This is a genomic window from uncultured Turicibacter sp., from assembly GCF_938044715.1.
GTDB classification, from domain to species: Bacteria; Bacillota_I; Bacilli_A; order MOL361; family Turicibacteraceae; genus Turicibacter; species Turicibacter sanguinis.
The window spans coordinates 1-57,671 of sequence record NZ_CALIOS010000068.1; the positions used below are offsets into that span (position 1 = coordinate 1).

The following is a 57,671-nucleotide window of genomic DNA, read 5'->3' on the forward strand; positions in this document are numbered from 1 at the left end:
ATGAACTTTTCCAGGATAATCGATAAAAATTCCGAATGGTTGTGATTCATTGCAAATTAAAAAGTTATGTGATCCGTAAAGGGCGTGTTTATTTTCAGTATGCATATCATCATCCGTACAAAAACTTGTGTAAAACCAACCGCGTTTATTAATTCCGCGCACACTTTCCCCAAGCCCATAAACGGCAGCCCCTTTTTCTAATTTGTAGATAAAATTCCCATTTTCATGCGATAGTTTTTGTAAGGGTTCGTGATAGATTGGCAGTTTGATGACGACGGCATCAGTTTGAAATGGGTTACCGTATTGATACCTTTTCACTTTAGTTTCTAACATCTCATCATTCTCCTCATAAAAATTGTCCTTAACGACTAGACTGTCTAGCGGTTAAGGACTTTTTTGTTATGCTTTAATTAAAATTGTTTTGATTTCATATGGTTTTACTTTTAATTCAATTGGTGTTGATTTAAATTCTTCAATTGAACGTTCGCGTAAATCCGCTTCTGCCCATGCTTTAACATCAAAGTTAAGTGATACAGTGACGTTATCTTTTCCACCTGTGTATTCATGTATTCGAACCACTAAGTATTCTCCATCTTCACTACGTTTGATGGCATCTACAATAACTTGGTCACTATCTACGGTCATGAATTGACGTGTTCCTAAATCTTTTTCAATGGCTTGTAAGGGTTGATTAATCGCCCATGATGCCTTTTCTGTATCAACGTCTACCCAATCCCCGATATGTGGTAATAATGAGTATGTGAATTCATGTTCACCTTGATCTTGTTCTACGTCTGGATGAGTAGCTGCTTTTAATAAGGTTAAACGCATCACATTATCTTTAATGTCATGACCGTATTTACAATCATTCATTAAGCTAACTCCATATCCACGTTCTGATAAGTCTACCCATTTATGAGCGACTGTTTCAAAACGCGCTTGTTCCCAACTTGTATTCCAGTTCGTTGCACGACGCACGTTTCCGTATTGAATATCATACGTTGCATAAGTCGCACGAACATTGACCGGGAAGGCAACTTTTAATAATTGTTTACGTTCACGCCAATCTACCCATGTTTTAAAATCAATACGCTTGTTATTAGCATAAAGAATTAAATCTTGTACAATTGTTGTGCTCATGTATTTCCATGTTAATTTTAGATCGATTTGAAGTGCTCCTTGATTAATGACTTCAATCGATTGAAGATTTGTTACTTCGCGCATTTTTTCTTGGTAGAATAAATCGATGTCCCATGCTTCATGTGCTAATGGTTTATCTTCAAACATTTGTAAGACATTTCCACGTTCTCCCTGTGCTAACACTTCAACATCTGCTTCTTTATCGTAAATAGATGTCATTTGTCCCGCTTCATTTAATGTGATGATATAGAATGGTGTTTCAACTTTATTTTCCGTTACATTGAAAACAGATGCTTCTTCTTTACTTGTTCCTTCTTCAAAACGGATAGTTGTCCATCCCATCGCTGGTACATCTTTTACTTCTACCACCCAGCTTGATTCTTGTTTTTGTGCCTTTAACAGATTACCATCAATATCGTACCAAGTACCGTCCGCTTTGATATCGATTGTCACTAATTCTGTACGATTCCAGTTCATGTTATTCATAATCGTCCAAGTATGAGCTGATGTTTTTGAGAATGTTGTTAAAGCTTCAGCTTGTAAATCAGTCGCTAAACATTCTGCACGTTCATAATCATCATGACAATCTTCATATACTTCACGAATTGAAGATCCTGGAATGATGTCATGGAATTGATTACATAAGATGATTTTCCATCCTTCTGTTAATTGATCTTGTTTAACAGCAGCTAATTCATCTTTTTCAATACCTGCCATTGCCATTAACCATTCAGCCTGACGATATAATAATTCTAATTGACGATTTGTTTTCTTATTATAAGCTTGAGATGTATAGGTTCCACGGTGATATTCTAAATAAAGTTCTCCGTCCCATGTATGAACATATGAATCTGTATTTTTAACTTTTTCATGTAAGTTTTTAAAGTAATCTGATGCTGTTCCTGTTTTAATATTTGGAAGTCCTGGCATCTTGTCAATACGGCGACGATATTCTAACATATCACGGTTAACACCACCTCCACCATCTCCAAATCCGTAAGAAATTAACAATTCATTCGTTAACTCTTTTTCACTGTAAGCATCAAATACTCCCTTAACGATTTTTGGACTAATACGACCATTGTACGTATAGAACCAAGATCCTGGTTCACTCCATGGTTCAGGTGTTGTAATAAAGTGAGTTAGGACTTCACTTCCATCAATTCCTCTCCAATGGAACGTATCATGCGGCATACGATTATATTGATTCCAACTAATTTTAGTTGTCATAAATGTATCAATTCCTGATTTCTTTAAAATCTGAGGTAACGCCCATGAATAACCAAAGACATCTGGTAACCATAAATATTCAACATCTTTTCCAAACTCATCTTTAATGAACTTGCTTCCGACTAAGATTTGACGCGTTAATGACTCACCTGATGTTAAGTTACAGTCTGCTTCAACCCACATTCCCCCATCAACTTCCCATTGTCCATCCGCTACTTTAGCTTTGATTTTTTCATATAAATCAGGATAGTTATGTTTTACATATTCATAAAGTTGTGGTTGAGTTTGTAAGAAAATATATTCTGGATATTGTTCCATTAAACGCATTACTGTTGAGAATGAACGCGCACATTTTTCTTTCGTATGTTTTAAACGCCATAACCATGCCACGTCAATATGAGTATGACCAATACAAGTGACATGAATATCTGAATGCTTTCCAATGCGATCAATTAACTCATTTAATAAATCGCTTGCTTCGTGTAACGATTCATAGAATGATTCTGATCCTGGGTATGACCAATCAATTAATTTATAACTATCATTTAATGCCTTTTGTAATTTAGCACGGACAGGATTAAATTCATCTAAAATGTCTAACGTTTCTAAAATAACGTGCGCATTATAGTATAAATCGTCAATTTTTTCATCTAACCAGGCGATCATTGCACAATTAATACGGTGTTCTTGTGATGTTGGCACTCCTCCACCTTCAAGACCTGACCATAAACGGAATTGTAATGAAATTTCTTGTCCAATGTGTTCTTCTTTGAAGAAGACTTCTTTATGATTACTATCAACCCCTTGGAAAGGTTCCCCATTCACATAAAGTAACGATTCAAATCCGGAATTATTTCCGGCTCCTGTATTTCCATAATCAAAAATTCCTAAAACTTTTTTTCCGCTCCAGTTTGCTGGGATTGTTACGTTTTTATGTAACCATAAGTATTTATCGCGACCTGACCAACGATCTCCAATGGCAATTTCACCATCAAATTCATGAACTAAAGCTGGATTAACTTCACCTGATACATCTTCTTTTATTTCTAAAGTCCCTAAGCTGAATCCTTCTCGATAACGATAAGATGCGATTTCATCGGTACGAGCTTGTAATTTATTTTTCGTTAAAAACATATCCTTCATTATTTTTCCCCCACGGACTATTATTTTTGAATTAAGTTTTATCAACTATAGCTCTATTTTAATTCACCCTGTTAGCGCATTCAATTTTCAATATTATATATTAAGTGGACTTTTTCTATATATCTATATATTTTTTTTACTTTTTATCTTTACCCTCACGACTTAAGCTTTTTAATGGACAGTATGAGACATAATCTTTCATTAATTAGGAGATTTTTCATTGTTAAAAAAAATCTCTTTAATTATATCTATCTGGTGGCAGAATCTATCCCTGTGTCTTAATTTTACTTCAAAAGTAGGCCTGTACACGCTCTAAATCATTAAAGCGACTTAGAATAATAATAAGTGAGTTCAAGGGAGGAGATTAGCATGAAACAGACCACAATGGATGAAATCGTTGGAGCCTGGATTGATGCAACTGGAACAGTTGTTGCATCCCTCGGGATTTCCCCCTTTTTTACCGGCATTGATTTTGATGGCACCTTTTTAGGATCAAATTTTCTAACTGAGGAAGAGGCTCAAAATTTAGTGACCGACTTAGGTCAGTGGGGAAACATTCTACAAGCTTCTGGTAATGGAATTGAAGCATTAGGAAATGATTCTTTACTTGGAACAATCGGAAACGAAATTGGAGCCAGTGGAAATCTTGCAGTCCTTTATAGCCTTCAATCAGAACTTGAAAAAGATGAGGTTTATCAACTCATTATCGTCGGAAATCTCTTACAAGGCTATGGCGCATACTTAGCTGGTATTAGCGAACTCAAAGAATCTAACAATCCTGCAGAATTACTGAGTGCTTACGGCAACTTTACACAAACTTTTGGGAATAGCTTACAGGCATATGGTGGATACGAACTGTTACAAGGATTTAAAATCAGAGGAAATATCTATATTTTTATCGGTAGTTGGATTCAAACATTTGGTGCTATTGTAGCTGCCATTGGAACTACTTTAGAATCAGAGTAACAAAAAAGGTGCACCTACACGGTAGCACCTTTTTTTATTATAATTCTTCTCCATTTGTCTGAATGACGTTTTTATACCAGTTAAAGCTTTTCTTTTTCATACGTTTCATTGTTCCTGATCCATCATCATGTTTATCAACATAAATGAATCCGTAACGTTTTTTATATTCACCCGTAGTGAATGATACACAGTCAATACATCCCCAAGGTGTATACCCCATTAAATCAACACCATCTAAAGTGACAGCTTTTTTCATTTCTTCAATGTGTGCTTTTAAGTAATCAATGCGGTAATCATCGTTAATTGATCCATCTTCCTCGACTTTATCGATTGCTCCAAATCCATTTTCAACGATGAATAATGGTTTTTGATAACGTTCGTATAATAAGTTTAAGGCATAACGTAATCCAATCGGGTCAATTTGCCATCCCCAATCTGATGATTTAACGTGTGGATTTGGCACACTTCCAGGGAATCCATCTAATCCATTCCCTTCTACAACCGCACCTGCTTTGACCGCATTTGTCATGTAGTAACTTAATCCAATGTAATCGACGATTCCAGCTTTTAAGATATCTTTATCCTCTGGTTCCATGTGGATATTGAATCCTTTACGTTCCCATTCCTTAATGGCATAAGATGGGTATTCTCCTCGTACATGAACATCAGAGAATAGGTAACGATCATGCATCGATTCTACTGAATACATCATGTCTTCTGGTTTACAAGAGTATGGATATAATGGAACGCAAGCCATCATACATCCAATTTGGAAATCTGGATTAATTTCATGTCCCAATTTTACAACTTTAGCACTTGCGACTAATTGATGATGCACGACTTGGTACATGCATTGTTCTGGATTTTCATCTTCATTGAAGATAACGCCTGAACAAGTATATCCAAACAGTGGATATTTATAATTTTTTTGATTATTGATTTCATTGAAGGTCATCCAGTATTTCACTTTATCTTTGTAACGTTTCATGACCACTTCACTATATCTAACAAAGAAGTCAATCACTTTACGATTTTTCCATCCACCATATTCTTTAACTAAATGATGTGGCATTTCAAAGTGAGATAAGGTGATAACTGGTTCAATATTATATTTTAATAACTCATCAAATAAATCGTCATAGAATTTTAACCCTTCTTCATTTGGTTCTAATTCATCACCTTTTGGAAAGATTCGTGTCCAAGCGATTGATGTTCTAAAACATTTGAATCCAAGTTCTGCAAATAATGCAATATCTTCTTTATAATGACCATAAAAATCAACGGCTTCATGATTTGGATAATATTTTCCCTCTTCAATCGTTTCAGTAATAATTCGGTCTACACCATGTGCTCCCCCCGTTAGAACATCAACGATGCTGATTCCTTTACCACCTTTGTTGTAACCACCTTCTACTTGGTGGGCTGCAACAGCTCCACCCCATAGAAAGTTTTTAGGTAATTGACTCATGTTTGTTACCTCCTTATTTGTTATCCTCTTTAAATCCAACGATCATTGTTAAGACCATACCAAGTACGAATGAAACAACGATTGAAATTAAGAAACCAATGAATGGTGTCATGTGTCCTGCCTTGAAGAAAGCAGGGATTGTTGCAATACCAGGCATGTTATAGCTCCAAGATACAGCATTGAATGCTCCTGCAATAGCTCCACCAATTGCTCCCGCAATACATCCACAGATCATTGGTTTTTTCAGACGTAAGTTAACTCCATAAACAACAGGTTCTGTAATTCCGAATACGGCTGTAATAGCGGCTGGTAATGAAACGTCTTTTAATTCTTTATCTTTTGTTTTTAAGAAGACTCCAAATGCTGCTCCGGCTTGTGAGAAGACTGCAGATGCTTGAAGTGCCGTAAATGTATCATATCCAAGTGATGCATAGTTTCCAACTGTAACAGGTGTGATTCCCCAATGTACCCCGAAGATAACTAATACTTGCCAAAGTCCACCCACAATAATACCTGCCACGATTGGGCTTAAGTTATATAAGTAATTGTATGTATCTCCAATTGCTCCACCAATTGTTGCTCCGAATGGCCCGAATACTAATAACGTAAATGGAACCATGATAGCAATTGTAAACATTGGTGTAAATAAGTTACGAATAACAGTTGGTAAGATTTTTTCAAAGAATCTTGCTACATAAGAGGCTACCCATACTGCTAAAATAACTGGGATAACTGATGATGTATAACTTAACATCTGAATTTGAATTCCTAAGAAGCTTAACTGTGTTCCGTCATTTACCATTGCATTATAATCTGGTGAAATTAACGCACAGGCAATAACAACAGCAATAAACTCATTAATTTTAAATTTTTTCGCTGCTGTAATCGAAATTAAAACTGGCAAGAATGTGAACGCTGTCCAAGAAATAAAGTTTAGGACTTGGTATGTTCCACCTGCTGTATCAATCCACTCTAACGCAACTAGTACCCCTAAGATTCCTTGTAAAATCCCACAAGCAGCTAATGTGTATAAGAATGGTGCGAAGATACTTGAAATAATATCAATAATTTTACTAAATACTCCTACTTTTTCAGTTGAAGTTGATCCTTTTTCTTCACTTACATCAACTAATTTTAAAACTTGCTCATACGCATCCTTAACGTGGTTTCCGATAACAACTTGGAACTGTCCTCCAGCTTCTACTGTTGTAATAACTCCTTTAATTTTACTTGCTGTTTCTTTATCAACAACTGAATGATCTTTTAAAATAAAACGTAAACGTGTTGCACAATGTGTTACATTGTTAATATTTTCATTGCCACCTAAGGCAGCAACTAATTCTTTTGCCGTTTGGCTATAATCGATTGCCATTTGTAATACCTCCATCTAATTCTCTAACTGTGTTGCATACCTATTGTATTTAATAAAGCCCTTTCTGTCATTATTTTTGTAAGCGATAAGCATTTGTAACATCGCTTTGATATTTGTTCCCAAAACGAAACAACTTGTGACAATAAAAAATGCGTAACACAATAGCCTGTGTTTACGCATTTAACGTCAGTCTTCTTCCAATGGATTCTAAAATAAAAACGACTGGAACCTGAGTTGTAATATCATATTCTTTTTGATTTTTTTGGTTGGTCATATAATACGATAGATTATATTGGGACATTTTAGCTAACGTTGAGTTTGTACTATTGGTAATACTAACTAACGTACAACGTTGTTGTAAAAAGAATCTGGCCAAGTTTAATGTCTGTTCAGTTTCTCCTGATACCGATAGCATGATGACAACAGCATCATCGCTAATTCCTCCGATGTTTGGGTAAAATGGATCGTCGATAAAGTAACTAAATTTTCCAATGTTTGAAAAATAGCGTGCTCCGTACTTTCCAAGAATTCCTGATGTTCCAATCCCTACAAAGATAATTTGTTTGGCTTGACTCACTAATTGCGCAACTTGACTAATATTTTGCTCAAATTCCTCATTATTAACACTTTGAAAATAATGTATGATTTCTGAAATATCGTTTAATGGTTGTTTTTCTTTTATTTCTTCTAAATGCATTTTAAATTGCACTTTAAATTCAGCATATCCTTCGCAATCAAGTTTTTTGCAAAAGCGCATAATCGCAGAAGTCGAAACATGAACCGCATCTGCTAGTTCTCTAATCGTCATATAACGAATATTTTGAGAATTTTGCATGATATAGTTATAGATTAAAATCTCTACGTCAGTAAATTTTTTGATTTGTTCGTAATTAAACATCTGTCAACCTCTTCACTCAATTTACTACATTTTTCGATAAGTTCTACTATGATAGTATCATATTATATTTTATTCTTCTATAGAAAGCGATTAAAAATTAAAAACGTTTCCGCCAATAGTGTAACGTAAGTCGATTTCATCATCTCGATATTTTTATTAAAAATCAAAAAAAAACCTCAATTATTTAGTATTAAATAATTGAGGTTTGCCATTTTAAATTATCAGAAATTTTACGATTTAGGGGTCTTACCTGTCTTATTACACCATCAAACTTAAATTTAATCTGACTCTTTATCTACTTAGATTAGCTAAAAATTCAATAATATTTGGATCATAGTGTGAGAAGAATGAACTTTCACCCTTATCTAATTCACTAATCCTGTTCATCTCATCGTGACTTAATTCAAAATCAAAAATATTTATATTTTCTTCCATTCTTTCTTTACGGACTGATTTAGCTAATACAACAATATTACGTTGAACTAACCATCTTAAGATAACTTGTGCAACCGACTTCCCATATTTCGTTCCAATCTCTTTTAAAAGAGGTTGATTAAACATATCGTTTTTACCTTCAGCAAAGGGTGCCCATGCCTCCATTTGAACATTATATTTTTTCATATACTCCTGAGCATCTGTTTGCTGATGAAAGACATTAACTTCTACCTGATTAACGGCTGGAATAATTTCATTGCATAAACAAATATCTACTAAACGATCCGGATAAAAATTACTTACTCCAATCGCCTTAATTTTCCCTTCCTTATACATTTCCTCCATTGCGCGATACGTTCCATAATAATCATTAACAGGTTGATGTATGAGAACTAAATCGATGTAATCAAGTTGCATTTTTTTTAATGATTCTTCTAGTGATTGCCTTGCTTTTTCATATCCTGCATTTGAAATCCATACTTTTGTGGTAATAAACAATTCCTCTCTTGGAACCGATGATTTTTTGATAGCTCTTCCGACTGCCTCCTCATTACCATACGCTTGTGCGGTATCAATTAATCGATACCCTACTTCAATCGCATCTAATACCGCACGTTCACACTCTTTTAAATCTGTAATTTGGTAAACACCGAACCCTAAAATAGGCATTTTCAATCCATTATTTAATGTCACCTGTTTCATTTTTATTCCTTCTTTCTTAATTTTCTAATCCTCTTAACTTTTCATCTTCGAACTTTAATAGCAGTTCCTCATAAATATCAATTTTATGAGTTAACATGGCTAATGTGTCTTGCATCTCCTGAACCTTTTTAGCTAGTTGATCGCGTTGTTCTAAAAGAATTGTTTTTCTTTTGTTAATCGTGGATTCCCCTTTTTGAAATAAATCGAAATATTCGATTAAGGCTTCAATCGAAACCCCTGCATTTCGCATCACCTTAATATAATAAATCCAATTACAATCTTGTTCTGTATAAACACGATAACCTTTAGAATCACGCTTTATAGGTGGGAGAAGGCCAATCTTCTCATAATACCGTAATGTATCAATAGAAATATTATATTTTTTACTAACTTCAGCACTTGTCATATTTTAATCCCCTTTTCAAAAATTCCTATAAAGTGCTCTCTTTTCTCACCTACTATAACTATTAGAAATTTCATTACAAAGTTATTATAGGGTATGGAGTTAACTCCATAGCAAGAAAATAAAATAAAAAGATTAATCTAAGAAATAATACCTAAGATTAATCTTTTTATATTCGACTAAAAATTATCTTAAATCTTCTAGTATTTTCACCTTGTCTTTTGTTTGTTCATCTTTTTGTTTGATGACTTTGGCAGGCATTCCCGCTACTACGGTATTTGGCAAGACATCTTCCGTTACAACAGCTCCTGCCGCTACAACTGCTCCCTTTCCAACTCGAACCCCTTCTAAAATAACCACATTGGCTCCAATCATCACATCATCCTCAATGATCACAGGTGTTTTACTAGGTGGTTCAAGAACACCTGCAATGACTGATCCCGCTCCGATATGAACATTTTTTCCAATTGTTCCTCGAGCTCCCACGACAGCATTCATATCAATCATTGTATTTTCACCGATTTCGGCTCCAATATTAATGACAGCCCCCATCATAATAACGGCATTTTCACCAATCGTCACATGATCTCGAATAATAGCACCTGGTTCAATTCGTGCTTTAATCTGTTTCAAATCTAATATTGGAATGGCTGAATTACGACGGTCATTTTCCATTTCATAGTACTCAATCTTAGCTTGATGTTTTTCTAAAATAGATTCAATCTCGCTATATTCACCAAATACGATTTTAAAATGACCTTCGCCAAATACTTTACAGTTCGGAAACTCCACACCTTCTAAGTCACCCTTGATATAAAGTTTAACCGGTGTACTTTTTTTTGCTTCTTTAATAAAGTGTGCAATTTCATATGGATCAGTTAATAACTGTTTTTCCTTCATCACTAAAAAATCCCCCCTAGTATTGATTCATTAAATCTCCCATGTTATATAACTGTGGTTTATTATGGGCAATAAACTCAGCTGCTTTAATAGCTTGCTTTGCAAATATTTTTTTTGATAATGCAGTATGTTTGATTTCAATAACTTCATCTAAGCCAGCAAAAATAACGATATGTTCCCCGGGAATGGTTCCACCACGAACTGAATGAATTCCAATTTCATTTTCTAAACGCTTTGAGTCATTTCCTTGACGGCCATAATTATATTTCATCGAATGATGGAGCTCCTCATTAATCGTACTCGCAATCATATATGCTGTTCCACTCGGTGCATCAACTTTTTTATTATGATGTTTTTCAATGATCTCAATATCAAAATTATCACTTAAAATACTTGTTGCCTTCTTCACTAAATCAAGTAACACATTGATTCCAAGCGATGTATTGGCCGATCTAAAAATCGGAATGATGCGTGCTGCCTCTTTAATCTTTTCTTCTTGCTTCTCACTTAACCCTGTTGTAGCAATAACAGCCGCCACCTGATTCGAGATACAATAATCAATTAAATCATCGACATTGCCCGCATTTGAAAAATCAATGATGACATCACATGAGAGGTTAACTTCCTTTGGTAAAGAGAAAACTGGATACAAAACGTCAATCTCTCCCGCTCGCTTATCAATTCCAAACACTAGCTCTACCCCATCTTGTTGTTCAATCAACTCACTGATAATTTGTCCCATCGTCCCTAAACATCCACTAAGTCCAATTCTAATCATGTTACTTCACCTCGTGCCACTTTCCATAAGCTGTAAGTTCTTCTTTAAGTATTTTTGCATGTTCTTCTGTCATCTCACATAAAGGTAATCTCAAAGTTCCGGCCTTCATTCCCAGCAAATTCATAGCTGTTTTGATCGGGATTGGATTTACTTCGATAAATAAAGCATCAATCAATGACTTCATCGCAAGTTGTAACCTTAAAGCTTTATTCGTATCACCTTGTAAATAACTCATGACTAGTTCATGCGTTTCTTTAGGTAAAATATTACTCACGACGGAAATTACACCGACTCCGCCAAGCGATAAAATGGGAACAATCATATCATCATTTCCACTGTACATCGCAAAATCAGAACCACATAATCTCATGATTTCAGCAACTTGTGAAAAATCACCGCTCGCTTCCTTAATTCCAATAATATTTTTAATCCCGCTCAGTTGTTTCACTACATGTGGTTTCAAATTAACTCCTGTTCTTGAGGGAACATTATATAAAATAATTGGAATCTTAACCGATGACGCGATAGCTTCATAATGTTTGATCAGTCCTAAATCTGTTGCCTTATTATAATAAGGTGTCACGACAAGCAAACCATCTACGCCAACTGATTCACAATACCGACTCAATTCAATCGCGTAGGGCGTATTATTGCTCCCACTTCCAGCAATGACCGGAATACGAGATTTTACAACTTCTACCGTAAACTTAATCACCGTTTTTCGCTCTGTATCACTCATCGTGGCAGATTCACCAGTTGTTCCGCAAACAATAATGGCATCTGTGGAATTTTGAATATGCCATTCAATCAAAGCGCGAAGAGCTTCGTAATCTACTTCCTCATTTTTAAACGGCGTAATTAATGCGACTCCTGCTCCAATAAATTTAGTCATCCTAGTTCAACTCTTTCTGCGTAAAAAGCTACATTTATAAGTATTTTAATAATTGCTGTGCAATTTGAACGGTATTTGTCGCCGCTCCTTTTCTTATGTTATCGGCAACTACCCATAAATTTAATCCATTTTCAACACTAAAATCACGACGAATTCGTCCGACAAACACTTCATCTTTTCCCTCAGCACAAAGAGCAAGTGGATATTCATTGTTTGCAACATCATCTACTACTACAATTCCCTCAGCCGCTCTTAATTTTTCAACTACCTCTTCTAATTCAAAAGGGTGTTCAAGCTCGACATTAATGGCAATACTATGTCCAAATCTAACAGGTACTCGAACTGTGGTGGCTGTAATTTTTAGGTTATTATCTCCAAGAATTTTTCTCGTTTCATTAACCATTTTCATTTCTTCTTTTGTATATCCGTTATCTAAAAAATCATCGATATGAGGTAGACAATTATAGGCAATCGGATGCGGATAAAATGACACTCTTTCTCCTTGAATATCACTTTCTAAATCCCTTAATCCTTTCACACCTGAACCTGATACAGCCTGATACGTTGAATAGACAATTCGTTTAATTTGATAAGCTTTATGCAATACTTGTAACGGCACGACGCATTGAATGGTTGAGCAGTTTGGATTTGCAATAATATAATCATCCTCCGTTAATACATTCGCATTAACCTCTGGCACGACTAAAGGAATCTTGTCATTCATTCGCCAAGCACTCGAGTTATCAACAACACGTATACCATGAGCCGCAGCAATCGGTGCATACTTTTTGCTGACGCTTCCACCTGCTGAAAATAACGCGATATCAATGTCTTTATTAAAGGAATCTGGTGTTAACTCTTCTACCGTGTAAACTTTTCCAGCAAACTCGATTTTTTTTCCAACCGAGCGACTTGATGCTAGTAGAAATAAATGATTAATCGGAAACTGACGCTCCTCGAGTACCTTTAAAAAAGTTTGCCCAACTAATCCAGTCGCCCCTACAATTGCAACATTTACTTTTTTCAAATTAATCACTCCCCTAAGTTATAAGCCTAATTCTCCGGCTAAAACAGCAACTGTTGTTGCCTTATCCTTTTTATTGATGGTATAGGAAATGCTGATTTCAGATGTCGTTACCTGTCTAAATGAGATATGATGATTAGCTAGAATTCTAAATATTTTTTCCGTTACTCCACTTTGATTCAACATTCCAACCCCAATCACTGAGACTTTTGTAATATCATCTTCAAGTTCAATGTCAATTTCTTGATACTGTTTTTTTAGTTGTTGCATGACTTCCTTGATGACATCATAATCGTCTGTTGATGCAGTAAAAGAAAGATTAACGATCCCATTAATCGGTCCCGTTTGACTAATCATATCCACATTAATATTCGCTTCTGCTAATTTTTCAAAAACTATTGCAATATTTTCAACCTTAAATTCAAGATTGCTGATAGTCACCATTAACACATCGTCACTGATACTTAATCCTGTAATGACGTTCTCCTCCATATTATGATCAACTCCCCTAATTGTTGTCCCCGTGATATCATGCTGACTAGATGCTACATAAATTGGAATTTGATATTTACAACCAATTTCAACAGCTCTTGGTTCCATGATTCCAGCTCCAAGACTCGCCATTTCCATCATTTCTTCATAGCTAATATCATCTAATTTCTTTGCCTCTTTATATAGACGCGGATCAACAGAGTAGATTCCATCGACATCCGTATAAATATGACATCCTCCTCGTAGTTTGGCTGCTAAAGCGACAGCTGTTGTATCGGAACCCCCACGACCAAGTGTTGTAATGTCACCTTTTTCATTCATACCTTGAAATCCTGCGACGACGACAACTTTTCCTTCTTTTAAATACGATTTTACTTTTTCAATGTCGATATCAATGATTTTATTTTTTGTATGAGGACCTTGGGTTTTGATACCAGCCTGAAATCCGGTTAAACAAATTGCATCCACACCGTATTCTTTAAGCGCCATCGATAATAAGGAAATGGATACTTGTTCCCCCGTTGATAAGAGCATATCAAGATCTCGTTTATCAGGATTAGTTGATATTTTTTTTGATAATTCAATCAAATCATCTGTGGTTTTTCCCATGGCTGAAACAACAACGACCAGATCATGTCCCTTTTCTTTTTCAGCGACTATTTTTTTAGCAATATTTTTGATTTTATCCGTACTTGCAACTGATGTGCCGCCATATTTATGCACTAAAATCCCCATTTAATTCCCCTCCTGTTTACCTCTTTAAACTTCTAGTGATAGAAGTTCTTCATATGTTTGACGACGACAAATTAATTGAGCCTCACCATCTTTCACAGCAACAACTGCTGCTTTTGGAATTTTATTATAATTTGAGGACATGGAATAACCATAAGCACCTGTTGAGGTGATAATCAAAATGTCCCCACTTTCAATCTTATTTACGTCAACGTCAGTTATTAAGATATCCCCACTTTCGCAACATTTTCCGGCAATCGTAACATGACGCTCGTTTCCTGATTCCATCCAATTTGCAATGGCACATTCATAAACCGCTTGATATAAAGAAGGCCTAATATTATCTGTCATTCCTCCATCGACACTAACATAAGTTCTAACATCTTTAATATCTTTCATTGACCCAACCGTATATAAAGTACTTCCTGCATTGGCAACAATTGAGCGCCCTGGTTCAATAATCAATCTTGGAATATCTATTTGTAAAGTTTCGCAAACCGTCTGGGCTTTTGTTAAAATTGCCTCACAAAACTGTGCAATCGATTTAGGTGCATCCTTCTCTGTGTAATAAACGCCGACTCCTCCACCTAAATCAACATCAGTAATCTCAAATCCAAATTGCTCTTTAATATCTTTTACGAGTGTCATCATAATCTCAACTTCATCTAAAAAGGGATTCACATCAAAAATTTGTGATCCAATGTGCGCATGCAAACCAATTAAATTTAAATGCTCATACTTATGAAACACTTCAAGACATCTTTGTAAGTCCCCATTCGATAAGGTGAATCCAAATTTCGAATCGATTTGTCCTGTTTTAATGTAGTCGTGTGTATGTGCTTCGATACCAGGTGTAATTCTTAAATAAACATTTTGTTGTTTACCACGTTTATGACACATTGTATTTAGCGTCTCTAGTTCATAGTAATTATCAACTACAAAAACACCGACACCATACTCTAAGCCCATGTTGATTTCATCAAATGTCTTATTATTACCATGAAACAAAACATGATCCATTGGAAAATCAGCTTTATAAGCAGTATACAGTTCACCACCAGATACAACATCAAGATAAAGCCCCTCTTCTTTAATCAGGTGACACATGTAAAGTGGCAAGAAAGCTTTTCCGGCATAAGCCACACGATTCCCTCGCTCCTCAACTTTAAAATGCTTCCTATAATCTTTGCAATTTTGTCTAAGTAGTGCTTCGTCAAAGACATAAAGTGGTGTTTGATAAGTGTTAACCAATGTTTGACAACTTACCCCTCCAATAAATAATTGTTGATTTTCAATGTTCATTGTTCCATGTAGTTTCATCCTAGACTCCTTTTTTCATTTTGATAAGGCACTAAAAAAGCCCCTCGAATACATTCAAGGGGCCTTTAATATACCGAAAAATCGGTTGGGATATCCTCAAATGTAGCACACCACAAAGTGATTTTTGTGACAGTGATGCATATCTTTTATGCACCCCCAGAGAATTAACCTTAAAGCGTCAGTTAATCTCTTCGGCGAATCTTCCTTTCCCAATAAGTCATCGCGCTTACCTCGTTATTAGTACTCTTAAGCCTTCGCAACCTCTACGTTTTAATGATGGTTTGAATAAGCACGTTTCATCATGCTTAATACTATTTAATTGTGAATTCTCTTTATTTTATGTCAATCATCCCCCCTTTATTCCGTTTGGATGTCATATTTTAGTATTAGAAAAAAAGTTATCCTCAATTAGGAGGATAACTTTTTCATCTTAAGCGACTTCAATTTCATTTGTATCGTACTGTTTTTCATTATCTAACTGGTGTTTAAAGACAAATCGGAAAATATATCTAACAAAGGGTTGAACAAAGAAAATTTGAGTAAAGAAAGCAAAGGGTAAGTTAATCACAATATTTTGGAACCAAGTAGCAATTAGTTCGCTTGTGAAACCGTGGAATAAAATAGTTGAAACTAATGACATTAAGGGACACATGAAGACAATAGTCGAGCAAATAAATACGGTTGTAATAATCACTTGGCTATCTTTTTTGAAATCAATCATACTAAAAGCAAGTTTTTCTGAAAGAGGACCTGCAATAAATATTTCAATAAGTAAGGCGAAGATTAATTCAATCGGAACGATTTTTAAAGAAGTAACAAAGACTTGATTTGACATTCCTCCCATTTCAATGGCTACGTTATAAAAGACGAATAAATGAACTGTAATAAAAACAGTTAGTACAGCAAAGAATAATTTTTGAATTTTTGTTTTTGGCATAGTATCTTTCCTTTCTTTTCGTAAAAGAACGCAAAAAAAGACACACGAAGTCACCTTGTACCGTAATCAGATTTACGTGCAAAGCACTACATGTGTCGTTTGTTCTAGTTCATTATTTAATTTTTTATAATTAGATTTTAACTCATTTAGAGACAAAAAGTCAATTATTTTATCGAATTCAATCATTTAAAGATACATTTTGAAAACGACTTTTGTAGTATGTTATACTTAATTAAAATCAGTTTTTTTGACAGCGAGGTTTTAGCATGACAATCGTTCACTCTTCAGAGGAGTTTCGAGAAGCGGTCCTTTATGAGTTAAATTTCAAGGCATTCCAAGAGAAGTATTGTAAAATTTTCAAAGATATTGAACATCCTGAAAATGGCTATTTCTTATTATACGAACGCCCTGGTTATTATGAGTTCGGGATTGCTGATTATACGATTCCCCATCATTTTACATTAAATTTTGATAACCCACAGCGACTTGTTCGATTTGGAACGGTTCACAAAGGGACAACAGAATTTCAAATTGATAATCAACCCATTTCTTCTTTTAAACCTTCTTCTTTTTTCGTTGTAGAAAAAGATTTAAAAGGGAAGCAGAATTGGACAAAAGGACAACATTTTCATGGTGCAGAAATCACGATTTATGAAAATTATTTCAATGATGTGATTCGCCCTTTATTAAAAAATGATTTTGATTTTGAGCGATTTGCAACAAACTATACGTATAATTATCTTCCACTTGAAGTCATGTCTATTTTACAAACAATGCAAACTTTATCCAACAAAAATATGCTCGATTCCTTAATGCTTGAAAGTTGTATTTTACAATGTATTTCGTTGATTATTCAGACAGTCGAGGAATCTGATGATAATACGTTTACGAAGCAACTTCATCATGGAAAGGTTCAAATTGGGAAAGATCGTTATCTTAATTTAAGTGCTAGGGATATTAAAAGTATTCAAAAGGCTCATGATATTTTAACTCAAAATATTTCTAACCCTCCAACGATTGAAACACTGAGTGAAATAGTTTTATTAAATCCACAAAAGTTAAAAGCCGGATTTTCTCATCAATATCATATGTCGATTGGAGAATTCACAACCTCTCTACGCATGACATTAGCGGCGAATCTGTTGTGTACAACGGATAAAAGTATTGCTGATATTGCAACTGAAACAGGATATCTTTATAGTAGTAATTTTATTAAAATGTTTAAACAAACGTATGAATGCACCCCACTTCAATATCGAAATAATAGTAGAAATTAAAAAACAGTTAGATGAACTCTAACTGTTTTTTATTTCTTCTTTAATTTGTAAAACATTTGAGCGTACGAGCATTGTGACTCCAAATACAAAGATGGCTGCCACGTAAATCAACCAGTAAATGTTCTGTGTCAACATCTCAATCATGCCTCCAAATAGAATCTGTCCTAGTGGAATGCATAATATTGCAAAAGCTGATCCAAAGGCTAAAATTTTTCCAAGCATAGCCCCATCAGTTGCTTGATATAAGTATGCAGCACTTAATACATTGGCTACACCTAGAATTCCCATGATGATCATCCCAAATACGGTAAATAAGATAACACTGATAAGAGCTGTGCTTAGTCCGTTTTGAAATAAGTAAACTGAGATTCCCATCATCACCATTGATATTGAGGTAAAGTACAGTAAATGGTGTACACGTTTGATGTGGAATTTTGTTGGTTTCGCGGTAATAATCAATCCTCCAATAATCATCCCAAGAGCAATGATTCCTTCTGCAATTCCATAAACTTGTGACGATAATCCGAATGTGACTTTAATTAAGTAAGGTGCCGCAACACTAAAGACTGGTACTAAAAAGAGATTATAAAATCCCGAGAATAAAAGCATGCGAAAAACGATTGGATTTTTATATCTTAAATAACGATAGCTTTCCTTCATATCCGTCACAAACACAGTTTTAAACGATTGTTTTTCCTCAGATTTTTGATGTGGAATATCTAAAAATAACTCAAGGATAGCTGAGAATAAAAAGCTCACCATATTTAGCGTAATCACACCTGTAATTCCGAAAAATCCATATAACATTCCGGCTAAAATTGGGCCAAGGAAGTTACTTAGTGAAGAGACTTGTTGAATAATCGCATTGGCGCGAACTAATTGATCATCTTTTACAACAATTGGAATACACGTATTCACAACAGGTTGATAAATGGTTGAAATAGCTGATAATATTACCATTACCATAGCAATCATCCAAGCACTGTCTTGCCCATTTAAGACAATAACTGAATAGAAAATTAATAAAATAGCACTTAATATATCAAGGCTAACCATTAACTTTTTCTTATCTCCACGGTCGGCTAAAATTCCCGCAATTGGTGACATTAAAACGACTGGAATCATTGAAATCGCAAGAATGGTTGCAAAGATACTCGCCGATCCTGTTAAATCTAATAAATATAATGACAAAGCAAATCGTTGAATCGAACTTCCAAATAACGAAATGATTTGCCCTAAAACTAAGATGTTAAAATTCTTGTGGTATAGTTTATTTGACATATTCTCTCCTTAAGCTTATTTGATACTAAAGTCGACGCAGATTGGATACTGCCCCGTTTCATCTAATTGTAACTTTGCATCAATCCCGTATAAGGTATATAAATTCTCATTAGTAATCACGTCGAGTGGTTTCCCACGGAAAACAACCTCGCCTTCCTTCACCCCAATTAAATAATCTGCGAACTTCGTCGCATTATTTAACTCATGTAAAACCATCACAATCGTGCGATTTTCCTCTTTGTTTAGTTTTTGAAGTAGCATTAAAATTTCTAGTTGATGCGCCATATCAAGATACGTCGTTGGTTCATCTAAAACGAGAATCTCGGTTTCTTGAGCTAGAGCCATGGCAATCCATGCTCGTTGACGTTGCCCGCCTGATAAGCTATCAACTGAACGCTCTGAAAACTCAGCAATTCCTGTTACTTTCATTGCCCAGTTTACCATTTCAATATCTTTTTCTTTTAATCCCCCCATCGCACTTTGATAAGGGAAACGTCCATAAGAGACTAATTCTTTGACTAAAAGGCCTGAAGGAACAATCGGACTTTGTGGCAGGACAGCCATTTTTTTTGCGATTTCTTTTGGTGCTTGCGCCTTAAGACTCACACCATCTAATTTGATTTCTCCCTTTTTAGGTGTGATAATACGAGCAATTGTTTTTAATAATGTCGATTTTCCACATCCATTTGAGCCAATAATCATCGTAATTTTTCCCTTAGGAATTTCGAGATTCATATTTTTAATAATATATTTTTGTTCGTATGCTACATCTAAGTCTTTAACTTCAATCGCGTCCATCTTATCCCTCCGGCACAATTTATTCTTTCATCATTAAGTAAATGAAATAAGGAACTCCTACAATTGAGATGGTAATCCCTACTGGAATTTCAATTGGGGAGAATACATTTCGTGAAATAGAATCTGCAAATAAAATAATGATACAACTAATCAAAGCTGAAACAGGAATTTGTCTTCTGTGTACTGGACCTACTAAGCGTTTAGCAATATGAGGTCCGAGTAATCCTAAAAAGGCAATATTTCCAGCAACAGAGGTTGCTAGTCCTGCTAAGGCAATGGCATAGAAAAATAAAATTTTACGTTCTTTTTCTACTTTAACACCAAGACCTGTTGCAATTTCATCTCCTAAATTTAAAACCTCTAACACTTTAACTTTCCAAATCGTTAAAGCTAAAAATAGAATCGCTAATGGAGTCACCAAATAGAAAAATTTCCAACTGCTTCCCCATAAGCTTCCACTCGTCCATGTTAAGACTTGATTATAATCTCCTTGCGCCATGTTTAATTGGTACAATGAGATAAAGGCATTAATTCCAACGTTCACACCAATTCCAGTTAAAATTAAGCGAGTTGGTGAGACGCCTTTTTTATAACTTAACCTATAAATTAAGGCTCCACTAATCACACTTCCGATAATGGCTACAACTGGCATGACAAATAATGCCGCGTCTCCAATCGCATCATAATAATTCGTACGTCCTGACGAAATTAACAACACCACTCCAAGTGCTGCTCCGGCATTAATTCCAATCATTCCGGGCTCAGCAAGTTCATTTCGTGTGACACTTTGTAAAATACATCCTGCTGTTGATAAACAAACAGCGACCACCATCGCTACAACAATTCGTGGTAGACGAATATCAAAAATCGTTGCATTTTGAAGTCTAGTTCCGTTTCCGAATAAGGTCGCTACAACATCTTGAAGTGGAATATTATAACTTCCCCAACTAATGGCGAGCAAAAAGATTCCGATTAGAAGAAGACTAATCATGATACTGACAATTATTAAACGTTTTTTCAAAATTAGCTCTCCTTTCTAACCATCCAAATAAATAATGGAACTCCTACTAAAGACGTAAATAATCCAATTGGCGTCTCGTACGGTTGATTAACAAGTCGCGCTAAAACATCTGCCCAAATGACGAGCATTGCCCCACCTAAAAAAGAAACCGGCATAATCACTCGATAATCAGTTCCTAAAAGTTTTCTAATAATATGTGGCACAATTAACCCAACGAATGCGATGTTTCCCGCTACTGCCACACATACTGCACACATCGGAATAATTAAAAGTAATGTGATCATACGAATTTTAACAGGATTTTCACCTAGTCCAATACAGACATCTTCCCCTAAATTAACGATGTTAATTTTCGGTGCTAAAAACAGGGCGATTATCGTAGTCATTCCTCCAACAATAAGCAGTAGCATGACACTGTTCCATGTCACAGCTCGAAAGCCCCCAGTTATCCAAAATGCTAAACTTTGTGATTTATTTGTAAGCAGAGCAATAACAGTTGCCATTGAAATGAAAAAAGTACTAAGAGCAGTTCCCGCTAATAACAAGCGTGACATATTCATGTTTCGAGCACTTTTCATACTAAAAGCTAAGACGAGTAATCCACTGATAATCGCTCCAACAAAAGCAGCCAGTGTGTTTCCAAGTAATCCGTATAAAGAGGAACTCATGCCAAGAAGCGCGATTGCAAATGTCGCGCCTTGAGTAATTCCCATTAGAGATGGTTCGGCAACAGGATTTCTTGTGACCCCTTGCATCATAGCACCCGTAATACCAAGAAGACCGCCTACAAAGGCGGTACTAATGGCTCTCGGTATTCGAACATCTCTAACTAATTGCATATCTAACACGTCTTCATAGTGGAAGATACTATCCCATACAGTTTGCAAAGGAATACTCTTTGCTCCTGCACAGATTGCAACAATTAGCCCGATTATTGCAACTATGCTACATCCTAAAACGAGAATAAATGTTTTTTTATTCATGCATACTCGCTAATAAAGATTGTACTTCTTCAACAAATACTAAGCGTCCAATTGGGCTATAACCTTGGTTAAAGTATGGACTCGCTGGTAATGTTACAACATTTCCATTTTTCACTGCTTCTGTGTTATTCCAGATGCTACTTGCTGTTAATGTCGCTAAATCTTCATCTGTTCCAACAGCAAAGATATAATCTGAGTTAATTTCTGCTAATCCTTCTAATGTGACAACTGGTAAGCTAATATTTTCTTGTTTAGGCATTCCTTCAGGTTTTGCTAATCCCATATCATTATATAAAATTGATCCTAAACCAGCTTGATCAAAGATAAATAAGCTTCCACCGCTTGCTAAGAATGATAAGTATGAGCTATCTTCACCATATGTTGCTTTAATTTGTGCTCCAACTTCTGCTGCTTTTGCTAAATAGTCATTAATCCATTCTGTTGCAACTTCTTCTTTTCCAAATACTTTCGCAACATGCATGAAATCTTCTTTCCAATCTACTTGTTTCATCTCAACCATAACAACTGGTGCAATTTTAGATAATTGATCATACATTTTCTCTTGTACTGTTGAAATGACAATTAAATCTGGATTTAAAGCAATAATAGCCTCAACATCCATTTCAGCTAACATACTATAACCTAAAATCTGTGCATTTCCTAATACATCTTCTAAGTAAGTTGGGAATTTTGTATAGTCATATCCATCACTATTTGCTGTTCCGATTACATCATATCCAATTAAAGCTAAGATATCACTTGCACCACTTAAATCAACGATACGCTGTGGATTTGCTGGAATTTCAACTTCTCCTTTAACATCTGTTACAACTGTTGTTTCAACTGTTTGATTTGTATTTTCTTCAACTGTTTTATCAGAACTTGAACATCCTACTAAACCAAACATTAAAGCGAATGTACTCATTATTAATAAAAGACTTTTCTTCATTTTATGATTCTCCTTTGTTATTTCTTCATAATGTCATTTAGTTAGCACTAGCTAACTGATAATTGGATTATACGAAACAAGTTTAGTTGAGACAAGTATTTCATCTTTTTTAATTATTTTATCATCTCATTTAATCATTAAATTGAATATATATTATATTATGGACTACTACAAACCAATTATTTACCTAAAAAGAAAAAGAGTGAAGTCACTCTTTTCATGACGTCACTCTTTTTCACTATGCTTCCCATTTATGATTTTTTATCCGTTCGTATTCTTCAAGCGTAATGGGTAAAATGGTTCCATGTTTGAATCCGTAAGGGAAGCTAAAACTTGCATCTGAACGTTCAAACTTCCCTTCTGAAATATCATCAGAAACAAATGGCACATATCCTTGGCCTGCCCCACGGACACCATAATAATCTAAGAACAAGCACCATTTTCCATCCTCTAAACAAACTGCTGTTGGCGCTTCATAGACATGTGTTGCGAGATCTGCCATACATTCATCAAACTTTTCAATGCGTGTGTAAGGTCCTGTCACTTGATTGGCTTTGAGCAGCATATTTTTAGCAGGATTCTCTTCACTTTTAACGAACATGTAGTATATCCCATTTTCTTCGTAAATCGCTGAATCAATGACACCACTATCCGATTTACGATAAAGAACTTCTGGTTTGGTAAAGTGTTCAAAATCTTTTGTACGACTTTAGTAAATACCTTTTTCTCCATTTGGATAATCATGGTGAGGTGATGACCAATGAAGAACGTAGTCTTCATTTTCTTTATCAAAAATAAGATCTGGTGCCCACATACATCCAAACTTATCATCCCCGATTTTAACAAGGCGTTGTTCTGACCAGTTTACTAAATCATCTGATTCCCAAACTGAGAAATATTTGCTTCCATTAACCGAAATTTCATACCATGAGTTATGATATTGATTACGCATTCCATAAGCTAGACTTAAGTCAGTAGCAAAAATATAAAATTTTTGGCGATCGTGACAACGGACAATCGTGAAATCACGAACTCCTTTATCTCCATAATAGGCCCATGCAATTGGACGCCCTTGATTGACTGCTTCCCAGTGAAATCCGTCTTTACTTAAACCAAAATGGACTTGTTCACCATCTGGTGTCGATTTTTCTCTAAAATGAACAAATAAATAAGCCTGCATCAAAAATCCCCGCTCTTTTAATACATGATTCATATATTTTTTAACATATCCCCTGTCCCATTTCGCACAATTCAAATACAACTTCATCTTACCATCCTTTCATTTTTTTTAAAACCCCTTTCTTATAAAATAAATTAATGAAAATTTCCATCCTAATATTATTCATTTTTTATCATACGGAGAGTTTTTATAATGAAAGAAATTATTACCGTCCCCATCCAGCTAGAGAGTTATGATGCGATTTTCAACGAAATTGATTGTCGACCTTTAAACATCCGAACAGTCAATGAAAATATTGACGCATTGTTAAAAGAGGCTCTTTTTAACAGAGATTTAAAACAGATTCCCGAGTTAAATCTGCATATCTTTTTACCTCATTCTATCAAGGATTGTGCAAAAGAAAATTTATCTGTAGAAGGAATTCAAAACTACTATCAATCTTTTTCAAATTATGAAAATCAAATTCGTCGACTATCAATTTTACGATTAATTTATTATGTATTGACTGCTTTAATTTTCTTTATTGTAAATTACTATCTTCAGATTTATTATCCCGAAACCTTTCTTAATACTCTCATTGACACATCTGCTAGTGTGATTTTATGGCAAGCAAGTACCATGATTTTTATTGATAGTAAAGATTTCAAACTTAATAAGAAATTAAATGAGCTCTTAAGTCATGTCTCTGTAACATATACTTATAAAGATTAATAATCGTTCACATCCTTTAAATAGTATGATTATTTCAGCCATCTTCTCATCTATATAGAAACAGAAATGTATGTCATTATTATAAATGAGTCTCAGTACCGGAGTCTTTTTGATACTTAGGTTTAACTATAGCCCAGACAAGTTTTCCAAGTGTGAAAAACTTGTCTGGACTTATATATCTTTACACCATCACTGCATCAAAATAGCTACACTTATCCCTTGGCACTTTTAAGTCGTCAATATAAAAAAGTATGATCTCACTTTACGATAAGACCATACTTTTTTTATTACTCTTTTACTTCTTCAATTAATTTACGAATTGTTTCTTCTCCAACTCGCCCTGGAATATAACCAAGGACCGTTCCATCAGGTTTAATAACAAAATTTGTCGGAATAGCCTGAATTCCATAGTATGACGCAATCATTCCTCCATCATCCATTAAAACTGGGAGTGTATATCCATTTTGTTCAATAAATGATTTAATATATTCTTCATCACCTTCTCGTCCAACATTAGGAGAGGCAATCGTTAAAATAGCAACGTCATCTTCATTAAATCCATATTCTTCGTATAATTGATTTAGAATCGGAAGTTCTGCCACACAATTTTTACACCATGTTGTCCAGAAAGTTAAATACACAATTTTTCCCTTGTAATCACTCAACTGATGTATTTTTCCAAACTGATCTTTTAGCTCAAAATCAATGGCTTTGATTCCTTCTTCAGCTGAGGTTTCTTCTGAAGTGTTGGTTTGATTTTCAATCGATTCAGCGTTTAAAACATTCATGCTTCCCCAAATCATGACTGCTCCTGAAATAATCAACACCGCTCCTCCTACGAGCTTAATCTTGTCCATGTTACATTTAATCCAAGTTAAGAAATGTAACAATCGATTATAAAATAGTGCGACAATCATAAACGGAATGATAAATCCCATTGTATAAACCACAATGAGAACGAAACTTTGGGTAATTGACATCATTAAAACCGACGCAAGCATTGGTCCGATGCAAGGTGTCCAGCCAAAACTAAACGTAAATCCGAGCAGATAGGCGCTCAATATGTTCATACGTTTTGTTTGAATGTGCATTCTTTTTTCTTGATTTAAAAATGGAATTTTTAGCACTCCCATATAAAAGAGTCCCATGATAACGATGATAATTCCCCCCACGAGAGTTATCGTGTTTTGATATTTTGCTAAAAGTGAACTTAGCGATTGAAAAGAAAGTCCTAGTAAGATGAATGTTGTCGAAATGCCTAGTACAAAGGCGATTGTATTTTTAAACAATCCACTTTTATGAAATAATTTTTCTTCACTATCACTTGTTGATAATATTCCTAAGTAAATCGGTAAGAGAGGAATGATGCAAGGTGAAAAGAATGATAAAATTCCCTCAATTAAGACGATAATAATTCCCAAAACTTCCATTCAGTTTTTCCTCCTAATTTGGCTTATATATAGAAATACTCTACCAAATATTGTTTATTAAAACAATAAAGAATCATAACAAAAAAAACTTCTCAAAAAGTGAGAAGTTTTTTAATACTTATTTCTACCTATTAAACATGAGTCTCGATTGCCAAATTTTTTTGGTACGAATATATCCTATCTTCAGGAGGCATATCATCGCCATCCTCACTTACTAGAGAAAATAAAAGTTTTCCAAATGTAAAAAACTTATCTGGACTTATATAATTTATGAGAAAAAGAGAATAATTAAAGATCCCCAAATCGTTAATAAAATATTACCAACAGCATACGGGATTGTATATCCAAGAACAGGAGCGTTGCTCTTCGCTTTCTCACAAACAGCCCCAAGAGCTGCTGTTACTGTTAAAGCCCCAGCTGTAGCTCCTAATGTAACCGGAGCTGAAAATTTGAATACATACTTTCCTAGAAGAATACCTGAGAATGTTGGAATGAGTGTCACGATAACTCCTGCTAATAGAAAACTCATTCCTGATTCACGTAATCCCGATATAAATCCAGGACCCGCACTAATTCCTACAATAGCAACAAATACCGCTAAACCAACATTACTTAAAAACCATGCTGTTCCTTTAGGGATGTTACCAACAGTCGGTCGACGTGAATGTAAAAATCCAAAAATTAATCCCATGATTAAAGCGCCACCGCTTGTTGATAAGCTAATGCCAATCTTTCCAAGCATTAAAGTTGGAATTCCAATTAAAGAACCTAACAAAATACCTAGTGCAACGAAAATCATATCTGTTTCATCTGTTTTACGAGCAACTTTTCCAATAACAGAACTCATCGCTTCTACTTCATTTTTAGGTCCCGTTAAAGTTATCACATCATGCTTTTGTATGATGGTATGATCATCATATGCTATTTCTTCCCCAGCACGTTGAATTTTTGAAATAAAAACATGGCGCGTTAAGACATCGTTATCAATATGCTTAACGGTTTTCCCATTTAATTCTACATTCTTCAAATAAATAGCCACAGATTCTGTTTCCAATCTAGTTAACTGATAATCCATAACTTCTGTTCCAATTTCAGCAAAATAAACATTCGGTAAATCTTTTTCTTTAAATACAATCGCAATTCTATCCTCTTTTTGAATGATCTCATCAGCCGTTGGGATTAATATCTGATTTGAACGTTTAATTCGTGCAATAAAAAGACGAATCGGTTCAGTTGACAGTTGTTTTTCAACCTGCTCTACACGTTGTCCAATAAATTTTTCATCTATCTTATAAACTCGATAAATAACTTCACCTGCACATGATTTCAGTAACTCATCCTCAATTGCTACACGCGAAGCATGGTCTAGTTTATTACTTTCTTCTTCTAAGTTAACGCCAAGTATTTTAGGGCCAAAAGTTGATAATACAAAAGCAGCTCCAATCGTCCCAAATATATAAGTTACAGCGTAACCAACTGGAACAAAGTTTATCATTTGAGTTTTGATTGTATCTTCAACAGGTAAATTTAAAATAGCATCTTGTGATACGCCAATAATAGCCGACTGAGTTAATGCCCCTGCCGCGAGCCCTGAAGCTTGTCCTGCATGATATGAAAATAATTTTGCGACAACAATCGTAGAAATCAATCCAATCACACAAACAAGAAACGTAAAAATAACTTGTGATAGTCCTTCTTTCTTAAGCCCTTTAAAAAATTGTGGTCCTGCATTATAACCAAGCGTAAATAAAAAGAAAAGAAAGAATACCGATTTAATCGTTGGATCAATCACAATATTCAACTGACCTACCACAACACCTGTTATTAGAACTCCCGTAACTGCTCCAACTTTAAATGTGCCAATTTGAATTTTTCCAACTGCATACCCAATAGCTAATGTTAAGAACAAAGCTAGTTCAGGACGAGATTTTAAAATATCAATTAACCACAACATGCTAACCACCTCTAACTACCATTTTATAAAAAATTGGACAGTGCCAAATTAAACCTATTATCTATCATCCCTTTACTTAATTAATACAATATTTAATAGATATATCCTTCTTAATAAAGAAAAACGTATCTTCAAGTAAATATATTTATACAGTATCTCGACAAATAATAACATTTTCCGCACTTGCCAACATTGATTATAACATTATGGTATTTAAAGTCAAACAATGAAAATTCTTGAACTTAATTTTAAATTTTTATATTTTATCATATAAAAAGCACTTATCCAAATCTATAAATTTTCTAGATCCTGACAAGTGCATTCTTTTTTAATCATTTAAGAAAATATCTAATGCTGGATTAGCATTCCCGCTTTCATCAAATAAAGCTTGATTTGCCCACGAGTTTCCTAGCTCACCTTCATCATTAGCATATTTAGCCCCCGCCTCTTTAGCCCAGGCAACATGAGGAATTGGCAACCATGATGGTTCCCAGTAAATAAGACCAACCCCACGATTATCTCTGACACTTTTAATGATATTAAGTAAGGCTTCTAAGTATTCCTTTTGTCCTTCTTTGGTTGGTTCATAAGGAACATTTTTGGCAAGCTCTTCATCAACAATCATCCCATTACATCCAAGTGAGTCCGTTGTATAACAAAAAGCTGTTTCTGCAATGACAATATCTTTATCAAATCTTTGGCTAATATCGTTCATATTAGCTAACAATACTTCAAGACTGCCATTCCAATAAGGATAATACGACATGCCAATTAAATCGAAGTCGAGTTCATACTTTTTAACACTGCTAAACCATTCTCGATATAGTCTATTATCCGTTCCATAATCTAAATGAAGCATAATTTTGATTGTTGAATCGAATTCTCTAACGGCCGAAATCCCTGCTTGAAGTAGGGATGTCATTCCTTCTAAATTAGAAATATGCCCGTCTCCCCATAAAAATCCGTACGTAATTTCATTTCCAACTTGCACACATGTCGGTTGAATACCATTTTGTTTTAATGTTTTAAGTGTCTCTAGCGTATAATCATGCACGGCGTTTTCTAAATCTCGGCCAGTCAAATCAGTCCACGCTTTAGGTTTCACTTGTTTTTTAGGATCTGCCCAAAAATCACTATAGTGAAAATCTAAAATAAAATCTAATCCACTTTCAGTTAAACGTTTAGCTAGATTGATTGTTGTTTCTAAGTCATTCGTTCCCCCACCATAAGGTGCCCCTGTTTCATCATAAGGATAATTCCAAAGTCTCAATCGAATAGAGTTAATTCCTTTTTGCTTAAATAAGTCAAAGATATCCATTTCTTGTCCGTCTAAATAGTATTTTGCTCCCTCTGATTCAAGTTCTTGAAGCATTGAAACATCCATTCCTTTTATAAAATTCATTATTATTCCCCCTTTTTGTTTCCATCTTAGTAGATTAAAATCACTATAACACCGCTTACAATTTATGTCAATACTAAAAAAAAACACCTATCTCTTACGAGATAAGTGTTTTTAAGAGTAAAAATTACTCAGCAGCAGCTTCAACAGCTACTTCTTCAGTTACTACTTCTTCAGCAGCACCTTGGTTAGCTTCGATGATTCCGTCAACCATTTTACCAACGATTAAACGTACAGCGCGGATTGCATCATCGTTTGCAGGAATTACGTAATCAACATCATCTGGATCACAGTTAGTATCTACGATACCGAATACAGGGATGTTTAATTTACGTGCTTCAGCGATTGCGATGCGCTCGCTACGTGGGTCAACTACGAACATTGCAGCTGGTAATTCTTTCATTTCGCGGATTCCGCCTAAGAATTTATTTAAACGTTCCATTTCTTTACGTAAGTTGATTACCTCTTTTTTAGGTAATACTTCGAAAGTACCGTCTTGTTCCATAGCTTCTAATTGCTCTAAACGTGCAATACGAGATTGGATAGTTTTGAAGTTAGTTAAAGTTCCACCTAACCAACGTTGGTTAACCCAGTATTGTCCACCACGGATAGCTTCTTCTTTGATAGCTTCTTGAGCTTGTTTTTTAGTCCCAACGAATACTACTTTTCCACCATCTTTAGTTACTTCTTGCATTGCTGCATAAGCTTCATCGATTTTTTTAGATGATTTTTGTAAGTCGATGATGTAGATTCCGTTACGGCTTGTGAAGATGTATTGTTTCATTTTTGGGTTCCAACGACGAGTTTGGTGTCCGAAGTGTACCCCAGCTTCTAATAATTGTTTCATTGAAATAATTGCCATAATTATTTCCTCCTAATTATAATTTTGTTTTACTACCACATACTTCATTGTAAATGACCACTATCTACATAGCACTTGACCACTTACTCCATATGTGTGATGAATATTTTCAACTTAAATATTCTACCATGATATTTAAAAAATTTCATGTAAAATTTTTAAATTTAATTAAATTTTGTACCATACTTGGATATTTTATACGAAATTAGGATAAAAAACAAAAAACTGTAAGTCATTTGAACAAGTATTCAAACAACTTACAGCTAGATTGACTTAAGGTTACGCTATTTAACCCCATTAATGATATCGGCCATTAATCGATTATAGTTTTCTCTTTGAGTATGTTTATTACCAGGTAGTATTCTGTCTTCTATTACAAGATCGTCTAATGTTTTTGCATCTAGTTCGTGCATTTCATAATAACTATCCTCATCATAAAGATTCATTAATGTTTTTCCGATTTCAAAAAGAGGTTCATAATGTGGTCCGTTAGAAAATCCACGGAATCGTGATTTGGGAACATAGCTATCTGTAAAAAACACTGATTTTGCTAACCAGCCTTTTTTACCATATCCTCGTCTTGTCGACATCGTCAAAGCATGGTTTAAATAATCTGTAAACTCAGTAAACGGTCCAGTTTCAAGTTTAATTCCGACAATCGGATACCAAAGTCCTTTAATCTTACCATTATTCGTTCCTGATGAGCGATAAAAAGCCAACGTTACTCGCTCTATTCCATAACTGTATTTCACATCAACATCAATTAAACCAATTACCCTAAATGGCTCTAGATTATAAATATTCGCTCTAAAACTTTTAAGATGAATTTTTTGTATCTCAACCTCACTAATCACATTAATCCCCTCCTCTTCCTTTTTTTTTCGTTGATGAATCTGTTTTACTTTATTTAAATCCTGTCTAATCTCATCGATACTATGATACTTTGCCCTATCTTTTGAAATACCTAATAGTTTTTTAAGAAACTTTTCTTCTTCATCATATAAATCAAGCTCGTCATACCATGGTCTTTCCAATGTTTCAAGTCCATTATATGTCGTGTAGTAAAGATGAAGAAGGAAATCAGCTAGATACCAGTAATCAACGGCTTTAACATAGCGCTGATCATCTACATATCTTGCAAGCCCAAAATCAATAAGCGCTAACTCTTTATTGTCTTTGACAATAACATTAGGTAACCTAATATCGCGATGCACAATATTTTGTTCATGAAGTGGTTGCAAAATATCAAGTAATTGATCCGCAATATGATAGATTTCATCTTTGGTAAAAACTTCTTCATTTCGTCTTATGAGTTGATCAAATGTTTTTCCTTCAATATATTCAAGAATATATCCTTCAGTTGACCCCTCTTTAAATTTTCCAATAAATTTCGGAATAGCTGGATGATCTAAACTTTTTAATATCTTTTCTTCATAAAACAGTTTTTTTCTCGTTTCCTTAAGCATATCTTTTTTTAATTGTTTAATTACAACTTTTTGAGATTGCTCATTTGTTGCCAAATAAGCAATCCCATATCGACCTTCACCTAGTCTTTTTGTCACTTTATATCCGTTAATAGACTGATTTTTTTTAAAATGTTTATCCATAATCTCACGGCGTCAGATTTAACAATTAAAATCTAGACCAACTTTGTGACTGACTACGTGAGCTATTTGAACGGCTTCTTGAATTTTGAGAACGGTTTGATTGTGAGCTTTGTGAGCGACTAAATCTAGACCAACTTTGTGAACCACTGCTCATTGAACTTAGAGAGTGGCCTGATTGAAAACTTTGAGAACGACTGCTCATTGAGCTTTGAGAGCGGCTTGATTGTGAACTTTGAGAACGACTAAATCTTGAACTTTGTGAACGGCTTGATTGTGAGCTTTGTGAACGGCTTGATCTTGAGCTTTGTGAACGGCTTGATCCTGATGTAGTACTAGTACGTCGCCCACTTCTATAATATCCGTTTCCTCTGTGTGCATTTGCTTGATAATAATTCATAAAGACACTCCTTTTTTGTACTAAGATGCCGACGCGATAACTTCAATTATCTTGCCGACAATACATCTTATGAATTAAAAATCTTTTAGTATAGGTAGGTGACCTCTTTAGAAGAAAATGGACTTTAAATAGAAAAATCATTGAAAAGAATTCTAACACCACTAAAGTATAATTTTTTTGACGATGAAAAACTTCTATGGACTTATGCATATACTAAGAGTTAGAATTTAAACTTGGAGGTTATATAATGAAAGAATTTGTATGTGAAGTCTGTGGGTATATCCACAAAGGAATCAAAGCCCCTGATAAATGTCCTGATTGTGATTCGGGTACTAATTTATTTACGATGATTGATAAAAATCCTGAAGCTACTAAACGAAAAAAGCAAAGAGAGAAAGAGTTGGCTCAATTAAAAGCTCAGTCTAAAAATAAGGCTAAATCTAAGGGCACATCTAAATTTAAATCAAAATCTAATGTTACATCTAATTTTAAAGCTAAAAAGCGATGAGTTTCTTCTCTCATCGCTTTTTTAATTGTTCATATTCTTTTAACCCTGCTTCTGTTAAGTAAGGTTTTAATAAGATGAGATGCTGATTGATATAGGCATCTTCTATTTCTTCTGTTAATTCTTTAATATCTAAAATCCACCCAATGTGACTTAATAAAATGAATTGAATGACAACTTCTATACTTTCATCATCCACGTTAAGTAGACCATTTTCTCGAAGTTTTTTCATTCCATCTATCACGTTTTGTTTTACATCAATAGAACGACGTCCCTGTTCTTCAATAAATTCAGGAAGTTCATCTCCAATTGTTCGATCATTAAAGTAATATTTCTCATTAAACAGAGTACGAATCATATGACGAAGTAAGTTCATTAAATCGGATAATGTTTCGACTGCATGTTCCTCATTTAATGTTTCATAAACTTCCTGGTGGATGGCCTGAATAATATCTTGCTTCTTTTTATAGTGATACGTTAGATTTCCAACGCTAATTCCTAGTTCATTTGAGATGTCACGCATTTTAACTTGATGATATCCTTTCTCGTTAAATAATGCTCTTGCTGTGATAAGTATCTGACGCTTTTTATCCATATCCCATCTCTCCTTTTGTTAATGCTAATGTTAACAAAATTTGATTTTGTTTTCAATGGAAATGACGTGAAATACAATGAGCTATTTTAGATAATTTATTGCACAAAATTACATGACTTTTAAAACATTAAAGTTTATCAAGCAGTCTAAGTAATCATAGGCATTAAAAAACTAGTGACTGAAGCCACTAGCTATCTATATCATTTTTTAAGGGGGTAAATCATGACATACTTTTAAATTAATCTAATAATGCAACCGGTGTGCTTTCCACTGCTAATACATTGAATGTAATGTTGTATTGAGATGCTTGGTGAGCAGCTCCAGTGTAAGCATAGTTGAATAATCCATTATTGAAGTTTTCTTCTGTGTATTCTAATACTTCAACTGCTACTGTTTCTAAATGTAAGATGTAATATAAACCATTGTGAACGATAATTGATCCACGTTTTCCAATTTCAGCTAAGTTACGAGCATTTTGTCCATCAGTTAATTGGACCACAACTTGATCAACTCCATCTTCATGTTGTTGATATTGCCAAGCTGCGATTGTTGAGAATCCAACTGTTCCCGTAGGATTAACTGATAAAATTTGAACATGAGCTGCTGATTCAGGAGCTATATACCCCTCCTCTTGGGTCGTTGCTAATGATGCTAAGTCTGATGATACAGCCACTAAGCCAGTCGTTGCTTCTGTTAAAGCATCTCCAGTTAATGTTGTTTTTGTTGTTGATGCTGATGTATATCCATCAACGATTTCTTTATTTCCTTCAGAAGCTGCTGTTTCTGCTTCAACTTCAGGAGTCTCAGTTGTTTCAGATACTTCAGGTGTAGATGTTTCTTCAGGTTGAGCTGTTTCATTAGAACACGCACCTAATGATAACGTTAACCCGAATACAGCTAATAAACTAGCTAACTTTTTCATACTTCTTCTCCTCCAAAAACTCTCCTAAATATTGAAATGAATTCCAATATTTGAATCAAAAATATATTTTTCACAAATCATCTTTGCCATAATAGATTAACACTCAAAATTTAACAAGTCAACAAAAAATAGTACATTTGTACTAATTTTTGTTTTATAATTTTATATAAAATAAATATTAGCCACTGAATACATATAAAAAGTGCACTTTCCTGAAGTGCACTTTTTATATGTATTCATTTTATTTATATCAACTTTTAATTTAATATTAATTCCAAACAGTTTAGTTTTATAATGTGTTATACTAAATTATCTAATTAACCTTATAATTCTACTGCAGGGCTGATTTATTCTATAATAGTTTTTTCAATTCAGTTAGGTACTTTCCATTTTCAGATGATGTACTATGTATATATAATTTTTCAGAAGCTCTTGTCATCCCTACGTATAAAATCTTTCTTTTAATCTGATCACTTGCATCATTACTTACATATATTTTATCAATTTCTGTTAAAAAAACGACTTTAGCCTCTAAGCCTTTTGATGAATGATAGGTTGTTAAAATAATATTCTTTGTCTCATCTGTTAAATCTTTTATGTATTCCATTTCATACTTGATTGAACTCGAACTTTTTTGTTTTACACTGTCACAACAGTTTTTACTTGGACAAAGAATTAAAAAATCTTCGTTTTTATATCCTTGTTTTTTTAATTCAATTATTTTATCTCCAATCATTGCAAAATTACCTGTTAAAAATTCAACACTTCCATTATTAACGGCGTCTAACTCCTGATTATTTAATTCATCTACATAAAATTTATCAACATCTTTTTTTAAAATTTTATCATTTCGCAAAAAGTTAAGTGCTAGATTCAAATGTTGTTTGGCACTTCGATAAGATGTCTTTAAAAATTTAGAGCGGCCTTGCATATTAATACCGATGCTTTTCCAACTAATTTCATTGCGATTATAAATACTCTGTAAACGATCACCCGCTAAAAATATATTTTTAAATATCTTATCAGATGTATCATTCGTATATTCTTTACATAATTTTAAACAAAGAGAAATCCAATTCATATAAAAATCTTGATATTCATCAATCAAAATTGCATCATAAATCGGATACGCTTTTTCACTCGCTAACTTTACCGATTCATCATTAAACCAAACATCATTATCCATATTTTCAGGTTTTCTCATTCTCCCTAATAATCGGCTAACTTCTGAGTGAAAATTTCTTATTTCTATATTTTCAAGATTTATATCATTTATCGCATCTTGTTTTAAATTTTCGGCTATTCTCTCCAACTGACTATTTAGTTTATGACTAAGAGATTTATTATACGTTAAAATCAAAATACGCCAATCTGGGTTCTCCTTAATCAAATAAACTGCTCTTGATAATAGAATTACAGTTTTTCCACTTCCGGGAATTCCTGTTACCATATAATGCCCGAGGGGAATTCTTTTAGCAAACTCTTCTTGGTCAAAATCTAATGCCTTTATCTCTCGACTAATAATGGATTGATCCAAGGTAATTATTTCGATTTCTGGATATAATGAAACCCTTATTGAATTTAAATCTGTTAGCAAGAGAGGAGTTTCTAATGCCTCTTTGTCAAACAATTGAGAGACTCTTAAGTTGGCTAAGTTATTCTTAAATATATAGCCTACCTGAGAAGTAAATAATAAGGTTAAGTTTTCATTATATTGGGAGGTTTGATTCAAGTTAGTGTATATAATTCTAAGACTTATATCTTCTTCATCTATAGGATCTACATCTCTTGTAAATAAAGCACTACTAAGAAGATTTTTATACCCTTTAATTTGTTTAATAGGATTTTCACATTCTCGATCAACAAGTTTGACTTTAACTTTATTCACATCAACTATATAATCTTCTGACCAGTCTTTCACTTCGATGATTGACACACCTCTTTTTTCATCCATAATAATAAAATCTGGTCGTTTATTTCCAATCATGGCTTGAACATATATGAATACATTATAAGTAACGTCCTTATATATTTTTCTTAAAGTCTCTAAAACAATACTTTCTCCTTTTGTCAATTCGATACCTTTATTACATAATATATTTACCCCACTATAATCCCTCCCTATAAATCCATACACTTTATTTATATGTTTGAATTTTAGAGGCTATTCTTGTTCTTCTGTTATCAATTTAACATTCTCATAGCAATAAATTATGTTATAATTACTAAAAAACTAAAGGTGATTTAAGATGAAAAAGACAGTACGTGTAGTAGGCGCAATTATTTTAAGTGAAGCAGATGAAGTATTATGCGCGCTTCGTTCTCCTGAGATGAGTCTTCCAAACTATTGGGAGTTTCCAGGTGGAAAAATTGAAGTAGGAGAAAGCATTCAAGAAGCAGTTATTCGAGAAATTAAAGAAGAATTAAATTGTGAGATTGAAGCTTTCGATATCTTTAATGATTATACACATGAATATGAACATATTTTTGTAAATCTCATAACTGTTATGTGTAAATTGGTTAATGGAATTCCAACTGCGAGTGAGCATGCAGAGTTAAAATGGATTCCAAAGCAGGATTTAAAATCTCTCCACTGGGCTCCTGCTGATATCCCAGCAGTTGAGCTTCTGAGTAAATAAGTAAAAGAGTCTAAACACGATTGTGATTAGACTCTTTTGTTTTATGCTTTATGATTAAATTCTAAATATAAAAACTGAGGTACTTTATGTTCTAATTCCATATGAATCGTAATCGGCTTATTACCTTCAGCTGAAATTGTATTTCCTTTTCCAATATAAATGTATGGCTGTACAACTCCATCAATTGATTTAAATTTACGAATGAATAAATGAAGATTCACACCATAATCCTTATTTTTCGTAATTTTCTGACCACGTTCTGAATCTTGAGATGTGGCATTTGGAGTTTGCCATTGGAAGATTTCACGTGAAATAAATTTATCTTGATAGTTAATACTTTCTTTAATATCTTCTTCCTTATGCAAATCAACAAATAAGAAAAATTCATTTTCAAAGGTTAATAATCCTTGTCCTCTAAAAGCACTATGCTTTTTATCATATGTTGCCAACTTAGCTACTTCTTTCATCGTATAGGACTCATACAACTTAAAGTACGGAATACCGTAATCTGTATCGCTAAACTCTTCTTCATAACGAATTAACCCATAATTTAAGACATCTGCTAAATATGGCTTAAAGTGTGGAGCTTGCCGTAACTGGTTAAAAATAGGAGTAATGATAAAAGTATCTCCAATGTATTCTCCTAATTTCAAATATTGATTCACTTCAGTTGAATCATAGTATGTTTGACTCAAACACTCTAGAGCATGTTTCACATTGGCTTCATTCACTGATTCAACATATTTTAAAATTTCATGTTCGGCTACTTCTAAGTCAATATGTGTTTCTTGAAGATGAGTTAAAAAATATTTTAATATAATAAATTCAAATGGTCGTTTTAATGGAAGCTGCCCTGACCATTCTTTTAAAACTTTTATAAATTCTTCGGACTGGATTAGTGAACCTATGAATGGATCCTTGTCCACCTTCGCAATAAAGTTTAGATACGTTTTTTCTTTTTTTATAAAGGTAATTGGATCTGGTGCTCCTTCATATTTCAAGTAATCAACTAACATATACGGGGTTTGTCCACGATTCATTCGTTTAAATTCTTGATACATTTCTTTGAGGTAAGTCATTGAATTGAAGTTTTCTGTATCAAGCTGTCTTAAAATTTGTTCTTTTGAAATCGTATCTAAGATAATAAAACTTTCCCCAGGAATATCACTAAATCCGGTTGAAACAGCTACTTTTAAACTGTCTTTATCATAGAATCGATCACCATTTAAAGCAATAGCAGTTAAGAAAGACTTACTATGATTTCCGATGAAATCAAGCACAGTTAAAAACTCTTTATTTTCTTGTTTTCTTAATCCTCGTCCTAACTGTTGAATAAAAATAATTGGAGATTGCGTTGGACGTAACATTAAAACTAAGTTAATTGCAGGAATATCAACTCCTTCATTAAAGATATCCACAGTGAATATCATCTCCAATGGATCTTCATCACTTTCTAGTTGCTTAATAACAGACTGACGTTCTTCAGGTGTATTTTTCCCAGTTAAACAAGCACTCACAATTCCCGCTTCATTAAATTTCTCAGTCATATACTCGGCATGTTCAACACTCACACAAAACCCAAGTGCCTTTCTAAATTCTCCATCCTGACCAAATAAATTCATCTGTTCAATAATAAAATCGACACGTTCATTTACCTTTAATCGCTTAGTAATTTCTTGAATTTGATCTAACTTGACATCACTTAAATCAATTCCCTCAATATCACGAATCCCAAAATAGTGAAATGGAATGATGAGATTTTCTTCTAACGCCTCTCTCAATCGAACCTCAAGTGCAACATGACCATCAAAACATTCAAAAATATTAAACTCATCACAACGTTCAGGGGTTGCAGTCATTCCAAGTAAAAATTTAGGTTCAAAATAATCGAGTAATCTTTGATATGTATCACCACCCACATGATGAGCTTCATCAATGATCATATAATCAAAATCATCCTTTTTATAATCCTTATAGTAGCGGGACATTGTTTGAATTGTTGAAAATAAGTAATCTGCATCTTTATCTTTTTGATTGCCTGTATACAATCCTGCCTTAATCCCTGGGATGACTTTTTCAAATGTCTCTTTTGCGCTCTGTAAGATTTCTTCCCGATGAACAATAAATAATAATCGTTTAGGTTCAAATTGTTTAGCATCAAATGCCGACATATAGGTTTTCCCAGTTCCTGTTGCCGCAATCACCAAGGCTTTCTTTTCACCACGATTTCGCAAAGACGCTAATTTCTTCATAGCAGCCTGTTGCATTTGATTAGGAATAAATTCTTCGACATCTTTCATCACATCATCTAATGACCTTGAATTCTCTTTTTCAAATAATTTATAACGTTTATAACTTTCTTTATAGGCTTGTAACGCCTCATCCGTTAATGGACCAGCTAAATTCCACAATTGTTCGTAATCTTTTAAAACCTCTTTCACAAACGGTTCTTGAATGGATTTAGTTAATTTGACATTCCATTCAATATTGTCTTTTAAAGCACTCGTCGTTAAATTTGAAGATCCGATATAAACCTCAACCACCTCTCCTTGAATAAATAGATACCCCTTCGCATGCAATCCCCCATCTAATTGCTTATCGAATAATCGGACCTCAATATTCTGAAACTCTTGAAGCTTTTCAATGGCTTTCGGTTCCGAAAAGTTTTGATAAGTTGACGTTAAAATTTTCCCTTCTACCCCTCGTTCTTCTAATTCTTTAAACTTTTGTAATAAAAGTTGAATCCCACCATATGTCATAAATGCAACTGTAAAATAAAACCCGCTACAACGATCTAAAGATTTTAATAAATCATCTAAGACATTTATACTACCTGTATTGCGAATAAAAACTGGCTCACTTTGTTTCATCCTAGTACTCCTTCTATCACCCTAATTACTAATTTCATTTTCTTAATTCTAACTCAAATACAACAAGAGATCAATGACATACAAAAAAGACGTGTCCATGCACGTCTTTTAATTGAAGCTAATGCTTTCATTACTTATTCTAATGTTCTAATACCCTCTCGTTTTCATAGATTCTCTTAACACATTATTGGAGTGTTTAAAGGCGTTTAATTCGTTTGGTGTAAGTGGGAGTTCAAGGACTGACTCGACTCCATTTTTTCCGATGATCGTTGGTACTCCTGTGTATATATTAAATTCATCATATTCTCCTTCTAGCAGCGCCGACGTTGGAATGATTATTTGTTCATCATTAAAAATAGCTTTAATGATTCTCACAACGGCAGCCGCAATACCGTAGTAGGTGGTCCCTTTTCGTTTGTAAATTTCCCATCCGACTTGCATCGTTTGATAAGCAATCGCATTTAAATCCAGTGGTTCTTTTATATATTCTGTTAAAGGAATTCCCGCTACTTTTGCATTTGACCATGGTACCATTTGTGAATCTCCATGTTCTCCTAAAACATAGGCGTGTATATCACGTGGATCGATGTCATTTAAGTAAGAAGATAGAATCGTTTTTAAACGGATGGTATCAATGGAGGTTCCAGTTCCAATTACTTGATTCTTAGGAAGACCTGATAGTTTCATAATATGATAACTAATAATATCTACGGGATTTGATGCAACCACAAAGAAACCGTTAAATCCTGATGCCATGACTTCTTTAATGACTGAATCACAGATAGCGGCACTGACTCCTAGTGTATCTAGTCGTGTTTGATTTCCTTTTGGTGCGGCTCCTGCAGTGAACACAATGATATCTACATCATGAAGTTCTTTATAACTTGCAACTTTTACTTTTGTACGAGATGACATAAATGAAACACTATTAAGTAAATCTATCATTTCACCCGTTGCTCTTTCTTGATTGATATCAATTAATAGTATCTCGTCACATACTCCTTGATTAATTAAAGCATATCCACAACTTGATCCGACTAATCCTGTTCCTATAATTGCAACTTTTCTCATTTTTATTGCCATGTTTCCCCCTCCAAAATAGTAAGCTTAATATATCATATGGATTCTTCTCCTTTATTGCTCTATGAAAAAAGACCATCTCTAACAAGAGACAGTCTAGTTCGATTTTTCAAGATGATTCCTTTTATCTCTAACATAATTTACTAATGAAATCTGTTAAAAAGTTTCACAGTATGAAAAACTTATCGCTATTTTTAAATTTGACGAAATAATGCTAATAGGAAAATTTTAACCTCATGACTCTTTTACCATTCATGAACACTAAAATCATCAGTGTCAAAATTTCGGCTATCGGTAAGGATAAAAAGACACCTGATACGCCAATAAGTGGTGGTAATGCTAGTGTTAAAATAAATTGAAAAATAAGCCCTCGACTAACCGACAAAATATTGGCCTGAATATTTTTACCGATGGCTTGATAATAACCACTCATCGTAAAAATAATTCCAATAATGGGGCTACCCAAACAATACATTAAAATACTTTGATAACCATACTCTAAATTTTCAGATGAAATTCCAAAAATGGATACGAGTTCTCGACCGTAACTATAAATTCCAATGAAAACAAGAATACCTGCTACCACGCTTATCACAATACTTAAATATAAAAATTGCTTCATACGAGTCCATTTATTCGCTCCAAAATGATATCCAATTAAGGGTTGAAGACCTTGTGAAATTCCTGTACAGACATTTACGAAGAAACAATTCACATACGATGCAACAGTGTAAATAGCTACATCGATGTTACTTCCATAAGCATACATGACATTGTTTTGAACAAAAATAATGGTTCCATACGAGAGCTGAATCATGAAACTAACAAATCCAATTTTCACAATTTCTTTTAAAATTTTTCCATCAAGTTTTAAATAGAGCTTCCTAATCTTAATGGTTGAGTTGCCTTTTAAAAAATAATAAAGTGAAATCAAAGTACTTAGAACAATACTCGCACTTGTAGCAATTGCTGCCCCTTTAATTCCAAAATCAAAAACTATTACGAGTAAATAGTCTAAAATAATATTTGCAATTGCTCCAATCCCAACCATCATCATCGCAAGTTTTGGGTTTCCATCTGTTCGTACAATAGGGTTAAGCGCTGTAGAAAAAATATAAGGAATGGTAATACAGTAAAAAATGGAGAAATAATCTTGTGCATATGGCATCACCATTTCATCTGCCCCAAGCATTCTTAAGATCGGATTTCTAAATAATAAACCGACGATTGTAATCAAAGCACCGATTGCTATTGAAGCCACCATCGTTGTTCCCAGATACTTTTCAGCTTCTTCGATATCTTTTTTACCGAGTGAAATAGCGATTAAACTACTAGCCCCAATTCCAAGCATTAATCCTGTTCCGATAATTAATGTAATGGCAGGCCAAACAATGTTGACTGCCGCAAGTCCTATTTCTCCAACCCCTTGACCAACAAACATTCCATCAATAATCGTATAAATCGTGTTTAATACGACACCAATGACTGATGCCATAACAAATTTTGACCAAACTTTAAATAAATTTGCATTTAAAATATGATCCATATTCATGCTCTCATACTCCTTTTTACCTCATATAAAAAGCTACGGAATAAATTCCATAGCTTTTCAGTGTTTCATTATATCACGTTTTTAACACTCCGTCATTTTAACGGTGTTGATTCCTGAGTACTGTGAAATATTCCCCATTAACTCTGTTGAATCTAATCGACGACGTGATTTATTGGTCGCTAGTTTAAACGTAATTTTATTGTTATGTTCTTCGATTACTTTTAATTGTAGCTCTAGAATTTGAGCTTGATGCTTTTCGGCAATTTCATTAAGATGTACTAATGTTTGCGAGATATCTTCACAACGAATACTAATGGTTAATCGCGTATATTTTCCATCCGGAACGTAGTTTGAAGCCCGTTCGAATACCGTTAACGTCAAGATAATCGCAACAAATCCAACAATTGCAATAAAGTAGGCTCCACATCCAACAGCAAGACCTAAACATGCTACCGCCCAAAGACTAGCAGCCGTTGTTAATCCTTTGACTGAAGCTCCCTCTTTCATAATCGTACCGGCACCTAGAAATCCAATCCCAGAAATAACTTGTGCGCCAAGGCGAGTTGGATCTAAGTTTCCATACTGTGTTGCCGTAAATATTCCAAGTTGCATAATCACACAGGCTCCAACAGCAACTAACATATGGGTGCGCAGTCCAGCTGGCCGATGCGTACTTTCACGCTCCCACCCAATCAAACCACCAATGATCATTGATAAAATAGTGCGAATAACAATCTCAATCATCATCTGAGTATTCATATAATCCCCTCCCCAGTTGTTGAAATACGTCGAAACTCTATATCTTTATTATACATCTTATACCCTTACTTTTAAAGCGCTTACTGTTTTGTGGAAATAACTTCTTTTCAGAGTCATAGATGATTCAAAAATGGGATAACATCTACGATTTCAATGCCTATTTTTTCAAGTTCGGCTATCGCTTTCAAGTAACCATTCTGTTGCTCTAACACCTGTGGTTGATGCGCATCGTACCCTATAATACATCGACATCCAAGCTCACTTACAATTTTCCAGAAATCAAGACATGGATATAAATAATGTTTTGAATCAGGTTCACAGATGTAATTTGAAATATTAAATTCTAAAATTAAGTCATATTCTTTCGCTTTCTCACAAATCTGACGTGAAATCCGTTCGCAAACGTCATCAAATTTTCCATAGCCTCTGATGAAGATATCAGGATGTGCAAAGTAAGCAAAGAGTTTCAATTCAATAGCTTTAATCGCGGTGTCTAAATACAGCTCTAATGCTGTTTCATCAGTTTTCATTTTTCCATATCCGACATTCTTCTGTTCGTTCGATGAAAAATGATTACCAAAAATCACATAATCGACTTTATATTCCTCAATTATATGCCTAAGCCATGGAATATATTCCTCAAAATATTCACACTCTAACCCAATTTTGATACTAATTTGATTGACATATTTTTGTTTTAAGATTTGCAGATGATTCACATAATCATCAAGTTGTTCTATATCCATTCGCATACTTGATGTGTAGCTTGAATCAAATGGCCATGGTGTGTGATCTGCGAATCCTAATTCTTGAAAACCAGATTTAATGGCACTTTCTATATATTCCTCGTCACTTCCCCCCGCATGCTTGCACCTTTTCGTATGCGTGTGATAATTCACTTTCTTCACTCTATTTTTCCCCTCCCACTGCTAAGCATCTAATATTGAGATATTATAGCACATTAAATAAAAAATCTTTTGGAGATTAAAGTAAAGCTCAGAAGATTAACTCTATTATCTTTTTAATTTTTTCGCCTATAATCCTTATGAATAAAAAAAATCATCTCATATGAACTAGAATATGAGATGATTTTTTTTATTTATCTGATTTAGTTTTGGAATAAAATATCTTGTTTACCTTGATATTCAAAACTGATGATTTCTTTTCCATCTAGGTCGGCTTTTGATAAGCAAACGGCACTAATACGACGGTTTTTATAATCTGTGTAGTAGTATGTTCCTGATTCTTGGCACATACAAGATTTATAGACGGTGTAATTCATATCTCCATTTTGATCAATTTCGCTTCCTTTTATGACGGTAACACCTGTTAGCACTTGGAAGAATGCTGAAACACCACTGACTTCATCATCTGCTTCGACAACTGTATCACGGAAATAGACTGTTCGAACAAATCGTGCAGCTGGAGAAGCATCTCCTGGGATTCCACACATATTAAGCCCATGACCAAATGGTTTAGCAACATATTCTCCAAATTGTTTTGGTGCTGGAGTTTTTGTATCTAATGTTACATATTGGCATAGATTTGTTAAATGCCAAGGGAAAGTTGGATCATTTGTTAAGGCTCCTACTGGATTGTCGTATACGTGCATTCCATCTTCCATGTACTCAATGACAATACTTTTTCCACTTAAATCTGTAAACATCCAGTGAAGTCCTGCAACAGGAAGCCCTTCTTTAACTGGAATATTCGTAATAATTAACTGTTTTAAGGCTTCTTTTAATTCATCTAAATTTGAGAAATTACTTAATGCCCAGTATAAGAAAGTTGAACCTGAAATATTCGTTTTTCCATCAACAGCTTTTTCGTTAAACTTAGCAAAATGCGTAAAATTTAACCCGGCACCTGCTAATCCTTTTTCATTAACTGCATCAAAAAGAAGGGGAAGACGATCCACAACAATTCCCATCCCAATACAAGCATACTTTGACGTATATGTTTCATCACTCACAATATTGAACCAATCATAATTTCTTGGAACAATATGAACAGCTTGTCCATATGTAGCGGGTACATCTAAATTTCGTCCAAATAAATGCTTATTATCTTTTGTAACTAAGCTAAGTCCTGTACACATATTTTTCAATCCCATCTTTCTATTAAAATAAAACATTAATTTTGAACTCATCAAAACACCTATTTTTAAGCTGATGGTTCCTAATTATAGTGTGTATCTATTTGAAAATATTATGTTAAGATACTTTCAAAAAATATGAATCCTGAATATCAGCTCATTGAACAATTTCTTATCGCTTCATAAATAAAAAAACACCTAAATGACAGAGGATAAATATTAAAACTCTATTTATCATTTCATTTAGGTATTTTCATTAAGCTCTATTTTAAATTGGACTTTATATTATTCGACTTGAATTGGTTAATTCACTCTAAAAAAACAAATCCATAGATATTAACTATCCTTCAAAATATAGATTTAATTTAATAGGGTTTCAATGTATTCCATATCAACATTCTCTTTTAAAAGCTCGCATAGTTGATCGTACTGTGACATTTTATAATCTTTATAATTCATTTGATTTTTTATTTCTAGATTTAATTTTTGTTTAAGTTGATTGATTAACTTAAGAGCAAAGTCACCTTCATCGAATAATCCATGAATGTAGGTTCCAAAGACATTTCCTTCTTTATTTTTCATCCCAAGGACGACATCATTCTCATCTTTAATCCAGATGTTTTCAGAATTCGTTGTGAAACTCATGCCATTATGGATTTCATATCCATTGATTTGATTTCCATCTAAATCAAATCCACACACTTGTTTCGTTGTTTTTATCGGATTAAATTCAGTGATCATTTCAAGTAAGCCAAGTCCCGCTTCCTCACGCGGATTTCCTTCGACACCTTTTGGGTCTTTAACGATTTGGCCAAGCATTTGATAACCACCACAAATTCCAAAAACTAAGGTTCCTTGTGTTCGTTGAAACTCAATTCCATTGGCAAAACCACTTTGTTTTAAATAGATTAAATCATCAATCGTATTTTTACTTCCTGGAATGATAATTAAATGAGCCCCTTCTAATTCTCTTGGGTTAAAGACATAGCGGACACTGACATCTGGCAATCGATTAAGAGCATTAAAATCTGTAAAATTCGACATGTGTGGAAGTCGAATCACCGCAATATCAACACCGCTCCCTCTTTTGGTCTGAACTCTGTCCGTTGCGCCGTCTTCTTCTTCAATGTCTAATTCAAAATAAGGTAAGACGCCAAGTACTGGGATGTTAATCAGGTCTTCAATTTGCTTCATCGCATCCTTAAAGTACTCGACTTTACCGCGAAACTTATTGATGATAATTCCTTTAACACGTGCTCGCTCGTCTTCCTCAAGCAACATAATCGTTCCAACAATTGAGGCAAAAACGCCGCCTTTATCAATATCAGCAACTAAAATAACGGGCGCATCTGCCATCTTTGCCGTATGAAAATTTGCAATATCTGTTGCTTTTAAGTTAATTTCAGCGCAACTTCCTGATCCCTCTAAAACGATTAGGTCATGATTTTGTGCTAACTGTTTGTAGGCTAGTGCCGCCTGTTCCTTTAAATATTTATTTAAGTCATGATACTGATAGGCATCCATCGTACAGTGAACTTTACCTCGAACAATGACTTGTGTTTTATAACCCACACTCGGTTTCATTAGAATTGGATTCATGTCTGCAACCGGTTCGATTTCGCAACTTTCGGCTTGTACCACTTGAGCACGTCCAATTTCATCGCCATCTTTTGTCACATAAGAATTAAGTGAAATATTCAGAGCTTTATACGGTGCAACGCTATATCCTTGCTTTTTAAAATAGCGACAAAACGCTGCCGCTAGAGTACTTTTTCCAACTGATGAGGCTGTTCCAAGTAACATGATTCGTTTTGTCTTCATGTTGTTTACCTACTTAATATCTAAATAACCGTGTGTCTCGGTTAAAATATTTTCGCCAACTTCAAATGAAACAGGATAAGAGAATAATGGCCCATCATAGACAAAACTATGATACTCACCATTTTCACCACATGCATCAGACCCCGTTGCTTTAATTTTCTCAACTAATTCTTTCGTTAAGACCTTGCCTAAAAATTCTTCACCTAAACATTCTAACTTCACATTTTTTAAAACCGTTGTAAACCCTAAATCAATAAATTCATGCGTTAACGCTTCACGATCTTCTAACCATAAAGGAAAGACTGCCTCAAGTCCAACTGCTTCACAACGATCCGTACACCAAGTACGATGGGCTTCTAAATCAATATCTCCAAAAACACAAGCCTCGGCGCCCTGTTCTTTGGCTTTACCTAGTGCTTCTTCAAACGTTTCTTTATAATTATCCCCAATACTTTCAACCAATAAAAGCGGAATATTTAATGACTTTGATACTTCTTCAAGTAGATGCTTAGGAACACCGTGAAACCAACTACGACATACCTTTTTATCCACTGTAATTAATAAAGCTAACGGTTCATGTCCTGCTTTAATCATACGATATAATGATAGCGTACTGTCTTTTCCACAGCTATATGACATAACAAATTTCATAACCTTATCTCCATTTCTCTAACGCTTCTAACATAAAGTTTTTGATATTAATTCCGTAAACATCAAGTAATCTTTCTTCATCTAAAACATCTTTTGAAAGACCAGATGCCACGACTTGTCCGTCCTTAATCATGATGACCTCTTCACTAAACATTTGAACTAAATTCAAGTCATGCAAAACGGCAATCACAGTTTTTCCCTGCTCCTTTGTCCATTGATTAATATGGTCCAAAATTTCAATCTGATATTTTAAATCTAAATGATTCGTCGGTTCATCAAGTAAAATGATGTCAGGTTCTTGAGCAAATGCGCGTGCTAAATAAACGCGCTGCAATTGACCACCTGATAATTCATTGATGAGTTTATCCTTTTCCGCTTCTAATCCGACTCGTTTAATACAATCGAGCACAATCTCTTTATCACGTTTTGATAGTGTGGAAAACAGTCCGGTTGAATGAGCATATCTTCCTAGTGAGACGGTTTCATACACGGTATAAGGAAAATAAAGGTCTGATGATTGCGTCATGAAGGCAATCTTTTTAGCAAGATGCTTTCGTTTGATGTGTTTAATATTCTGACCTTCTAATAGAATTTCTCCTTCATAATCTAGAAGGTTGGCAATTGCTTTTAAAATCGTTGTTTTTCCACAACCATTAGGCCCCACAATACATTGAGTTTGACCTTTTTTTATGTGTAGGTTAACGTCTTTAACAACTATTTTTCCATCATATCCACAATTGAGTTGATTAATTTTTAACATTTGACTCACCTACTTCTCTTACTGAAATATAGATAAGCAAAGAATGGGGCTCCAATTAAAGCGGTAATAGCTCCAACAGGAAGTTCGGATGGGGAGATAATCGTTCTAGCAACTAAATCTGTTAACACCATGAAAGATCCACCAAAAACGATACACATTGGAATGACCCATTTATGATTTGAACCGACCAGTTTCCTTACGACATGCGGTGTGATTAAATCGATAAAACCAATCGTCCCACTTAAAGCAATCGCACTTCCAGTTAAAATTGCAACTGCTACAATGAGGTTTGTTTTAACTTTTTTGGTTTCAACTCCGACGCTTTTTGCTTGATCTTCTCCGAAACTTAAAACGTCCATTTCTTTACAATATTTTAAAACGATAAAAAGACCGACGATAAAAAATGGGATAATAGCTCTCACATAGGGCCATCCCCGCATCGCAAATGAGCCCATTTGCCACATCGTTATTTGAGTAATATTCTCACTATTTAAAGCAGTTATGGTTGTGAGCATGGCATTTGTAAATAATGAAAATACCATTCCAGCAAGTATCATTGTATTATTTGAGAGCCCACGATCTACTTTGTTCGCGAATAAAATAACTGAAAAAACAGTGGCTAACCCACAAATAAACCCGATAACAGGTAAGGCCATATTCCCAACCAATGGAATTGAAAACCCTAGGATAATGTAAAGTCCAACACCAAGCGATGCTCCAGATGAGACGCCGAGTGTGTAAGGTGAGGCAAGTGGATTTTTTAGAATGGATTGAATGACAGCTCCACTAACAGCGAGAGAGGCTCCGACTAAAAAAGCGAGTAAGACGCGTGGTAATCGAATGACCCAAATGATTGAGACATCTTTATTTTGGATATTTTCGAGTAGCGGGAGATTAAATAGTTTATGCCCTATAATCGATAAGATATCAAGAAAGTCAATGTTCGAACTTCCGATGATGGTTCCGATACATATAATTAATACTACTAACGGAATCGCTAGTAGTATTAAAAGTTTGCGTTTATTAGTTTGCATAGTATTCAGGATAAACAGCCTGTGCAATTTCTTTTAAAGCTTTAATCACGTTTTGGCTACCACGTGATGAGGCATTTTTATCGATTAAATAAATGGCATCATTTTCAACCGCTGTGATTGTTTCAAATCCCGCACGTTCTTTAATTAATTGAGTCGCATTATCTAAGTAAGTTTCATTTGTCAAGATAACATCTGGATTAGCTGTAATAACCGCTTCCTCACTTGGTGAAATCCATCCTTCTTCATCAGCTAAAATATTTGTTGCGCCTACTGTTTCAATTAATTCATTAATAAATGTTGAATGACCAAAGCTATATAATTTTGATGATGAACCAATTTCAAAGTACACTGTTTTTTTATCTGTGATGGTATCACCAACGGCTTTAATAGCAGCTACTTCTTGTTTCATTTCATCAATTAATTCTTGTCCTTCTGTTTCTTTATTTGTTACATCCGCAATAAAAGCAATATCCTCATAAATTCCTTCAATGCTATCACTACTTGGGATATATACTACTGTAATTCCCGCTTCTTTTAATAAAGCGTAAGGATCTTCATCTCCTACTTTGTTATGTCCTGATGCAATAATAATATCAGGTTGCATTTCAATAATTGCTTCTGAATCTGGGTTTCTAAAATCGATGACTTCAGCATCTGCTGGAATTCCTTCGATATCTGTTGAATATTTATCCACACCAACTAGGTTATCAGCTAATTCTAGTGCAATTAATACTTCCGTATTAGATGGTGCAGTTGATAAAATGCGCTCAATCGAAACTGGCGCTTCAAATTCATTTCCTTCACGGTCTACCATTTTTGAAGATGTTGCATCTGAGTTTTGTGCTTGCTCAACTGGCGTTTGTGTTTGTTCAGTTGTTTCTTTGTTTTCGGGTGCTTCTGTTTGACACCCTGCTAATGACATCATTGTAACAAATGCCACTAAAGATGATGACACGATTTGTTTAAACTTTTTCATACTTCTCCTCCAAGTTTTAAAATTTTGAGGTTCATATGATACGTATGAAATTAACATAAAAAAACATACCACATTAAGGTATGACTACATTAAATTCTTTTACCTAATGACTTAAGTAAAATCACGTACGTATCCCATTATCCCATCCTCAGGGGATAATAGCACTCGCATATCAGGCAAGTCTCCCGACTTTGCATCATCCGCCGTCTTCCCTTCCCACATCAATTGATGCAGTGGCTCACTAAGACATTGTCCGCTTCACGGTTACTGAGATAGTTGAAGAATTTCACTTCATTCCTTATTAAGATCATATCACCTGCTATGAGTCCATGACTAATCAAGTATAGTCGTTACACTTCTATTTGTCAAATTTGTCTAATGATAGCCAATTACCTAACACTTTATGAATCATACCCAATCTTTATTCTCAATTGATTTGTAATTGGTTTTCCTTCGTTATTTTTAACGTTTCTGCCGTATTGAAATCATAAACTAAGCGGCTAATCTCAGCATAACTCACCACATGGTCATCTTTTAGAGCTATAACTAAATGAATAGTATCTGAATACTCAATCGCTGTCTCATGCTTAAAACGAGTTCCAATTGTTTCCTCAACTTTTTCAAGTGGTGTATATGGATGAAAGATCCATACTATATCCCAATCAGTAGGAAAAAACATTGAAAAATCTACCGTATCACCGTCGACACACTCTAAAAACTTCTCATCATCCAACTTAATAGCTTGTGATGTGCATCCTGTTAATAGCATACTTATTAAAATCATCATCCACCATTTACTCATCCTATCCCTCATTTCAATTCTCATCATAACATCTAAATTAATTTCAAAAAAGAGTTTATTTTAGTTCTAAATCTAATACTATTCCCATACATTGTAGAGAAGATTAAGTTACTGGGGTACGGCTTAATCTTACAAACTCCTTTAGTTTTATTACTTTATTTTCCTTTGGGTGTGTGTGTTGCTTCTTATGTTTACGTTTTGAATTTTTACAAACCGAAATGAATTCCTTTTTGAATTCTTTCACTGCCATGTTTTAATCAAAAAAAGACTGCTTTTCCTTGCCACGAAAAGCAGTCTTTTTTATTTTTCTAAAACTATTTCCCACATCGGCACCTTCCCTACCTCATGTTTCCCAGTTTTAGAATCGGTACGATGATCACATGTTATATAAATCATTGTATCACTGAGTTGATTGACTAACGGTAAAATGAATTGGGTATTTATTTTTTCTAAGAAGGCTAACTTACCCGCAAAATCTTTTTGATGAGCTAATTCATCAAGTCCATTAATATGCACAATTAAAACATCCACTTCTTGAATTAAAGAAAGGGCTACTTCAAGCTTTTGAACTAAATCTGTATTTTCATAACCTGTTGCTAGGCTTGGTTTAATTGATTTCATACCAAGCGCTAATCCCATTCCCGCTACTAAATCAATCCCACTTACCACTGCTCCAACTTTTTGATATCGATCATAAAAAGATGGAAGATGAACCACCGTAGATAATCCCCAAGGCCATAGCATGCAACCGTTTAATCCGTGTTGATTAAAAACAGCTTTAGAGTCCTTCATCAGTTTTTGAAGTCGCCAATCCTTTGGTATTAAAGTATCAAGGTCTTCACCTACATGAAAATGTGGCGGGTATAACTTAATATCTGAGGAAAAATTTTTTAGAAGCAATAAATTTTTATACGTGTCACCCGCATACAACGTTCCATCCGGTACGTGAATTTCTTGAAGGATACTTTCAATGTTTGACGGCAATCTTCCACCAGTAAAGTCTACTAATTTTCCATCCTCAACTCGTACAATATTACATCTTAATACAACTTCATTTTCCTGAAGAGAAATCCCATTTGCAAGAGCTTCGTAATAGGCACGTTCACCAATCTCAAACTGATTAGACGAATAACCAAGCAGATTAAAAATACAATTTAAACTATCCAGATCACGATTCAAAACCGAAAAATCACACCAGGATGTCGGATTAAAGTCAAGCTGCTCTTCCATCAAACCATCTAAAATAATTAGCACTTCTTTCATATCAAAATGCCCTCTAACGCGTTAATTAGCGCTAAATTTTCTGCTCGTGTGCGCACTGCAACCCGATAAAACCCTGCTGATAACCCTACATAATTATCACAGCTACGAATTAAAATCCCATCCTTTAATAATTCCTGTTTCAAATCCAATGACACTTTACATTTGAAAAATAAGAAGTTTACCGCCCCACGATACACTGTCAATGAGTCAAATTTTTCAAGAGCTGTGTATAGGAATTCATTTTCTTCTTTAACATAGGTCAGAGTTTTAGAGATATACTCTGTTTGAGTTAACGCCACCTGAGCTCCGAAATTAGCGACCGTATTAATCGCCCACGGTACCGCGATTTTATTGATTTGTTCAATCAGATGTTGATCACTTAAAACACCATATCCCACCCGAATACCTGGAAAGGCGAAAAACTTCGTCAGTGATTTAACTACGATCAACTGTTTAAATTGATTCACATCACTTATCATACAGTAGTCTTCTTTGTTCTCAACAAAATCTAAAAATGATTCATCCACTACGACTTTTGTCTTAGTTTGGACTGCTTTCTTTAAAACTTTTAAGATGAATTCTTTCGGTGTTAAAACACCGGTTGGATTATTTGGATTACAAATAAATAAAACATCAATCCCTTCCTTTATCGCGTCTATAAAACCATCTTCTAACTTAAAATCTTCTTTTAAAATATAATGCTCTATCTGACACTCCATCGATTTTAGGGCATCTTCATACTCTGAAAATGTCGGTGCAAACAACAATGCTTTTTTAGGTTGAAGTGCACGAACAACATTAAAAATCACTTCTGCTGCTCCATTTCCAAGTATGATTTGTTCTTCCTTTATATTTTCATAATTCGCAATAGCCCGTTTTAAATCATAGTACGTGATATCAGGATAATGAACAATGTTATCTAATGATTGAATCATGGCCTCTAACACATTCGGACATAGTCCAAGAGGATTAATATTTGCCGAGAAATCAATGATGCTATCTTCAAAAATTCCGTGTAATCTCGCAATCTGTGCAATGTTTCCACCATGGCCTAAGTTCATCTCACCACTCCTCCAATTAATAAGGCAACAATTAATCCTAAAAAACTCACCGTTGTTAAAATCATATTCGTTTGATATAAATCTTTCATTTCAATCGCTTTTGTTTCGTCGCCAATCGTCGGTTTTTCAACCAGTTTACTGAAATAATAATTCGCTCCTCCTAGCTTAATTCCTAAGGCTCCTGCTACTGCAGCTTCTGGATGTGCGCTATTTGGACTGGTATGATTATAACGATCACGCTGATAAATCTGATAACTTTGTTTATAATCTAATCCTAAAATAAATGATGCAATGATAATCAAATAGCCCGTTAATCTAGCTGGAATATAATTAAATAAATCATCCATTTTAGCTGAAACAAAACCAAATTCAAGGTATTTCTCATTTTTATAACCAAACATCGAATCACACGTATTGACTGCTTTATACGCCATCGCAAGCGGCGCACCACCAAGTCCTGCAAATAAAATCGGAGCAATAATGCCATCTGACATATTTTCTGCCACTGTTTCAATCACTGCACGAACAATTGAAGTTTCATCAAGTGATGCCGTGTCACGTCCGACAATATATGATAATTGATGACGCGCTTTTTCAATATCACCGGACTCTAACGTTTTAATCACTTTAAGTCCTTCAACTTTCAGCCCTTTAGCTGAAAGACAGAAATAAATTAAAATACCTTCTACTAAAATCCCGACCATCGGGTGGATAAAGAACGCTATTTTAACGATGATTAACGTGATTAAAAAGGTCGGAACAATAATACAAAGCCACGCAAGTGCTCCTGCTAATTTAAGGTTATTTGAATCTATTTTTCGAAATACACTTTCCAAATTCATCGCCCAACTTCCAATGATTCGAACCGGGTGATATGGATTATGTGGGTCGCCGATGATGACATCAAGGACGAATCCAATCATTAAAGACCACATGCTAAAACTCCTCTAATATCTCTATTTTAATACTTGTCTCTTTTGTAAGACGTAATTTATAACCGCCACCACAACGGGGTTGATACTCATAAAAATGTTTACGTTGATCATAAAACAAATGAAGTAATGTTCCAATCACACCGCCATGACAGACTAACAAAGCCTCTGATTCATGACTTTCTAACAACTCATCCACAAGTAATTCAAGTCCTTTTGAAATTCGTTTATAAAAATCTTGTTTTGACTCTCCTTGTGGACACGAAACTGCTCCCTCTTCATCCATGATCCATTCGATATAGCGCGCATCATCTTTCAACATGTCATACGACTTTCCTTCAAACTCACCGAAATCATATTCCCAAAATAATGGACGCACCTCATAAAAGGTTTGGGGATAAAGGAGTTCAAAGGTTTGATTCGCACGAATTGCACCACTTGTAAAGTTTTTAGCACAAACAGGATAGTTGTAACATTTTTGTTTCTCTTTGATTTCCTTGATGCCGGCTTCGCTTAAAACATCGTTTGTTTTTCCACAGTAAAGTCGTTGTTCATTACTTTTTGTTTTTCCATGTCTGATGACATATAAAATCATATTATTCATCTTTAAGGACCACCTCGATACCACAAAAAATCCGAATAATGCTATTACTTTCACGACTTAAAAATTGCAGGATGCGCCCTACTTCCTCTCTATAAAATCGTTCTTCTTTTTTTAATGGAACGATGCCTGATGAGATTTCATCGCAAACGATGACTTTAGTTTTTAAGTCGTCGAGATGCTCTTCAAAAAATGGTAATGATGAGATGCCATTTAAGGCGTTGTGATAAATAAAGTGGTGAATTCCGTATAGAACTGATTTTGACAAATCAAGGGTGTCTTGAATATAACAAATATCTTCATCCACTACTCTTAATGTTTCTTTTACGTAATTTAATTTTCCGTTATAGGCGCCACCAATTATGAGTTTCATCTTATCACTCCTAAGGTTAGTAATCCGATAAATTCACAAAGAACTAATATATAGCCCGCGACATCTCCGTTAAATCCACCGAGTTGTTTTTGGGTGTTACGTACAAGTAGCAAAGCAGCGATTCCCATGAAAAGGGGAACGGCAATCCCTAATATTCCAACGAGTAGATAGCTCCCCAAAAAGGTGATGAAGTAGATTAGGCTTAAGATAAGAAGGTCAAGGCGCCCAGTTCCTTGTTTAAATAATTTTCCTAGATAGCTTTCACTAATCGTCTCCTTTGTAATTAAAAAGTATCCAACAAGACTTCTTGAAATAATCGGAATGAGAATGAAAAACAGAAAGGATTGTTGATGTGTTAGAAGTGTCTGAAGTGCTGAAAACTGACAAATTAATAATAAGACTAAAGAAATAACAGCAAAGGCACCGACCCGAGAGTCTTTTAATATTCGAATTTTTTCTTCTTGGGAACGTCTTGATAATAAGGCATCACATACATCCATGAACCCATCTAGATGTAAAAATCCTGTCAGTAAAAATGGAATGGCAAGTAAGATAGAGGCGGTTAAAGTTTCCGTGACTTGAAGAGCGGTTAACAACAAAGCCGCCACGTACCAAAGTCCTCCGATGATGAGTCCGATGAAAGGATAAAGTTTCATCATATGACGTGCCGATGATTCATCCCATTCATATTTCGGTAGTGGAATAATCGTGAACATACTGATGGCCATATTAAGTGCGTAATATAAGCTTTTCATGAAGCGCCTCCTTTCCCTTGTGGACAATCGTATTTCCGTAAACACACTCGATGACAACGTCAGCCAATTTTGCGATTTCACAGTTTACATAGCCTAGTTCGCGCCGAAATGTCTCGGTGTACGCATCATAATGAATAGCATCACTAAACAAATAATCTGACACAATGACAAGGTGTTTTGTGTTTATCTTTTTTACGACTTCTAGCATTTGTACACTCACATTTGGATAAAACTCAGCCATTACAAACATTTCATTTGTCATCCACGAGGTTAAGCTATCGAGTAAGATAGTATCCTGTGGATTAATCGTATCGATTATTTTATGAAGCTGTCGCTTTGCTTCTAGTGTTTGAAAAGCGCGACCTTCACGCTTTTGTTGATGAATTTTGATTCGTTGTTGATCTTCCTCATCATGAGGATTCATCGTTGCAATATAATATAGATTTCCGCCTTCATGTAGCATTTGTGCTATTTTTTCAGCATAATCAGATTTTCCACTTTTAGCTCCACCTACTACAAGGATGATCATATTTCAATTCCTACTCGTGCGGGAATCCCTTCTGTAAACGGATGCTTCACAGCCTTTATTTCAGATACATAATGAGCAAGTTCAACTAATTCAACTTTAGGATTACGCCCTGTCATGACAACTTCTAATGATGTTGGCTTATTCTTTAAAAAATCAACGACCAAATGCACAGGAACAAAGTCTAAATTAACCGTCGCAATCAATTCATCTAAAATGAGAACATCATAGTCTTCTTCGACTGCCTTTTTGGTGACTGCTTTAAAACGATTAGTATGTTCTATTTTTACGATTGCTTTTTCTTCTTCTGTCATATTCCAAACAAATTTTTTAGCTGGCTCACCTTTTACAACATGAAAAAATTCTGATAATTTCTCAATCGATTTTAATTCTCCTGTTTTATTACTTTTTAAAAATT

53 protein-coding genes, 1 pseudogene and 2 riboswitches (1 of these 56 running past the window's edge) are annotated in these 57,671 nt (G+C 34.5%); of the genes and pseudogenes, 5 read left to right on the forward strand and 49 right to left on the reverse strand.

Annotated elements, in window-relative coordinates; translation table 11 throughout:
• Together QWC74_RS07325 and QWC74_RS07330 are read right to left on the reverse strand one after the other, a co-directional pair.
• A pseudogene (locus QWC74_RS07325) lies at positions 1-333 on the reverse strand (alpha-glucosidase); the annotation flags it as partial.
• 66 nt (positions 334-399) lie between these two features.
• Positions 400-3,513, reverse strand: coding sequence for an alpha-mannosidase (locus QWC74_RS07330; protein WP_006784770.1), 3,114 nt, complete (start codon positions 3,511-3,513; stop codon positions 400-402).
• A 369-nt stretch (positions 3,514-3,882) separates the two neighbouring features.
• Between QWC74_RS07330 and QWC74_RS07335 the strand changes: the two genes are divergently transcribed.
• Complete coding sequence (locus tag QWC74_RS07335; protein WP_006784771.1) at positions 3,883-4,479, forward strand: hypothetical protein; 597 nt, start codon at positions 3,883-3,885, stop codon at positions 4,477-4,479.
• Positions 4,480-4,516: 37 nt separating this feature from the next.
• Here QWC74_RS07335 and QWC74_RS07340 read toward each other — a convergent pair whose 3' ends face one another.
• From QWC74_RS07340 to QWC74_RS07395, 12 genes are all read right to left on the reverse strand, one after another.
• Positions 4,517-5,947 (reverse strand): 6-phospho-beta-glucosidase, encoded by a 1,431-nt coding sequence (locus tag QWC74_RS07340; RefSeq protein WP_006784772.1) that lies wholly within the window; start codon positions 5,945-5,947, stop codon positions 4,517-4,519.
• Positions 5,948-5,960: 13 nt separating this feature from the next.
• Positions 5,961-7,319: a PTS transporter subunit EIIC gene (locus QWC74_RS07345; RefSeq protein ID WP_006784773.1), complete on the reverse strand. Its 1,359-nt coding sequence runs from the start codon at positions 7,317-7,319 to the stop codon at positions 5,961-5,963.
• A 172-nt stretch (positions 7,320-7,491) separates the two neighbouring features.
• Positions 7,492-8,217, reverse strand: coding sequence for a MurR/RpiR family transcriptional regulator (locus QWC74_RS07350; RefSeq protein WP_006784774.1), 726 nt, complete (start codon positions 8,215-8,217; stop codon positions 7,492-7,494).
• A 291-nt stretch (positions 8,218-8,508) separates the two neighbouring features.
• A complete protein-coding gene (locus QWC74_RS07355) occupies positions 8,509-9,354 on the reverse strand; it encodes an aldo/keto reductase (protein ID WP_006784775.1) in 846 nt (281 codons plus the stop codon).
• A 16-nt stretch (positions 9,355-9,370) separates the two neighbouring features.
• The gene (locus QWC74_RS07360; protein ID WP_006784776.1) at positions 9,371-9,760 is read right to left on the reverse strand and encodes a MerR family transcriptional regulator; all 390 of its coding nucleotides are present in this window, start codon (positions 9,758-9,760) and stop codon (positions 9,371-9,373) included.
• A gap of 183 nt (positions 9,761-9,943) precedes the next feature.
• Positions 9,944-10,657, reverse strand: a complete 714-nt coding sequence (dapD, locus tag QWC74_RS07365) for a 2,3,4,5-tetrahydropyridine-2,6-dicarboxylate N-acetyltransferase (RefSeq protein WP_040763978.1) — start codon at positions 10,655-10,657, stop codon at positions 9,944-9,946.
• Between the two features lie 16 nt (positions 10,658-10,673).
• Positions 10,674-11,435 (reverse strand): 4-hydroxy-tetrahydrodipicolinate reductase, encoded by a 762-nt coding sequence (gene dapB, locus QWC74_RS07370; RefSeq protein ID WP_006784778.1) that lies wholly within the window; start codon positions 11,433-11,435, stop codon positions 10,674-10,676.
• Position 11,436: 1 nt separating this feature from the next.
• Positions 11,437-12,327 carry a 4-hydroxy-tetrahydrodipicolinate synthase gene (gene dapA, locus QWC74_RS07375; RefSeq protein ID WP_006784779.1) on the reverse strand — a complete coding sequence of 297 codons (891 nt, stop codon included), beginning with the start codon at positions 12,325-12,327 and terminating at the stop codon, positions 11,437-11,439.
• 34 nt (positions 12,328-12,361) lie between these two features.
• Positions 12,362-13,354, reverse strand: coding sequence for an aspartate-semialdehyde dehydrogenase (locus tag QWC74_RS07380; RefSeq protein WP_006784780.1), 993 nt, complete (start codon positions 13,352-13,354; stop codon positions 12,362-12,364).
• Between the two features lie 18 nt (positions 13,355-13,372).
• The gene (locus QWC74_RS07385; RefSeq protein ID WP_006784781.1) at positions 13,373-14,578 is read right to left on the reverse strand and encodes an aspartate kinase; all 1,206 of its coding nucleotides are present in this window, start codon (positions 14,576-14,578) and stop codon (positions 13,373-13,375) included.
• Positions 14,579-14,602: 24 nt separating this feature from the next.
• A complete protein-coding gene (gene lysA, locus QWC74_RS07390) occupies positions 14,603-15,895 on the reverse strand; it encodes a diaminopimelate decarboxylase (protein ID WP_006784782.1) in 1,293 nt (430 codons plus the stop codon).
• A gap of 95 nt (positions 15,896-15,990) precedes the next feature.
• Positions 15,991-16,169, reverse strand: a riboswitch (Lysine riboswitch).
• Positions 16,170-16,325: 156 nt separating this feature from the next.
• A complete protein-coding gene (locus tag QWC74_RS07395) occupies positions 16,326-16,832 on the reverse strand; it encodes a DUF2798 domain-containing protein (RefSeq protein ID WP_006784783.1) in 507 nt (168 codons plus the stop codon).
• A gap of 266 nt (positions 16,833-17,098) precedes the next feature.
• On the opposite strand from QWC74_RS07395, the gene QWC74_RS07400 reads away from it, so the two are divergent.
• Entirely contained in the window at positions 17,099-18,109 is a 1,011-nt protein-coding gene (locus QWC74_RS07400) for a helix-turn-helix transcriptional regulator (RefSeq protein WP_006784784.1), read from the forward strand.
• A gap of 18 nt (positions 18,110-18,127) precedes the next feature.
• Here the strand turns inward: QWC74_RS07400 and QWC74_RS07405 are convergent, their stop codons facing one another.
• From QWC74_RS07405 to QWC74_RS07435, 7 genes are all read right to left on the reverse strand, one after another.
• Entirely contained in the window at positions 18,128-19,390 is a 1,263-nt protein-coding gene (locus QWC74_RS07405; protein ID WP_006784785.1) for an MFS transporter, read from the reverse strand.
• A 15-nt stretch (positions 19,391-19,405) separates the two neighbouring features.
• A complete protein-coding gene (locus tag QWC74_RS07410; RefSeq protein ID WP_006784786.1) occupies positions 19,406-20,188 on the reverse strand; it encodes an ABC transporter ATP-binding protein in 783 nt (260 codons plus the stop codon).
• A 19-nt stretch (positions 20,189-20,207) separates the two neighbouring features.
• Positions 20,208-21,209: an iron ABC transporter permease gene (locus QWC74_RS07415; RefSeq protein WP_288993969.1), complete on the reverse strand. Its 1,002-nt coding sequence runs from the start codon at positions 21,207-21,209 to the stop codon at positions 20,208-20,210.
• A 2-nt stretch (positions 21,210-21,211) separates the two neighbouring features.
• A complete protein-coding gene (locus QWC74_RS07420) occupies positions 21,212-22,192 on the reverse strand; it encodes an iron ABC transporter permease (RefSeq protein ID WP_006784788.1) in 981 nt (326 codons plus the stop codon).
• A complete protein-coding gene (locus QWC74_RS07425) occupies positions 22,185-23,141 on the reverse strand; it encodes an ABC transporter substrate-binding protein (RefSeq protein ID WP_006784789.1) in 957 nt (318 codons plus the stop codon). The genes QWC74_RS07420 and QWC74_RS07425 overlap by 8 nt, the downstream gene beginning before the upstream one ends.
• A gap of 238 nt (positions 23,142-23,379) precedes the next feature.
• Positions 23,380-23,742 (reverse strand): hypothetical protein, encoded by a 363-nt coding sequence (locus tag QWC74_RS07430; RefSeq protein WP_006784790.1) that lies wholly within the window; start codon positions 23,740-23,742, stop codon positions 23,380-23,382.
• 108 nt (positions 23,743-23,850) lie between these two features.
• Positions 23,851-24,408 carry a hypothetical protein gene (locus QWC74_RS07435; RefSeq protein ID WP_006784791.1) on the reverse strand — a complete coding sequence of 186 codons (558 nt, stop codon included), beginning with the start codon at positions 24,406-24,408 and terminating at the stop codon, positions 23,851-23,853.
• Between the two features lie 105 nt (positions 24,409-24,513).
• Between QWC74_RS07435 and QWC74_RS07440 the strand changes: the two genes are divergently transcribed.
• Complete coding sequence (locus QWC74_RS07440; protein ID WP_006784792.1) at positions 24,514-25,032, forward strand: hypothetical protein; 519 nt, start codon at positions 24,514-24,516, stop codon at positions 25,030-25,032.
• 287 nt (positions 25,033-25,319) lie between these two features.
• On the opposite strand, the gene QWC74_RS07445 is transcribed toward QWC74_RS07440, so the two are convergent.
• From QWC74_RS07445 to QWC74_RS07465, 5 genes are all read right to left on the reverse strand, one after another.
• Positions 25,320-26,462, reverse strand: coding sequence for a cytochrome c biogenesis protein CcdA (locus tag QWC74_RS07445; RefSeq protein WP_006784793.1), 1,143 nt, complete (start codon positions 26,460-26,462; stop codon positions 25,320-25,322).
• Between the two features lie 268 nt (positions 26,463-26,730).
• A complete protein-coding gene (aspT, locus tag QWC74_RS07450; protein ID WP_006784794.1) occupies positions 26,731-28,416 on the reverse strand; it encodes an aspartate-alanine antiporter in 1,686 nt (561 codons plus the stop codon).
• A gap of 328 nt (positions 28,417-28,744) precedes the next feature.
• Complete coding sequence (locus QWC74_RS07455; protein ID WP_006784795.1) at positions 28,745-29,818, reverse strand: glycosyl hydrolase 53 family protein; 1,074 nt, start codon at positions 29,816-29,818, stop codon at positions 28,745-28,747.
• A 124-nt stretch (positions 29,819-29,942) separates the two neighbouring features.
• Entirely contained in the window at positions 29,943-30,677 is a 735-nt protein-coding gene (gene rpsB / locus QWC74_RS07460; RefSeq protein ID WP_006784796.1) for a 30S ribosomal protein S2, read from the reverse strand.
• A 284-nt stretch (positions 30,678-30,961) separates the two neighbouring features.
• Positions 30,962-32,284 carry a protein kinase family protein gene (locus QWC74_RS07465; RefSeq protein ID WP_006784797.1) on the reverse strand — a complete coding sequence of 441 codons (1,323 nt, stop codon included), beginning with the start codon at positions 32,282-32,284 and terminating at the stop codon, positions 30,962-30,964.
• Positions 32,285-32,928: 644 nt separating this feature from the next.
• On the opposite strand from QWC74_RS07465, the gene QWC74_RS07470 reads away from it, so the two are divergent.
• Positions 32,929-33,189 carry a rubredoxin-like domain-containing protein gene (locus QWC74_RS07470; protein ID WP_006784799.1) on the forward strand — a complete coding sequence of 87 codons (261 nt, stop codon included), beginning with the start codon at positions 32,929-32,931 and terminating at the stop codon, positions 33,187-33,189.
• A 10-nt stretch (positions 33,190-33,199) separates the two neighbouring features.
• Here the strand turns inward: QWC74_RS07470 and QWC74_RS07475 are convergent, their stop codons facing one another.
• The 3 genes from QWC74_RS07475 to QWC74_RS07485 form a co-directional block, all read right to left on the reverse strand.
• Complete coding sequence (locus QWC74_RS07475; RefSeq protein WP_006784800.1) at positions 33,200-33,781, reverse strand: TetR/AcrR family transcriptional regulator; 582 nt, start codon at positions 33,779-33,781, stop codon at positions 33,200-33,202.
• A gap of 238 nt (positions 33,782-34,019) precedes the next feature.
• A complete protein-coding gene (locus QWC74_RS07480; RefSeq protein WP_006784801.1) occupies positions 34,020-34,703 on the reverse strand; it encodes a hypothetical protein in 684 nt (227 codons plus the stop codon).
• A gap of 352 nt (positions 34,704-35,055) precedes the next feature.
• Positions 35,056-36,777 carry a UvrD-helicase domain-containing protein gene (locus tag QWC74_RS07485; RefSeq protein WP_155222807.1) on the reverse strand — a complete coding sequence of 574 codons (1,722 nt, stop codon included), beginning with the start codon at positions 36,775-36,777 and terminating at the stop codon, positions 35,056-35,058.
• Positions 36,778-36,952: 175 nt separating this feature from the next.
• Between QWC74_RS07485 and QWC74_RS07490 the strand changes: the two genes are divergently transcribed.
• Positions 36,953-37,342 carry a (deoxy)nucleoside triphosphate pyrophosphohydrolase gene (locus QWC74_RS07490; RefSeq protein WP_006784164.1) on the forward strand — a complete coding sequence of 130 codons (390 nt, stop codon included), beginning with the start codon at positions 36,953-36,955 and terminating at the stop codon, positions 37,340-37,342.
• Positions 37,343-37,383: 41 nt separating this feature from the next.
• Here the strand turns inward: QWC74_RS07490 and QWC74_RS07495 are convergent, their stop codons facing one another.
• From QWC74_RS07495 to QWC74_RS07590, 20 genes are all read right to left on the reverse strand, one after another.
• A complete protein-coding gene (locus QWC74_RS07495; protein ID WP_006784165.1) occupies positions 37,384-40,212 on the reverse strand; it encodes a DEAD/DEAH box helicase in 2,829 nt (942 codons plus the stop codon).
• Positions 40,213-40,359: 147 nt separating this feature from the next.
• Positions 40,360-41,295, reverse strand: coding sequence for an L-lactate dehydrogenase (locus QWC74_RS07500; protein WP_006784166.1), 936 nt, complete (start codon positions 41,293-41,295; stop codon positions 40,360-40,362).
• A 211-nt stretch (positions 41,296-41,506) separates the two neighbouring features.
• Complete coding sequence (locus QWC74_RS07505) at positions 41,507-42,844, reverse strand: MATE family efflux transporter (protein WP_006784167.1); 1,338 nt, start codon at positions 42,842-42,844, stop codon at positions 41,507-41,509.
• Positions 42,845-42,925: 81 nt separating this feature from the next.
• Positions 42,926-43,603, reverse strand: a complete 678-nt coding sequence (locus QWC74_RS07510; RefSeq protein ID WP_006784168.1) for an MgtC/SapB family protein — start codon at positions 43,601-43,603, stop codon at positions 42,926-42,928.
• Positions 43,604-43,716: 113 nt separating this feature from the next.
• Complete coding sequence (locus tag QWC74_RS07515) at positions 43,717-44,511, reverse strand: histidinol-phosphatase (protein WP_006784169.1); 795 nt, start codon at positions 44,509-44,511, stop codon at positions 43,717-43,719.
• Between the two features lie 200 nt (positions 44,512-44,711).
• Positions 44,712-45,752: a choloylglycine hydrolase gene (gene bsh, locus QWC74_RS07520; RefSeq protein ID WP_006784170.1), complete on the reverse strand. Its 1,041-nt coding sequence runs from the start codon at positions 45,750-45,752 to the stop codon at positions 44,712-44,714.
• 306 nt (positions 45,753-46,058) lie between these two features.
• A complete protein-coding gene (locus QWC74_RS07525) occupies positions 46,059-47,519 on the reverse strand; it encodes a cobyric acid synthase (protein WP_006784171.1) in 1,461 nt (486 codons plus the stop codon).
• Between the two features lie 9 nt (positions 47,520-47,528).
• The gene (locus tag QWC74_RS07530) at positions 47,529-48,170 is read right to left on the reverse strand and encodes a diphthine--ammonia ligase (protein ID WP_006784172.1); all 642 of its coding nucleotides are present in this window, start codon (positions 48,168-48,170) and stop codon (positions 47,529-47,531) included.
• 4 nt (positions 48,171-48,174) lie between these two features.
• Positions 48,175-48,930: an ABC transporter ATP-binding protein gene (locus QWC74_RS07535; protein ID WP_006784173.1), complete on the reverse strand. Its 756-nt coding sequence runs from the start codon at positions 48,928-48,930 to the stop codon at positions 48,175-48,177.
• A 5-nt stretch (positions 48,931-48,935) separates the two neighbouring features.
• Entirely contained in the window at positions 48,936-49,964 is a 1,029-nt protein-coding gene (locus tag QWC74_RS07540) for an iron ABC transporter permease (protein ID WP_006784174.1), read from the reverse strand.
• Complete coding sequence (locus QWC74_RS07545) at positions 49,954-50,940, reverse strand: ABC transporter substrate-binding protein (protein WP_006784175.1); 987 nt, start codon at positions 50,938-50,940, stop codon at positions 49,954-49,956. The genes QWC74_RS07540 and QWC74_RS07545 overlap by 11 nt, the downstream gene beginning before the upstream one ends.
• 157 nt (positions 50,941-51,097) lie before the next feature.
• Positions 51,098-51,275: riboswitch (cobalamin riboswitch) on the reverse strand.
• Positions 51,276-51,367: 92 nt separating this feature from the next.
• The gene (locus QWC74_RS07550) at positions 51,368-51,742 is read right to left on the reverse strand and encodes a hypothetical protein (RefSeq protein ID WP_006784176.1); all 375 of its coding nucleotides are present in this window, start codon (positions 51,740-51,742) and stop codon (positions 51,368-51,370) included.
• A gap of 300 nt (positions 51,743-52,042) precedes the next feature.
• The gene (locus tag QWC74_RS07555; protein ID WP_006784177.1) at positions 52,043-53,005 is read right to left on the reverse strand and encodes a phosphoglycerate mutase; all 963 of its coding nucleotides are present in this window, start codon (positions 53,003-53,005) and stop codon (positions 52,043-52,045) included.
• Complete coding sequence (gene cobD, locus QWC74_RS07560; protein ID WP_006784178.1) at positions 53,002-54,066, reverse strand: threonine-phosphate decarboxylase CobD; 1,065 nt, start codon at positions 54,064-54,066, stop codon at positions 53,002-53,004. The genes QWC74_RS07555 and cobD overlap by 4 nt, the downstream gene beginning before the upstream one ends.
• The gene (gene cbiB, locus QWC74_RS07565; protein ID WP_006784179.1) at positions 54,063-55,001 is read right to left on the reverse strand and encodes an adenosylcobinamide-phosphate synthase CbiB; all 939 of its coding nucleotides are present in this window, start codon (positions 54,999-55,001) and stop codon (positions 54,063-54,065) included. Before cbiB ends, cobD begins: the two co-directional genes overlap by 4 nt.
• Before the next feature lies 1 nt (position 55,002).
• A complete protein-coding gene (locus QWC74_RS07570) occupies positions 55,003-55,602 on the reverse strand; it encodes a histidine phosphatase family protein (RefSeq protein ID WP_006784180.1) in 600 nt (199 codons plus the stop codon).
• Positions 55,595-55,972, reverse strand: coding sequence for a bifunctional adenosylcobinamide kinase/adenosylcobinamide-phosphate guanylyltransferase (locus tag QWC74_RS07575; protein ID WP_006784181.1), 378 nt, complete (start codon positions 55,970-55,972; stop codon positions 55,595-55,597). Before QWC74_RS07575 ends, QWC74_RS07570 begins: the two co-directional genes overlap by 8 nt.
• A complete protein-coding gene (locus QWC74_RS07580; RefSeq protein WP_006784182.1) occupies positions 55,969-56,727 on the reverse strand; it encodes an adenosylcobinamide-GDP ribazoletransferase in 759 nt (252 codons plus the stop codon). The genes QWC74_RS07575 and QWC74_RS07580 overlap by 4 nt, the downstream gene beginning before the upstream one ends.
• The gene (locus QWC74_RS07585) at positions 56,702-57,256 is read right to left on the reverse strand and encodes a bifunctional adenosylcobinamide kinase/adenosylcobinamide-phosphate guanylyltransferase (protein WP_006784183.1); all 555 of its coding nucleotides are present in this window, start codon (positions 57,254-57,256) and stop codon (positions 56,702-56,704) included. Before QWC74_RS07585 ends, QWC74_RS07580 begins: the two co-directional genes overlap by 26 nt.
• Positions 57,253-57,671, reverse strand: the 3' portion of a protein-coding gene (locus QWC74_RS07590) for a cob(I)yrinic acid a,c-diamide adenosyltransferase (RefSeq protein ID WP_006784184.1). It continues 112 nt past the right edge of the window; the window shows 419 of its 531 coding nt (coding positions 113-531); the start codon falls outside the window, past its right edge; it ends in the stop codon at positions 57,253-57,255. Before QWC74_RS07590 ends, QWC74_RS07585 begins: the two co-directional genes overlap by 4 nt.

Excerpts from the sequence above, each read along its gene's own strand:
- QWC74_RS07430 (WP_006784790.1), bottom strand. The coding sequence starts at position 23,742 with ATGTTCGTTAAAAGTGAAGAGAATCCTGCTAAAAATATGCTGCTCAAA.
- QWC74_RS07350 (WP_006784774.1), bottom strand. The coding sequence starts at position 8,217 with ATGTTTAATTACGAACAAATCAAAAAATTTACTGACGTAGAGATTTTA.
- QWC74_RS07580 (WP_006784182.1), bottom strand. The coding sequence starts at position 56,727 with ATGAAAAGCTTATATTACGCACTTAATATGGCCATCAGTATGTTCACG.
- QWC74_RS07330 (WP_006784770.1), bottom strand. The coding sequence starts at position 3,513 with ATGAAGGATATGTTTTTAACGAAAAATAAATTACAAGCTCGTACCGAT.
- QWC74_RS07585 (WP_006784183.1), bottom strand. The coding sequence starts at position 57,256 with ATGATCATCCTTGTAGTAGGTGGAGCTAAAAGTGGAAAATCTGATTAT.
- dapD (WP_040763978.1), bottom strand. The coding sequence starts at position 10,657 with ATGAAGGAAAAACAGTTATTAACTGATCCATATGAAATTGCACACTTT.
- QWC74_RS07410 (WP_006784786.1), bottom strand. The coding sequence starts at position 20,188 with ATGGACGCGATTGAAGTTAAAGACTTAGATGTAGCATACGAACAAAAA.
- rpsB (WP_006784796.1), bottom strand. The coding sequence starts at position 30,677 with ATGGCAATTATTTCAATGAAACAATTATTAGAAGCTGGGGTACACTTC.
- QWC74_RS07385 (WP_006784781.1), bottom strand. The coding sequence starts at position 14,578 with ATGGGGATTTTAGTGCATAAATATGGCGGCACATCAGTTGCAAGTACG.
- QWC74_RS07400 (WP_006784784.1), top strand. The coding sequence starts at position 17,099 with ATGACAATCGTTCACTCTTCAGAGGAGTTTCGAGAAGCGGTCCTTTAT.
- QWC74_RS07405 (WP_006784785.1), bottom strand. The coding sequence starts at position 19,390 with ATGTCAAATAAACTATACCACAAGAATTTTAACATCTTAGTTTTAGGG.
- QWC74_RS07555 (WP_006784177.1), bottom strand. The coding sequence starts at position 53,005 with ATGAAAGAAGTGCTAATTATTTTAGATGGTTTGATGGAAGAGCAGCTT.
- QWC74_RS07435 (WP_006784791.1), bottom strand. The coding sequence starts at position 24,408 with ATGAAGTTGTATTTGAATTGTGCGAAATGGGACAGGGGATATGTTAAA.
- QWC74_RS07535 (WP_006784173.1), bottom strand. The coding sequence starts at position 48,930 with ATGTTAAAAATTAATCAACTCAATTGTGGATATGATGGAAAAATAGTT.
- QWC74_RS07445 (WP_006784793.1), bottom strand. The coding sequence starts at position 26,462 with ATGGAAGTTTTGGGAATTATTATCGTCTTAATTGAGGGAATTTTATCA.
- QWC74_RS07340 (WP_006784772.1), bottom strand. The coding sequence starts at position 5,947 with ATGAGTCAATTACCTAAAAACTTTCTATGGGGTGGAGCTGTTGCAGCC.
- aspT (WP_006784794.1), bottom strand. The coding sequence starts at position 28,416 with ATGTTGTGGTTAATTGATATTTTAAAATCTCGTCCTGAACTAGCTTTG.
- QWC74_RS07540 (WP_006784174.1), bottom strand. The coding sequence starts at position 49,964 with ATGCAAACTAATAAACGCAAACTTTTAATACTACTAGCGATTCCGTTA.
- lysA (WP_006784782.1), bottom strand. The coding sequence starts at position 15,895 with ATGAAACTACATGGAACAATGAACATTGAAAATCAACAATTATTTATT.
- QWC74_RS07530 (WP_006784172.1), bottom strand. The coding sequence starts at position 48,170 with ATGAAATTTGTTATGTCATATAGCTGTGGAAAAGACAGTACGCTATCA.
- QWC74_RS07495 (WP_006784165.1), bottom strand. The coding sequence starts at position 40,212 with ATGAAACAAAGTGAGCCAGTTTTTATTCGCAATACAGGTAGTATAAAT.
- cobD (WP_006784178.1), bottom strand. The coding sequence starts at position 54,066 with ATGAACTTAGGCCATGGTGGAAACATTGCACAGATTGCGAGATTACAC.
- QWC74_RS07505 (WP_006784167.1), bottom strand. The coding sequence starts at position 42,844 with ATGAATATGGATCATATTTTAAATGCAAATTTATTTAAAGTTTGGTCA.
- dapA (WP_006784779.1), bottom strand. The coding sequence starts at position 12,327 with ATGACTAAATTTATTGGAGCAGGAGTCGCATTAATTACGCCGTTTAAA.
- QWC74_RS07425 (WP_006784789.1), bottom strand. The coding sequence starts at position 23,141 with ATGAAGAAAAGTCTTTTATTAATAATGAGTACATTCGCTTTAATGTTT.
- QWC74_RS07550 (WP_006784176.1), bottom strand. The coding sequence starts at position 51,742 with ATGAGTAAATGGTGGATGATGATTTTAATAAGTATGCTATTAACAGGA.
- QWC74_RS07420 (WP_006784788.1), bottom strand. The coding sequence starts at position 22,192 with ATGAATAAAAAAACATTTATTCTCGTTTTAGGATGTAGCATAGTTGCA.
- QWC74_RS07355 (WP_006784775.1), bottom strand. The coding sequence starts at position 9,354 with ATGAAACAGGTGACATTAAATAATGGATTGAAAATGCCTATTTTAGGG.
- QWC74_RS07500 (WP_006784166.1), bottom strand. The coding sequence starts at position 41,295 with ATGGCAATAAAAATGAGAAAAGTTGCAATTATAGGAACAGGATTAGTC.
- QWC74_RS07475 (WP_006784800.1), bottom strand. The coding sequence starts at position 33,781 with ATGGATAAAAAGCGTCAGATACTTATCACAGCAAGAGCATTATTTAAC.
- QWC74_RS07545 (WP_006784175.1), bottom strand. The coding sequence starts at position 50,940 with ATGAAAAAGTTTAAACAAATCGTGTCATCATCTTTAGTGGCATTTGTT.
- QWC74_RS07570 (WP_006784180.1), bottom strand. The coding sequence starts at position 55,602 with ATGAATAATATGATTTTATATGTCATCAGACATGGAAAAACAAAAAGT.
- QWC74_RS07465 (WP_006784797.1), bottom strand. The coding sequence starts at position 32,284 with ATGGATAAACATTTTAAAAAAAATCAGTCTATTAACGGATATAAAGTG.
- QWC74_RS07490 (WP_006784164.1), top strand. The coding sequence starts at position 36,953 with ATGAAAAAGACAGTACGTGTAGTAGGCGCAATTATTTTAAGTGAAGCA.
- bsh (WP_006784170.1), bottom strand. The coding sequence starts at position 45,752 with ATGAGTTCAAAATTAATGTTTTATTTTAATAGAAAGATGGGATTGAAA.
- dapB (WP_006784778.1), bottom strand. The coding sequence starts at position 11,435 with ATGATTAGAATTGGACTTAGTGGATGTTTAGGGACGATGGGACAAATT.
- QWC74_RS07470 (WP_006784799.1), top strand. The coding sequence starts at position 32,929 with ATGAAAGAATTTGTATGTGAAGTCTGTGGGTATATCCACAAAGGAATC.
- QWC74_RS07360 (WP_006784776.1), bottom strand. The coding sequence starts at position 9,760 with ATGACAAGTGCTGAAGTTAGTAAAAAATATAATATTTCTATTGATACA.
- QWC74_RS07525 (WP_006784171.1), bottom strand. The coding sequence starts at position 47,519 with ATGAAGACAAAACGAATCATGTTACTTGGAACAGCCTCATCAGTTGGA.
- QWC74_RS07335 (WP_006784771.1), top strand. The coding sequence starts at position 3,883 with ATGAAACAGACCACAATGGATGAAATCGTTGGAGCCTGGATTGATGCA.
- QWC74_RS07480 (WP_006784801.1), bottom strand. The coding sequence starts at position 34,703 with ATGAAAAAGTTAGCTAGTTTATTAGCTGTATTCGGGTTAACGTTATCA.
- QWC74_RS07345 (WP_006784773.1), bottom strand. The coding sequence starts at position 7,319 with ATGGCAATCGATTATAGCCAAACGGCAAAAGAATTAGTTGCTGCCTTA.
- QWC74_RS07510 (WP_006784168.1), bottom strand. The coding sequence starts at position 43,603 with ATGAATACTCAGATGATGATTGAGATTGTTATTCGCACTATTTTATCA.
- QWC74_RS07575 (WP_006784181.1), bottom strand. The coding sequence starts at position 55,972 with ATGAAACTCATAATTGGTGGCGCCTATAACGGAAAATTAAATTACGTA.
- QWC74_RS07440 (WP_006784792.1), top strand. The coding sequence starts at position 24,514 with ATGAAAGAAATTATTACCGTCCCCATCCAGCTAGAGAGTTATGATGCG.
- QWC74_RS07395 (WP_006784783.1), bottom strand. The coding sequence starts at position 16,832 with ATGCCAAAAACAAAAATTCAAAAATTATTCTTTGCTGTACTAACTGTT.
- cbiB (WP_006784179.1), bottom strand. The coding sequence starts at position 55,001 with ATGTGGTCTTTAATGATTGGATTCGTCCTTGATGTCATCATCGGCGAC.
- QWC74_RS07455 (WP_006784795.1), bottom strand. The coding sequence starts at position 29,818 with ATGAATTTTATAAAAGGAATGGATGTTTCAATGCTTCAAGAACTTGAA.